General features: G+C 62.1%; 43 protein-coding genes and 1 rRNA gene. 33 read left to right on the top strand and 11 right to left on the bottom strand.

The genetic code is table 11. The features are described from left to right. The 3 genes from rrf to H7687_RS14355 all read left to right on the top strand — a co-directional run. Positions 1-102: ribosomal RNA gene (gene rrf, locus H7687_RS14365) — 5S ribosomal RNA — on the top strand; the annotation flags it as partial. A gap of 246 nt (positions 103-348) precedes the next feature. Continuing rightward, positions 349-687 carry an alanine-zipper protein gene (locus H7687_RS14360; protein ID WP_246404895.1) on the top strand — a complete coding sequence of 113 codons (339 nt, stop codon included), beginning with the start codon at positions 349-351 and terminating at the stop codon, positions 685-687. Positions 688-701: 14 nt separating this feature from the next. Beyond that, positions 702-1,610, top strand: coding sequence for a L,D-transpeptidase family protein (locus H7687_RS14355; protein WP_183348537.1), 909 nt, complete (start codon positions 702-704; stop codon positions 1,608-1,610). A gap of 40 nt (positions 1,611-1,650) precedes the next feature. Here the strand turns inward: H7687_RS14355 and H7687_RS14350 are convergent, their stop codons facing one another. After that, a complete protein-coding gene (locus H7687_RS14350) occupies positions 1,651-1,980 on the bottom strand; it encodes a cytochrome C (RefSeq protein ID WP_183348535.1) in 330 nt (109 codons plus the stop codon). A gap of 328 nt (positions 1,981-2,308) precedes the next feature. Here H7687_RS14350 and H7687_RS14345 point away from each other — a divergent pair, with 328 nt between their 5' ends. Continuing rightward, entirely contained in the window at positions 2,309-2,758 is a 450-nt protein-coding gene (locus tag H7687_RS14345; RefSeq protein ID WP_183348533.1) for a response regulator, read from the top strand. Positions 2,759-2,764: 6 nt separating this feature from the next. After that, on the top strand, positions 2,765-4,318 hold the full coding sequence (locus H7687_RS14340; protein WP_246404892.1) for a SpoIIE family protein phosphatase: 1,554 nt from the start codon (positions 2,765-2,767) through the stop codon (positions 4,316-4,318). A gap of 19 nt (positions 4,319-4,337) precedes the next feature. On the opposite strand, the gene H7687_RS14335 is transcribed toward H7687_RS14340, so the two are convergent. Together H7687_RS14335 and H7687_RS14330 are read right to left on the bottom strand one after the other, a co-directional pair. Further along, positions 4,338-4,754 carry a secondary thiamine-phosphate synthase enzyme YjbQ gene (locus tag H7687_RS14335; protein WP_183348531.1) on the bottom strand — a complete coding sequence of 139 codons (417 nt, stop codon included), beginning with the start codon at positions 4,752-4,754 and terminating at the stop codon, positions 4,338-4,340. Continuing rightward, on the bottom strand, positions 4,711-5,616 hold the full coding sequence (locus H7687_RS14330; protein WP_183348529.1) for a D-alanyl-D-alanine carboxypeptidase family protein: 906 nt from the start codon (positions 5,614-5,616) through the stop codon (positions 4,711-4,713). Before H7687_RS14330 ends, H7687_RS14335 begins: the two co-directional genes overlap by 44 nt. A gap of 149 nt (positions 5,617-5,765) precedes the next feature. On the opposite strand from H7687_RS14330, the gene mutL reads away from it, so the two are divergent. The 4 genes from mutL to H7687_RS14310 all read left to right on the top strand — a co-directional run bounded on the left by mutL (position 5,766) and on the right by H7687_RS14310 (position 10,538). Further along, positions 5,766-7,772 carry a DNA mismatch repair endonuclease MutL gene (gene mutL / locus H7687_RS14325; RefSeq protein ID WP_183348527.1) on the top strand — a complete coding sequence of 669 codons (2,007 nt, stop codon included), beginning with the start codon at positions 5,766-5,768 and terminating at the stop codon, positions 7,770-7,772. A 48-nt stretch (positions 7,773-7,820) separates the two neighbouring features. Beyond that, the gene (gene miaA, locus H7687_RS14320) at positions 7,821-8,735 is read left to right on the top strand and encodes a tRNA (adenosine(37)-N6)-dimethylallyltransferase MiaA (protein WP_183348525.1); all 915 of its coding nucleotides are present in this window, start codon (positions 7,821-7,823) and stop codon (positions 8,733-8,735) included. A 12-nt stretch (positions 8,736-8,747) separates the two neighbouring features. Continuing rightward, positions 8,748-8,972 (top strand): RNA chaperone Hfq, encoded by a 225-nt coding sequence (gene hfq / locus H7687_RS14315; RefSeq protein WP_012529414.1) that lies wholly within the window; start codon positions 8,748-8,750, stop codon positions 8,970-8,972. 267 nt (positions 8,973-9,239) lie between these two features. Next, positions 9,240-10,538, top strand: a complete 1,299-nt coding sequence (locus H7687_RS14310) for a DUF512 domain-containing protein (protein ID WP_183348523.1) — start codon at positions 9,240-9,242, stop codon at positions 10,536-10,538. A 72-nt stretch (positions 10,539-10,610) separates the two neighbouring features. Here H7687_RS14310 and H7687_RS14305 read toward each other — a convergent pair whose 3' ends face one another. Further along, the gene (locus H7687_RS14305; protein ID WP_183348521.1) at positions 10,611-11,705 is read right to left on the bottom strand and encodes an AAA family ATPase; all 1,095 of its coding nucleotides are present in this window, start codon (positions 11,703-11,705) and stop codon (positions 10,611-10,613) included. A gap of 299 nt (positions 11,706-12,004) precedes the next feature. On the opposite strand from H7687_RS14305, the gene H7687_RS14300 reads away from it, so the two are divergent. From H7687_RS14300 to H7687_RS14280, 5 genes are all read left to right on the top strand, one after another. Continuing rightward, positions 12,005-12,799 (top strand): amino acid ABC transporter substrate-binding protein, encoded by a 795-nt coding sequence (locus tag H7687_RS14300; RefSeq protein ID WP_183348519.1) that lies wholly within the window; start codon positions 12,005-12,007, stop codon positions 12,797-12,799. A gap of 62 nt (positions 12,800-12,861) precedes the next feature. Next, positions 12,862-13,881: an ABC transporter permease subunit gene (locus tag H7687_RS14295; RefSeq protein WP_183348517.1), complete on the top strand. Its 1,020-nt coding sequence runs from the start codon at positions 12,862-12,864 to the stop codon at positions 13,879-13,881. Next, on the top strand, positions 13,868-14,647 hold the full coding sequence (locus H7687_RS14290) for an amino acid ABC transporter ATP-binding protein (RefSeq protein WP_183348515.1): 780 nt from the start codon (positions 13,868-13,870) through the stop codon (positions 14,645-14,647). Before H7687_RS14295 ends, H7687_RS14290 begins: the two co-directional genes overlap by 14 nt. Positions 14,648-14,853: 206 nt before the next feature. Next, a complete protein-coding gene (locus tag H7687_RS14285; protein WP_183348513.1) occupies positions 14,854-15,582 on the top strand; it encodes a BON domain-containing protein in 729 nt (242 codons plus the stop codon). Then, the gene (locus H7687_RS14280; RefSeq protein WP_183348510.1) at positions 15,579-15,893 is read left to right on the top strand and encodes a transcriptional regulator; all 315 of its coding nucleotides are present in this window, start codon (positions 15,579-15,581) and stop codon (positions 15,891-15,893) included. Before H7687_RS14285 ends, H7687_RS14280 begins: the two co-directional genes overlap by 4 nt. Positions 15,894-15,895: 2 nt before the next feature. Here the strand turns inward: H7687_RS14280 and H7687_RS14275 are convergent, their stop codons facing one another. The 3 genes from H7687_RS14275 to H7687_RS14265 form a co-directional block, all read right to left on the bottom strand. Beyond that, positions 15,896-16,327, bottom strand: coding sequence for an archease (locus H7687_RS14275; protein ID WP_183348508.1), 432 nt, complete (start codon positions 16,325-16,327; stop codon positions 15,896-15,898). Between the two features lie 10 nt (positions 16,328-16,337). Then, on the bottom strand, positions 16,338-17,798 hold the full coding sequence (locus H7687_RS14270; protein WP_183348506.1) for an RtcB family protein: 1,461 nt from the start codon (positions 17,796-17,798) through the stop codon (positions 16,338-16,340). Positions 17,799-17,984: 186 nt separating this feature from the next. Continuing rightward, the gene (locus tag H7687_RS14265) at positions 17,985-18,158 is read right to left on the bottom strand and encodes a GSU3473 family protein (protein ID WP_183348505.1); all 174 of its coding nucleotides are present in this window, start codon (positions 18,156-18,158) and stop codon (positions 17,985-17,987) included. Between the two features lie 202 nt (positions 18,159-18,360). Here H7687_RS14265 and rpsA point away from each other — a divergent pair, with 202 nt between their 5' ends. Both rpsA and H7687_RS14255 read left to right on the top strand, forming a co-directional pair. Then, positions 18,361-19,563, top strand: a complete 1,203-nt coding sequence (rpsA, locus tag H7687_RS14260) for a 30S ribosomal protein S1 (protein ID WP_183348503.1) — start codon at positions 18,361-18,363, stop codon at positions 19,561-19,563. Positions 19,564-19,566: 3 nt separating this feature from the next. Beyond that, a complete protein-coding gene (locus H7687_RS14255; protein ID WP_183348501.1) occupies positions 19,567-19,794 on the top strand; it encodes a DUF3820 family protein in 228 nt (75 codons plus the stop codon). A gap of 81 nt (positions 19,795-19,875) precedes the next feature. Here H7687_RS14255 and H7687_RS14250 read toward each other — a convergent pair whose 3' ends face one another. After that, positions 19,876-20,370 (bottom strand): BCAM0308 family protein, encoded by a 495-nt coding sequence (locus H7687_RS14250; RefSeq protein WP_183348499.1) that lies wholly within the window; start codon positions 20,368-20,370, stop codon positions 19,876-19,878. 771 nt (positions 20,371-21,141) lie between these two features. Here H7687_RS14250 and H7687_RS14245 point away from each other — a divergent pair. Beyond that, positions 21,142-21,807 carry a protein-L-isoaspartate(D-aspartate) O-methyltransferase gene (locus tag H7687_RS14245; RefSeq protein ID WP_183348497.1) on the top strand — a complete coding sequence of 222 codons (666 nt, stop codon included), beginning with the start codon at positions 21,142-21,144 and terminating at the stop codon, positions 21,805-21,807. Here the strand turns inward: H7687_RS14245 and H7687_RS14240 are convergent. Next, entirely contained in the window at positions 21,804-22,715 is a 912-nt protein-coding gene (locus H7687_RS14240) for an RluA family pseudouridine synthase (protein WP_183348495.1), read from the bottom strand. The genes H7687_RS14245 and H7687_RS14240 overlap by 4 nt on opposite strands. A 211-nt stretch (positions 22,716-22,926) precedes the next feature. Further along, complete coding sequence (gene eno / locus H7687_RS14235) at positions 22,927-24,216, bottom strand: phosphopyruvate hydratase (protein WP_183348493.1); 1,290 nt, start codon at positions 24,214-24,216, stop codon at positions 22,927-22,929. Between the two features lie 249 nt (positions 24,217-24,465). Here eno and H7687_RS14230 point away from each other — a divergent pair, with 249 nt between their 5' ends. The 15 genes from H7687_RS14230 to ftsH all read left to right on the top strand — a co-directional run bounded on the left by H7687_RS14230 (position 24,466) and on the right by ftsH (position 40,826). Beyond that, entirely contained in the window at positions 24,466-26,841 is a 2,376-nt protein-coding gene (locus H7687_RS14230; RefSeq protein WP_183348562.1) for an HD family phosphohydrolase, read from the top strand. Further along, entirely contained in the window at positions 26,774-27,193 is a 420-nt protein-coding gene (gene ybeY / locus H7687_RS14225) for an rRNA maturation RNase YbeY (RefSeq protein WP_183348491.1), read from the top strand. Before H7687_RS14230 ends, ybeY begins: the two co-directional genes overlap by 68 nt. A gap of 72 nt (positions 27,194-27,265) precedes the next feature. Next, on the top strand, positions 27,266-27,985 hold the full coding sequence (locus H7687_RS14220) for a diacylglycerol kinase (RefSeq protein ID WP_183348481.1): 720 nt from the start codon (positions 27,266-27,268) through the stop codon (positions 27,983-27,985). A 33-nt stretch (positions 27,986-28,018) separates the two neighbouring features. Then, on the top strand, positions 28,019-28,876 hold the full coding sequence (locus tag H7687_RS14215; RefSeq protein ID WP_183348479.1) for a hemolysin family protein: 858 nt from the start codon (positions 28,019-28,021) through the stop codon (positions 28,874-28,876). A 14-nt stretch (positions 28,877-28,890) separates the two neighbouring features. Then, complete coding sequence (gene lnt / locus H7687_RS14210; RefSeq protein WP_183348560.1) at positions 28,891-30,411, top strand: apolipoprotein N-acyltransferase; 1,521 nt, start codon at positions 28,891-28,893, stop codon at positions 30,409-30,411. A 58-nt stretch (positions 30,412-30,469) separates the two neighbouring features. Then, a protein-coding gene (gene prfB, locus H7687_RS14205; RefSeq protein ID WP_183348477.1) for a peptide chain release factor 2 occupies positions 30,470-31,586 on the top strand; the annotation gives its coding sequence in 2 pieces (ribosomal slippage) (positions 30,470-30,538 and positions 30,540-31,586; 1,116 coding nt in all). Positions 31,587-31,607: 21 nt separating this feature from the next. Beyond that, positions 31,608-32,423, top strand: coding sequence for an NlpC/P60 family protein (locus tag H7687_RS14200; RefSeq protein WP_183348475.1), 816 nt, complete (start codon positions 31,608-31,610; stop codon positions 32,421-32,423). A gap of 173 nt (positions 32,424-32,596) precedes the next feature. Beyond that, complete coding sequence (locus tag H7687_RS14195; protein ID WP_183348473.1) at positions 32,597-33,838, top strand: DUF1015 domain-containing protein; 1,242 nt, start codon at positions 32,597-32,599, stop codon at positions 33,836-33,838. Positions 33,839-33,869: 31 nt separating this feature from the next. Further along, positions 33,870-34,340, top strand: coding sequence for an FKBP-type peptidyl-prolyl cis-trans isomerase (locus H7687_RS14190; protein WP_183348471.1), 471 nt, complete (start codon positions 33,870-33,872; stop codon positions 34,338-34,340). Between the two features lie 89 nt (positions 34,341-34,429). Then, positions 34,430-35,362 (top strand): DUF4140 domain-containing protein, encoded by a 933-nt coding sequence (locus H7687_RS14185; protein WP_183348469.1) that lies wholly within the window; start codon positions 34,430-34,432, stop codon positions 35,360-35,362. Between the two features lie 87 nt (positions 35,363-35,449). After that, complete coding sequence (locus tag H7687_RS14180; RefSeq protein ID WP_183348467.1) at positions 35,450-36,733, top strand: class II fructose-bisphosphate aldolase; 1,284 nt, start codon at positions 35,450-35,452, stop codon at positions 36,731-36,733. Between the two features lie 78 nt (positions 36,734-36,811). Beyond that, on the top strand, positions 36,812-37,186 hold the full coding sequence (locus H7687_RS14175; protein WP_183348465.1) for a PilZ domain-containing protein: 375 nt from the start codon (positions 36,812-36,814) through the stop codon (positions 37,184-37,186). Next, the gene (locus H7687_RS14170) at positions 37,179-37,979 is read left to right on the top strand and encodes an HD domain-containing protein (protein WP_183348463.1); all 801 of its coding nucleotides are present in this window, start codon (positions 37,179-37,181) and stop codon (positions 37,977-37,979) included. The genes H7687_RS14175 and H7687_RS14170 overlap by 8 nt, the downstream gene beginning before the upstream one ends. Positions 37,980-38,003: 24 nt before the next feature. Next, entirely contained in the window at positions 38,004-38,876 is an 873-nt protein-coding gene (cas6, locus tag H7687_RS14165; RefSeq protein WP_183348461.1) for a CRISPR system precrRNA processing endoribonuclease RAMP protein Cas6, read from the top strand. A 99-nt stretch (positions 38,877-38,975) separates the two neighbouring features. Continuing rightward, on the top strand, positions 38,976-40,826 hold the full coding sequence (gene ftsH, locus H7687_RS14160) for an ATP-dependent zinc metalloprotease FtsH (RefSeq protein WP_183348459.1): 1,851 nt from the start codon (positions 38,976-38,978) through the stop codon (positions 40,824-40,826). Positions 40,827-40,920: 94 nt separating this feature from the next. On the opposite strand, the gene H7687_RS14155 is transcribed toward ftsH, so the two are convergent. Beyond that, positions 40,921-41,082, bottom strand: a complete 162-nt coding sequence (locus tag H7687_RS14155) for a hypothetical protein (RefSeq protein ID WP_183348458.1) — start codon at positions 41,080-41,082, stop codon at positions 40,921-40,923. Between the two features lie 137 nt (positions 41,083-41,219). Between H7687_RS14155 and malQ the strand changes: the two genes are divergently transcribed. Further along, on the top strand, positions 41,220-42,707 hold the full coding sequence (gene malQ, locus H7687_RS14150) for a 4-alpha-glucanotransferase (protein ID WP_183348456.1): 1,488 nt from the start codon (positions 41,220-41,222) through the stop codon (positions 42,705-42,707). Positions 42,708-42,769 lie beyond the last annotated feature (62 nt).

Genomic DNA, 42,769 nt, shown 5'->3' with positions numbered 1-42,769 from the left:
GAGAGGGTCACACCCGTTCCCATCCCGAACACGGAAGTTAAGCCTCTCTGGGCCGATGGTACTGCATTGGAAACGATGTGGGAGAGTAGGTCGCCGCAGGGAATTTAATAGAGAAAGCCCCGTCTGATAATCAGGCGGGGCTTTTTCGCGTTCTGGCTGCTAGCTTGTTTGCGGCTCGTTGCCGCGGCTCTTTCCACCCGCTGCGGCAGCGCCCTCACCCCCCGCCCCTCTTTCGGGGGAAGAGGGTATGTCATTTCTTTTCCCCTCCCTTCGTCGGCCTTTACGTTGCAAATGACGGCATGCCGGATAAAATTGGCGGGTGTTAATTTTGCACTACGGAGGTTACTCTTGAAACTCTCCTTACTCGCCGTCTCTGCAGTCGCCTTCATGATGTCCGGTTGTGTTACCAAAGGCTACGTCAGTAAGCAACTCGACCCCATCTCCTGCCGGGTGGATGTCCTGGAGACCAAGGGGGCTTCACTCGACCAGCGCGTGAACTCTCTTGAGAGCAGGCTTGCAACGTTGGAGAGCCAAGTCTCTCAGGCGCAACTAGCCAACAAGGCCATGCTCGATGACGCTACCGCGAGGGCCGCTGACAGCGCGCAAAGAGCTGAGGCTGCCGCGACCACTGCCACCCAGGCCGCAGAGAGAGCTGAAAAGATGTTCGAGCTGGGGCAGAAAAAATAACCACGTCTATTGTCATGGCCAGCCGGCTTGTGCCCCTTTTGGGTGTTGTAGCGACCGCGTTCGTGCTGCTGTCCATTTCGGCGCGCCCAGTTCAGCCGGCTGTTTCCGGGCCGGCCGTCTACGTGGGTGGCTATGTAGGAGCGTTGAGTCAGTACAAGGTGCGCCAGGGGGAATCACTCATAGAAATCGCCAGGAGGTTCGACCTGGGGTACAACGAGATCCGGGACGCCAATCAAGGCGTCGATCCGGTACTCCCTAAACCTGGCGCCGTTATTACCATACCTTCGGCCTGGATTCCCCCGCCAGTTCCAGAACTACCCTGCATTGTCGTGAACCTGGCCGAATTGCGCCTGTTTTATTTTCCAGCGGATGGTGCCCCCCGCATTGAGTCTTTTCCGATAGGCATTGGAGATGAAGGTGCAGACACTCCACTGGGATATTTCCATGTGGTGGAAAAGATCGTTGACCCGTACTGGCATGTCCCAAAGTCGATCCGCAGGCAACGCCCGCAGTTGCCCGCTGTAGTTGCTCCTGGTGCGCGCAACCCTTTGGGGCGGCATGCGCTGCGCCTTTCACGACAGGACATCCTCATCCACGGTACCAACCGTCCCTATGGCATTGGCCGACGGTCAAGCCATGGTTGCCTGCGCCTTTATTCTGCGGACATGGCGGCACTCTTCGGCAAAGTTCGCAAAGGGATCCGGGTATCCATCATAAACCAACCCGTGAAACTGGGAGTCAAAGAGGGAAGGGTATTCATCGAGGTCCATCGCCAGGGAGAAGACGCTGCCGGGGTGGGAGAGATTCTGCACATGATGGCCGAAGCAAACCTGCTGCAACAAGTTGATATGGGTAAACTGGTGCGCGCCTACTACGAGAACAAGGGATATCCGGTCGAGGTAACTTGGAGTGTCCGAAAATAAGGGGGGCAAGCCCCCCCCGGATCAGTTTCTGACCGTCTACTTACTTCTTGGGCTTCAACGGACTCTCCTTGTAGAAGATGCCAAGCACCGACTGCTCATCCGCAGTAAGTCTTACTCCCCTGAGTTCCATGCGGTGCTGGATCTTCTGCATGTCCTTGCCGGCGGCGATGGCGTTCTCAATGCGTTCGGCGGTGTGGCATGATACGCACTTCTTGTCAATTACGAGGTGGGCTTCCTTGAAGGTGCCCCCTGTGACGCTGCCAAGGTTCTTTCCTGATGCAGGCGCGGACTTAGGCCCTTCCTGGCCGGCGTAGACTGAGGTGATGGAAAGAGCGGTCAATGCAAGTGCCACAACAATTTTATCTCTCATTGCTTCTCCTTTATCTGCTGGTGTAGAACCCTACATTAAGATATAGCAGAAAAAGATCGATTCGCTCATAGCAGTGCCAATTAAAGCTTCAGCACTGGCGAACTTCCTGGTTCCTGAGCGGGCGTATCTGATCATAATTTACTAAGACTTGCGAGGGATCGAAAAAAAGTTCCTGCCTTTTCGAGATGTGTGCTGCAGCGATTGCGCAGCTCCTCTGGCGTTGCAGCCTATTGGTGTATCGGTATAAAGACGTGGTAAAATCTGTGTGTCTGACGCTGCTCTTTAAGGTCTTTCTCTGGTATGGGGTGGGGGCAAAGGAGATACAGGGATGTTAAAGCTAAAGCGGATACTGTTGGTTGAGGATAACGCCAACGATGCTGAACTCACCCTGGAGGCGCTGGCAGAGCATAACCTGGTCAACGGGGTAGACCTGGTCAGGGACGGGGCCGAAGCGCTGGATTACCTTTATCGTCGCGGCAAATTCGCAGGAGAACCGCCGCCGAACCTGGCGGTCATCCTGTTGGATCTGAAACTGCCGAAAGTGGACGGCCTCGAGGTGCTCAGCACCCTTAAAGGTGACGAGAAACTCAAGTTCATCCCGGTGGTGGTGCTGACCTCGTCGCGAGAGGAAAGGGACGTTGTTGACAGCTACCGCCTCGGGGTCAACGCTTACGTAGTGAAACCGGTCAATTTTTCGGAGTTCATCACCGCCGTCAAGGAACTCGGTGCCTTCTGGGCCATCATCAATGAGCCGCCACCGTCATCTCAGAAAGGGTGATAGTCAATGCCAATGAAACAGGAGCGTCTGCGCATACTGCACCTGGAAGATGATCCCATGGATGCGGAACTGGTTCTACTGACACTCACCTCTGAAGGGCTTGATTGCGAGGTCGAGGTAGTGTCGAGACGGGACGAGTTCAGTGTCGCCCTGGAGCGCGGCGGCATGGATCTCATCCTGGCTGATTTTGCTCTGCCTGCTTTCGACGGCATGACCGCACTGGCAATGGTGCGCCAGAAACTGCCCGATCTCCCCTTTGTCTTTGTTTCCGGGAAACTGGGCGAAGAAGCAGCCATCGAGTCGCTCAAAAGCGGCGCCACGGATTACGTCCTCAAGAGTCGCCTGTCCAGGCTGGTACCGGCGGTGCAGCGCGCGCTCACGGAGGCGCAGGAGCGGGCCAAGCAACGCCAAACCGAGCGGGACCTCGAGGTCGCTCACGCAGAGATCGAGAAGCGGGCCGAAGACTACCGCAACCTCTTCAACAGTATCCGCGACGTGATCGTGGTTGCAGACCATAACCGGACCATATTGCACGTGAACCAGCCCGCTCTGCATGACATCTTCGGTTATGACTCCGCAGAGGTCATAGGCATGAGCAGCGGAATTCTCTACGCCAACGCCGAGGATTATGACCGTACCGGCAAGGAAGTCTTCGACGTAAAAGCGCGGGTGAAGGGAAAGCTGGTGGAACTGCATTTCCGCAGGAAAAGCGGCGAAGTGTTCATCGGCGAGCTTTACGCAATGAAGCGCCTGGATCGTTTTGGCAACGTGACCGGCAACATCTCCATCTTCAGGGACATCAGCGAGCGGAAAAAAGCGGAGGCGGACCTCAGGGAAAGCGAGCTGCGTCGCATGCAGTTGCAGCTTGAACTGGTCTACGCTGCCGAGATCCAGGCGAAGCTGCTGCCACGGGTATACCCGCAAATTGCCGGGTTCGACGTAGCCGCCCGCTGCCTCCCCGCGAAACAGGTCGGCGGGGACTTCTACGACTGGCAACAGGTGTCGCCGACGCTCATCAACCTGACTCTCGGTGACGTCATGGGGAAGGGGATGGCTGCTGCCATGTTGATGGCCACGGTCAGGGCCGCCCTGCATGCGGTCACCCTCTACAACCAGCCGGCGCAGGCGGTGCATCTGGCCGAAAAGGCCCTCAACGAGGATCTCGAGAACTCTGAAAGCTTCGTGACGCTCTTCCATGCCCAACTGGATTCCACAACCCGGACCGTCTCATTCGTCGACTGTGGTCATGGCTATGTCTTCGTCAGGCGTCACAGCGGGTCAGTGGAAACCCTGAACCCACGCGGGCTTCCCTTGGGGGTGCAGGGGGATGAAGTGTACCAGGAGGGAACTGTGCGCCTTGCGAAGGGTGATGTGATGGTTCTGTACAGTGATGGCCTGGTCGATGCGAAACCGGAACTGGAACTGACCCACGAGGCGCTGGCCAGGCAACTGGCAGGGAAGAAGAACGCGCAGGATATGGCTGATGCCCTGATAGCTCTTACCGGGAAGCCAGACCCGCAGCCCGACGACATCACTGTCCTGGTGCTGCGGGGGGTGTGAGTGCCCGGCACACCACGCACTACTCGCCTATGATCTTTACCAGGACCCGCTTCCTGCGCAGACCGTCGAACTCCCCGTAAAAGACCTGCTCCCATGGCCCGAGATCCAGTTTTCCGCCGGTGATCGCGACGACGACCTCGCGTCCCATGATGGTTCTCTTCAGGTGCGCGTCGCCGTTGTCCTCTCCGTGGTTGTGGCGGTATCGGCTATGCGGCTTCTCCGGCGCCAGCCCTTCCAGCCATTCTTCGAAGTCCTGGTGCAGGCCGGATTCGTCATCGTTTATGAAGACACTGGCGGTGATGTGCATGGCGTTACACAGCAGGAGTCCCTCGCGAATACCGCTTTCGTCCAGGGCCGCCTGGAGGTCGCGGGTGATGTTGACAAATCCGCGTCTACTCTTGATCTGGAACCACAATTCCTTCCGGTGATGCTTCATCTTCTCTCCTTGCTGGTGTTGTTGATTCAGGAATTCGTTTCGAGGCATGGCGCGGAGCCGAGGCCGCGAAGGCGGCATCGAGCAGGGCCGGTGCCGCCGCCCACCTGTTCCTGGAGTGCATGATTACCAGAAGGACCCTTGTGTCCTCCCGTTCTGCCACGGCAACGAGGCATTGCCCTGCGTTGGGCGTGGTGCCCGTTTTCACTCCAATGGCCCCGGGGTACCTTCCGATCAGCCTGTTTTTGTTCCTCAGGTAATAACTGCGCCTGCCGTCGAGCGTGGTGATGCGCATGTCATGCCTCGCCACGATCTTCGCGAACTGCGGCAGTTGCATCGCCCTCTCGGCCAGACGCGCCAAGTCACGCGCATTGGAGTAGAGGCCCCTGCTGTCATGGCCGCAGGCGTTGGCGAAATGGGTGTTGTCAAGCCCAAGTGCCCGTGCGCGCGCGTTCATCTGTACCACGAAATCCCCTTGATTGCCACAGGCGTGATCGGCGAGGGCCCGGCAGGCGTCGTTGGCGGATGCCATCAAGGTTGCCGCCAGCAGGTCGCGCACCCGGAACTTCTCTCCGCGCCGCAGCCCGATTCTGCTGCCGGTTTCGCGCGCCGCGCCGCGACTGACCACGACTACCTCGTCCAGGCCGCAACGTTCCATGACTACCAGCGCTGTCATCATCTTGGTGAGGCTGGCCGGAGCCCGGCGGATTCCGGCATTTTGCTGGCGCAATACCTGCCCGTTGACCTTAACGAGGTAGCTCGGCGCGGGGTGGTAGGAGCGGGCCGCGGCTGATTGGGGAAGGATAAGGCAGGAGCCGATTGCGGCGAGCACTAAGTAGATTTGGGGAAATGAGAAAATTTTCATGCAGCATGTTATAGCATCGTTTCCCGCTCCTGCAATTAAGCCGTGGGCGAAGGGATGTGGCAGTGACAGCCACCGTCAATCTTGGATTTACAAAGTGTCACCCCTTAAGGTATCTTGCTGACTTCGATTACCGCAGCGTGAGGTCGACATTGGCAACCAAGATACGAATACTTCCCGAGAACCTGACCAACAAGATCGCGGCCGGCGAGGTGGTGGAACGTCCCGCCTCAGTGGCCAAGGAACTGGTGGAGAATGCACTGGATGCGGGCTCAAAAGAGGTCGTGGTCGAGATCGAGTCCGGCGGCAGGCGGCTGATAAAGGTCACCGATTCCGGCAGCGGGATGTCGCGTGAGGACGCACTTTTGGCGCTCGAGCGCCATGCCACCAGCAAGATCGCCAGTGACGAGGACCTGTTCGCCCTGTCCACCCTGGGGTTCCGCGGCGAGGCGCTGCCGTCGGTGGCCTCGGTCTCCCGCCTTACTATCTCCACCCGCACCAGCGACAGCCTGGAGGGGACCGAGATCTACGTGGAGGGGGGGCGCATCAAGGAGGTCAAGGAGTGCGGCATGGCGCCCGGGACGGTCATCGCGGTGCGCAACCTCTTCTTCAATACCCCGGCTCGGCTCAAGTTCATGAAGAGTGCGGAGACCGAAGGGGGACACGTGGGCGAGCTGCTGACGCGGCTGGCTATCTCCCGTCCGGATGTCCGCTTCACCTATAAAAATGAGGGGAAGACCGTGTTCCGCGCCCTGGACGCCGACCTGAAGGAACGGGTGGCGACCCTGCTGGGGCGCTCCATCGCTTCTTTTCTCTACCCGGTTTGCCATGAAGAGCCGGGCGGCGTGCGGGTGACCGGCCTGGTCGCGGCGCCGGAGTGCAGCCGCAGCGCCGGCAGCCACCTCTACACCTACATAAACGGCCGCTTCATCAGGGACAAGGTGGTACAGCACGCCATCCTCCAGGCGTACCGCAACTTCCTGGAGCGCGGCCGCTACCCCGTCGTCGCCGTCTTCATCGACATAGCCCCGGGGGAAGTCGATGTGAACGTCCATCCGACCAAGCACGAGGTGAGGTTCCGCGAACAGGGGAGGGTGCACGACGCGATCCAGTACGCGGTGGAAAGCGTGCTGAAGCAGACCCCCTGGCTGAAGCGTGCAGCCGTACCGATTCCACCTGCTTCGACCGCCTCGGGCACGGGGCAAAACGGAGCAGTCGGTGGCGCCGCCAGCACGTCCGGGCGCCCCGCCTCCGTTCAGGCTGGTACCTCAAAGGTCGCACCGCCTCAGGTGGCCGGGGCGCCTCCTGTCGCAGCAGTCAAAACGGCGCAGGATCCGGTGCTCACCGCAGAGCCCCCGGTGCCCTCGGTCAGCGAGGCGAAGGTGGCCGAGATCCGGGAACTGCTGGTGGGGTATCAGCCCAAGCCTCAGCCGGCACTGCGCCCGCACTACCACTTCGAAGCACCGGCGCCGAAGACCGGGGAGCCCGCTTCCCTGTCCCTCGGCGAAGAGCCTGCCGCCCAACCTCGCAGCGCAGAACCTGCGCAAGCCCCCCGGCAGGAGAGCGAGACGCCGGGCTACTTCTCGTCGCTGGCGGTGATCGGCCAGTTCAACGCCTCCTACATCCTGTGCCAACGTGGTACCGATCTGGTGCTGATCGACCAGCATGCGGCGCATGAGCGGGTGGCTTTCGAAAAGCTGAAGGCGGAATTCGCAGGCAAAGAGGTGGACAGTCAGGGGCTGCTCTTCCCGGAAACCCTGGAACTCTCCTTCCGGGAGTCGGCGGTGCTCAGGGAGAACCTTGAGGAGCTGCGCCGACTGGGCTTCGCCTTCGAGGAGTTCGGAGGCAACACCTGGCTTCTGAACGGCGTGCCGCAGCTCCTGGCCGGCACGGACTACCTGCGCACCATCCGCGATATCCTGGAGGAGCTCTCCAGTTTGAGCCGCAGCCGGACCTTCACCGACATCCAGGAGGATCTCCTGGCGCGCATCGCCTGCCACAGCGTCGTGCGCGGCCGGCGGACGCTGACGGCCCAGGAGATCTCGGCGCTGTTCAGGCAGATGGACGAGACGGATTTCTCCAGCAACTGCCCGCACGGCAGACCGGTGATGCAGACGCTGACGCTGACCGACGTGGAGAAGATGTTCAAGCGGGTGTAGACCCCGGTACGGCAACCCGAGTGGTGCTGCCGCAGTAGATGAGAGAACATGACGCAAGAGAAGATAAAGCTGCTGGTGGTGGGGGGACCAACCGGGTCCGGCAAGAGTGATCTCGCCTTGAGGTTGGCAGAAGAGATCGATGGAGAAATCGTGAACGCGGACTCCATGCAGATCTATCGCGGCCTCGACATCGGCACCGCCAAACCTTCACCGCAAGAGTTGGCACGCGTGCCGCACCACCTGATCGATATCGTGTCGCCGGACCAGGACTTCACCGCCTCGGACTTCAGGCGTGAGGCGTCTGCCGCCATCGACGACATCCACCGCCGCGGGAAAAAGGCGATCGTGGTCGGGGGGACCGGGCTGTACCTGCGCGCCCTGTTGGAAGGGTTGCTCGATTCCCCCACCGGCGATCCGGAACTGCGCCGCCAGTTCGACGCTGTACCGGGAGAGGAGCTGCTGCGGCGTCTGGCCGAGGTCGACCCCGAGACGGCGGCAAGGTTGCACCCTAACGACCGCGTGCGCCTGGTGCGCGCTCTCGAGGTCTACACCCAGACCGGCCGTCCCATCTCCGCCTTCCGCGCCGAGCATGGTTTCTCGGGCGACCACTACCGTGCCTTCAAGATGGCGATCACCGTGGAGCGGGCCGAACTCTACCGTCGCCTGGAGGCAAGGGTGGACAGGATGCTGGAACTGGGGCTGGTGGAAGAGGTGCGGCAACTTCTGGCCCAAGGCTACAGCCGCGAATTGAAGTCAATGCGCTCCATCGGATACAAGGAGATGACTGCATATCTGGCTGGTGAAATGACGCTGGATGAGGCAGTTACGCTCATCAAGCGGGACAGCCGTCGCTATGCCAAGCGACAGATGACATGGTTTGGCAGGGAAAATGATATTTATTGGCTTGAATATCCCGCAGCATTTGCTAGTATCCTTGGTCATGTGATTGAATTTTTTGGGTAAAGGAGCGGAATCATGCCTAAAACGCCTTTTAACATCCAGGACCAGTACCTCAACCAGTCTCGCAAGGAGCGTGTAAAGGTCTTGGTGCAGCTCATGTCCGGTGAAAAACTGGAAGGGCATATCAAATCGTTCGATAACTTCTCTGTGCTCATGGAAGTTCACGGCGATATCCTCATCTATAAGCACGCGATCTGCAGCATCACCTCGGTGGATGGCGTGTTCCGACTGCACCAGTAGCTTCACCGCCTGTGCAGTAGCAGGGCTCCGGGTCGGCCGTCGCGACCCGGACGGCACCTACGCCGTCACGACAGTAACTCCTCCCAGCCGGCTCAAAAGGGCCGGCTCGTTTTTTATCTGTTGCCAAATTCCTCCTTCTCCACCTATCATTAAAGTCTGCGCGCCGCCGCTCTCACGCCAGCTGCCTCGCGGGTCTTCCCGCGTCTGCTGTTCCCGCAGCCGGAAAATCTCCACTTCGGCCGCGGGGCGCGCACCGGGAGGGATTTCATGTCTGGACTGACTATCGATAAAGTGTCGCCGGGAAGCATAGCCGAGGAACTGGAACTGGAGCCGGGGGATCGGCTGCTGTCGGTGAACGGGCACCCGTTGCGGGACGTTATTGATTACAACTATTTTGCAGCCGATGACGAACTGGAACTGGAGGTCGAAAAGGCCGACGGCGAGCTCTGGGGACTGGAGGTGGAGCGCGAAGAGGGGGAACCCCTGGGCATTTCCTTCCAGGCACCGGCGCCGGCGCGCTGCGGCAACAACTGCGTCTTCTGCTTCGTGCACCAGTTGCCGCGCGGGCTGCGTGGGCCCCTTTACGTGAAGGACGAAGACTACAGGCTCTCCTTTCTCTACGGCAACTACGTGACCATGGCCAACATCGGTCGCGCCGAATTGGACCGCATCAAGGACCAGCGGCTTTCACCGCTCTACATCTCCGTGCACGCGACCGACGCCGTGCTGCGCGAGAAGCTCCTGGGCAAAAACGGCGTACTCCCCATCCTGGACGTGATGCGGGAGTTGGCCGAGGCGCGCATCACCATGCACACCCAGGTCGTGCTCTGCCCCGGCTGGAACGACGGGGACGCCTTCGCACGCACGGTGGCAGACCTGGCCTCCCTCTACCCCTGGGTGGCATCGTTGGCGGTGGTGCCGGTGGGGTTGACCGAACACAGGCAGAACCTGCCGGCGCTGGCCCCGGTCACCAAGGAGTTCGCCGCCGACTTCATCGGCAGGTGGTATCCCGAGTCCCGGCTTCTGGAAGAGCGCCTGGGTGCTCCCTTCCTGTTTCTCGCCGACGAATTCTACATCAAGGGGGACGTGCCGTTCCCCGAACTGGACAACTACGGCGACCTGCCGCAGTTGGAGAACGGCGTCGGGATGATCCCGCTGTTTCTCTCCGAGGCGGAACAGGTGCTTGAGGAGGCCGAGGCCCTGAAACCGGCGAAACTGACGGTGGTCACCGGCGAATCCCCGTACCGTTATCTCTCCGACTTCCTGAAACAGCTGTCCGGTGCGACCGGGGTGTCCGTGCAGCCGGTGGCGGTGCGCAACAGGCTCTTCGGCCCCACGGTCACCGTCACCGGTCTCGTGTGCGGTGCCGACATCGTGGCGGCCCTGCAGGGGATGGAACTGGGAGAAGTGGTGCTCGTGCCCGACGTGATGCTGAAGGAGGGGGAAGGGGTCTTCCTGGACGACCTGACCCTGGACGACGTGGAGCGGCAACTGGGGGCGGAGGTCCAGGTGGTCGAGTCGACACCGTACGGGATCTACGACGCGTTGGTGCAGCGGCTGGGGTAGAAGCAGAAGGCAAAAAGAAAAGAGCCGGAGAGGATGCGTCCCTCCGGCTCTTTTTGTCTCAAGCTTTTCTTTTTATCGGCTCATGGCGTCGATGATGTCGAAGTCGAAGACGCTCTCGGCAGTCGATTTAATCAGGTCGATTTTCTCTTTGTCGTCCGCCGTCATCTTCGACACGTGCTCGGTGAGGGCGATGAAGGTCTCGGCGGTGTTCTGAGAGGTGCGCAGGTACGGGATGTTGCTGTCATCGAGGATGCGCTGGGTGATCGCCGACACCGGCGCCGATCCCGGGATGACGATGCCCGCCAGCTTGCGCCGGTAGGCCGGGATGTTGTACAGGGCCGACGCGGTGACGATCAGCTCGTCCCTGGAGCTGGTGGTGATCAGCAGCGTGGAGTCCTGCAGGGTGTCGATGACGCGCTGCGACGACGCGGCCCCCAGCTGGATGTGGTTGATGATCCGGTTCTTGCCGTCCTGGTCCCCCTGCAGCGGCAGCTTCAGGAGCTTGGAGAGGTCGAGCAGGGTAGGGTTGGCCAGGGTAGGTGAGTAGTCGAAGGCGCCGGCGACGTTCTGCTGGCGGCTTTCGAAGAACGTCCTCAGGAAGCCCAGGGTCTCCTCGCGCTTGTTGGCCAGAAGCTTGTTCACCAGGACCAGCTTTACCTGCGCCCCCTGCTGCTGGAACAGGGAGAGGTTCAGCTGCACCGAATCGATGACGCAGCCGATGCCGCCGCTGGCGACCATGATCACCGGTGCATCGAGGGTGCGGGCGATCTGGGCGTTGTTGATGCCGACCACCGAACCGACGCCGCCATGGCCGGATCCCTCGATGATGAGGAAGTCGTTCTTGGCTTCCAACTCGCTAACGGCCTTCTTGATGGCCTCAAGGGGAGCCTCGGGCGCGATCTCGCCGGAGAGGTACCTCTTGGTGTACCCCTTCCCCACCACGACCGGAGACATCAGCTTGCGGTCGGCCTCCATGCCGTAGATGGATGCGATCAGGGCCGCGTCCATGTCCATTTCCACGCCGTCCAGCATGAAAACCTTGGGGCCGATCGGTTTTATGAAGCCCACGCGGGCGTATCTCTGCTTGGCCAGGTGGAGCAGCGACAGGCTGATGGTGGTCTTGCCGCAATGCTGGCCGGTAGCAGCAATGAAAATCTTTTTACACATATGTCTAAGCCTCGTGGCCTTTCTTACGTGTTGGTACCTATCACCCGGATTATACTTTTTTGGGAAAATAGGGGCAACATGGTATACGGTACCGGGGCGGGAGCTGACAAAAAGGCGCAGTCGCTGTGCCTGCCGAGCGACGTTGTCACCTTATGGTTCTGCCTGGGGCAAGTCCTGTTATCTTCTTGACGCTTCCGCGATATTCTGCAATAATCCGCCGGTCCAAACGCCTGTTTGTTTACATCAAATCTTTCTAAGCTTCACCATCACTGACCACAGCGTAGAAAAGGAGCGTAAACGTGAAAAAGATCTGGGTTGTCCTGTCGTCACTGCTTGTCCTTGCCTGTGCCGTCTCTGCCTTTGCCGGCGACGGTTCCTTCAAGAGGGTCAAAAGCCAGGGTGCTCTGACCATCGGCCTCGATGATGCCTTTCCCCCGATGGGCTACCGCAACGACAAAGGGCAGTTGATCGGCTTCGACATCGATGCAGCTGAAGAAGTCGGCAAGCGTCTCGGCATCAAGATCAACTGGCAGCCGACCGCATGGGACGGCGTCATCCACGCTCTCAACTCCAAGAAGTTCGACTGCATCTGGAACGGCATGACCATCACCGAAGAGCGCAAGAAGGAAGTCGCCTTCACCAAGCCGTACAAGATGGACGGCCAGGTCGCCGTGGTCCGTTTCGCCGACAAGAAGCACAAGAAGCTTGCCGACCTGAAAGGCGCCAAGGTAGGCGTGCAGAAGGGCTCCTCCGCCGTCGAGGCCGTCAAGAAGCTTCCGGCAGCCCCCGCCGAAGTGCGTGAGTACGAAGACAACCCGAAGGCGCTGCTGGACCTCGAATCCGACCGTCTCGACACCGTCATCATCGACGACGCCACCGGCCGCGACTTCATCGCCAAGCGCCCCGGCAAGTTCCGCATCCTCCCGGGCAACATCACCAAGGAGCCGTTCGGCGTCGCCTTCCGCAAGGAAGACGTGGAGCTGCGCGAAGCCGTTCAGAAGACCCTCGACAAGATGGTCAAGGACGGCACCATGGCCAAGATCTCCAAGAAGTGGTTCGGCGAGGACATCACCAACCCGAAGAAGTGGAAATAGTTAACGTTTCTCCCTCCCCGTCCGCGGGGAGGGGGGACTGCCACAGTTAATCAGGTGTGCCGATGAAATTTTTTACCGGCAGGGTCGTCAAAAGAGCGATCCTGCTTTTTTCATGCTTGCTGTTACTCCTGGCTTCGGTCTGCTGCGCCAAGGATTACGACCAGCTCTTCACCGATGCCAACGACGCCATGGCGCAGGGGGATCTCCCCGCCGCCATCGCGCTGCTGAAGAAGGTGGAGTTCGAGAAGGGTGACGAAAGCGGCGCCTTCGTCAGGAGCAGGATGCAGATCGCGAGGCTGCAGTTCGCCCTGAAGGACATGGAGCAGGCAAGCTCCGCCGCCAAGGAAGTGCTGGCCGTCTACCCCGACAACAGCGAGGCCTTGAACTTCCTCGCCTCGGTCAAGCAGGAGCAAACGCCGCGCTACCAGGTCTTCATCCAGGACTGCCTCCGCTTCCTGCCGCAGCTGTTGAAGGGCGCGGTGATGACCATCACGCTGGTGGTGTGCATCATCCTCATTTCGCCCATCGGCGGACTCCTCATCGCGCTCGGGCGCATCAGCACCTTCAAGCCGGTGTCGGGCCTGTGCTGGTTCTTCATCTGGCTCTTCCGTGGCACGCCGCTGCTATTGCAGCTCTTCTTCATCTACTACGGCCTCCCGTCCCTGGGGATCACCTTCAAACCCTTCACCGCCGCCATCCTCGGTCTCGGCCTCAACTACTCGGCCTACCTGGGCGAGATCATCCGCGGCGGCATCCAGAGCATCGAGCACGGCCAGATGGAGGCTGCCAAGGCGATCGGCATGAGCTACTGGCAGGCCATGCGCCGGGTCATCATCCCGCAGACCTACAAGCGGCTCATGCCCCCCATCGGCAACGAGTTCATCGCGCTGATCAAGGACACGGCGCTCGTTTCCACCATCGCCATGGTGGAACTGATGCGCTCCGCGGACCAGATGTTCAACGCCTACTTCAACGTCACGGCGCTGATCCTGGCGGCGCTCATCTACCTGCTGTTCACCACCATCTTCACCTTCGTCTTCGAAAAGATCGAGGTACGGGCCGGCATCTATGAAAACCGCTAACCAACCGTTGTTAAGCCTCAAGGGGATCACCAAGCGCTTCGGATCGCTCACCGCCGTCAACGGCGTCGACCTCGACGTCTGCCCCGGCGAGATCGTGGTCATCATCGGCCCTTCCGGGTCCGGCAAGTCCACCCTGTTGCGCTCCATCAACTTCCTCGAGGAGATCGAGGAGGGGACCATCGTCTTCGAGGGGAACGAGATCGGCTACGTGACCAGCAAGCACGGGCGCCGGCACCTGGACGCGCCGCACAAGATCTGCGCGCTGCGCTCCGAGATCGGCATGGTGTTCCAGCACTTCAACCTGTTCCCGCACATGACCGTGCTCGGCAACGTCATGGAAGGGCCGCTCACCGTGCAGAAGAAGAGCCCGGAGCAGGCGCGCGAGATCGCCCTCGACATGCTGGCCAAGGTCGGCCTCTCCGACAAGCGCGACGTCTATCCCGCCACCCTCTCCGGCGGCCAGAAGCAGCGCGTCGCCATCGCGCGGGCTCTCGCCATGCGCCCCAAGCTGATGCTCTTCGACGAGCCCACCTCCGCCCTCGACCCGGAACTGATCGGCGAGGTGTTCGACACCATCCGCGACCTCGGCAAGGAGGGGATGACCATGATCATCGTCACCCACCAGATGGGGTTCGCCAAGGAGATGGCGGACCGGGTCATATTCATGGAGAAAGGGTCTTTCGTGGCCCAGGGGACCCCGGAGGACTTCTTCGCCAACCAGATGGAACACGACCGCATCAAGTCCTTCCTGAACCGCATCCTTTGACGCCAGCGGCGGCAGCGACCCTGCCGCCGTTTCCATTCGTTCCCCTCTCCCTTCACGCCTGCTTCTCCCTCGCCCACTGGTTCGACAACCCCCTTGCCCGTGCTACAATGTATCCGTTGTTTTTTGGCGTTTATTAACGTCTAGCTCCGGCTGTTCACATGGGAGTGCATCCGTTTTCGAACAGGAGCCGGGAAAGGGGGAGAGGCATGATCAGAGCGGATGAAGTCATCGGAACCATTCGGGCTGCACTCGAGCGGGAGCCACGGGTGAACCTGCACGGCCATCCCATCGAACTGGACTTTGCCGATGGTGTGGTCACCGTCGCGGGGGAGGTGGGGGGGATTGCCGCCAAGAAGCTTGCTCTCAGGATCGCAGCGACGCCTGCGCCGGTAACGGGCATCGTGGACCGCCTGCGCGTCGAGCCGTCCGAGCAGATGGAGGATGGCGCCATCCGCGACCATGTCTGCAACGTGCTCGCCAGCGAGCCCGCCTTCATGCAGTACGCGGTGCAGGCCATCGTCAAGCAGGACCTGGAAGAGGTGCGGGGCACCGCGCAACGGGGACTGGAGCGGGTCATCGAGGTCGAGGTCAACGACGGCGTGGTGATCCTGAACGGCAGGGCGGAGAGTATCTCCCACAAGCGGTTGGCCGGCGTACTGGCCTGGTGGGTGCCGGGGAGCCGCGACGTGGTCAACGGGATCGAAGTATGGTCCGACCCCGATGAGAACGAGGACGAACTGGTCGACCTGATCAGGATCGTCCTGGAGAAGGACCCGCTGGTGAACGCGGCCCAGGTCTCCATCCACAGCAAGGAGGGCGTGGTGACCCTGGACGGGGCGGTCCCCACCCCCAACAACAAGCGAGCCGCCGAGTCCGATGCCTGGTACGTACTGGGGGTGAACGAGGTGGTGAACAACCTGGTGGTCACCGGGTGAAGGAGCGCCCCAGGCAGCCCTTCGTCCCGCCGCGGCGGCAGGACACCGTGCGCCAGGAACTCACCGCCTTGTTGCGGGAAGAGGGGCTGACGGCGAAGGAACTTTCGGGGCTGGTGGGGATTTCGGAAAAAGAGGTGCTGGAGCACCTGGAACATCTGAGGATCGCACTCCACGGCAGGCTGGACATGACCCCGCCCCGCTGCCTGGAGTGCGGTTTTTCATTTCAGAAGAGAGAGCGCCTGAAAAAGCCCGGGCGCTGCCCGGTCTGCCGCAGCGAACGCATCACTGATCCCTCCTTCACCATCCGCTGAGCCTAGACGTCCAGCACCACCGTCGCGCGCCATCCCTGCGGCACCTGCTCAACCTTGTAGCGCAGCATGGTCACCGCCTTGACGTCGGTCCTCATTTCGTGCCGGGTCGGGGTGATCTCCTCCCCCGACAGCGTCGCCCGCACGGTGAGTCCGTTGTCGCTGGGCGAGATCTCGATGTCGGCGGGGAGCAGGATCAGCCGTCGGGCATCCTTGTAGAAGATCAGCTCGTTCAGGAAATCGAACAGCAGCATCTCCTCGTTCTCCTGCTCCAGCTTCAGCTCCAGCGTCTGGGCCGGGCGCACCTGGGCCAGGTTCTCCACCATCACCTCCATGGTGGCCCGTGCCGCCTCCCGGAACAGCTCTTCCAGTGTCGGCGCCCAGGCGTCGAAGGCGACGTCGGCATGTGCGATGTCGCTGCGGTACTCAAACGGCATGACTATCCTCCTAACCCTTGATGTTCCCGATGGGCACCAGGCGCGCCACGCGCTTGCTGAGTCCCGCCAGTTCGGTCGCCTCCACCACCTCGTCGATGTTCTTGTAGGCGGCGCCCGCTTCCTCGGCCAGGCCGCCGAAGGAGTCGGTGCGCACGTAGATGCCGCGCTGCTCCATGTCGCGCTGCAGCTTGTCGCCCCGGAAGTTCTTCTTGGCCTCGTGCCGGCTCATGGTCCTGCCGCTGCCGTGTGCGGTGGTGTACCAGGCGTCCCCCCCGGTCGACATGCCGGCCAGGAGGTACGAGCCGGTCTCCATGCTCCCCCCGATGATCACCGGCTGTCCGGTTTTCTGGTAGCACTCCGGGAGTCCCGGGAGCCCCGGCCCGAAGGCGCGGGTGGAACCCTTGCGGTGCACCAGCAACTCCTTGCGGCTGCCGTTGACCAGGTGCCTTTCCAGCTTGGCGGTGTTGTGGGCGACGTCGTACACCATGCGCATGCCGAGCTCGTCCGGCGAGGCGTGGAACAGGTCGGAGAACACCTCGCGGATCCGGTGCAGGATGACCTGGCGGTTGGCGAAGGCCATGTTGACCGCGCATTTCATGGCGCTGAAATAGGCCTGCCCCTCGGGGGAGTGGAAGGGGGCGCAGGCAAGCTCCCGGTCCACGATCTTGATGCCGTACTTGCGCTCCATGACCGACAGGAAGAGCTTCAGGTAGTCCGTGGCCACCTGGTGGCCGAAGCCGCGGCTGCCGCAGTGGAACATGATCACCACCTGGTTGGGGACGGTGGTCAGGCCGAAGGCGCCGGCGAGCTCCGGGTCCATGATGTTGTGCGGCTGCACCACCTGGATCTCGCAGTAGTGGTTGCCGGAACCCAGCGTCCCCAACTGGTTGTAGCCGCGCTCCACCGCCTTCTGGCTGATGTCCGAGGCGTTGGCGCCCGGGAAGCACCCTCCTTCCTCGGTCATGTCCAGGTCTTCCTGGGTGGCGAAGCCGTTTTTCAGGCACCAGCGCGATCCCTGCTGCACCACGGAACGGAAGTCGTCCCCCTTCATCTTGATGAAGCCGTGGCACCCGACGCCGGTCGGGACGCGCGCGAAGAGGCGGTCGACCAACTGGTGCAGCTTGGGCTGGACCTGCTCGGCGGTCAGGTTGGTGAGCACGAGCCTCATGCCGCAATTGATGTCGAAGCCGATGCCGCCGGGAGAGATCACCCCCGAGCCGGGGTCCATGGCGGCGACTCCGCCGATGGGAAAGCCGTAACCCCAGTGCCCGTCGGGCATGCAGTAGGCGTAGCGCTGGATGCCGGGGAGGGTGGCCACGTTGCTTACCTGCTCGAACACCCCCGCGTCCATCTCGTTGATCAGTTTTTCGCTGGCTATTATCCTGGCGGGAACCAGCATCCCTTCCTTGTAACTCGCCGGCAGTTCCCATATCGTTTCGCTGATCCGTTTCAGCGCCGCTGGCACGTTCATAGGGCCTCCGTTTGCGTCAGATGGCGATGCACCCGGAGATGTTACCACAACTGAAGTTGCTTCGGGTGAGGAGTGGCGTCGTTTTCAGGAAGGTTGCGGCAGGCGGCGAGCGGACCTTGGCCGCCCGCGTGGTGGCTACAGTTGGCAGGTCCGGCAGCGCCGGCACTGTGTCGTGCGGGGGATGCGTCAGGCCGGAAGGCGATGTGACAGGGATGGGGAGGGCTGAGTAGTGTCCTCCTTTTTCACCCAATGCTCGGACCTGTCAAAACCGACGATGCACCCGGTCGATACCAGGTGGTCCAGGAAGTAGTCGTTGATCACGTCGTAGGTAAAGTCGTCATAGCAGACCAGTACGCCCATTGTTGTCTCCTCCGGTATCCATCCGTGAACTTTACAGATGCAATTCCTATCGGAATCTTTCGGCGCGACCTGAAGAAAGTTTTGTCAGTACCCGTTACAAACATCGACTGCCAGCGGCTCAAGTAGTTGACAAGGGTACAGGGTCCCCTGTATGCTCCATGGGTGCTAAAGCGCGCAACAACTACGTTGAAGAGGTACTTAAATGGATAACGATCACAGGGAAGAGATGGAAACCGAAGAGGAGAGCTTTGCCGATCTGTTCGAGCGGAGCCAGAAGGACGCCGGCCGGCTGGAGCCGGGCGCCAAGGTCGAGGCGACCGTACTGCAGATCGCCAAGGACTGGGTCTTTCTGGATACCGGTCGCAAGGGCGAAGGGATCCTCGATATCAAGGAGCTCCTTGACGCCGATGGCAACGTGAGCGTCAAGGTCGGTGACAAGGTCACCGCCTGGTTCGTCTCTTCGCGCAACAACGAGATGCGTTTCACCACCAAGCTTGGCGCCGGGAGCAGCCACTCCGCCGGCAACGCGCAACTCGAAGAGGCCTACGCCGCCGGCATCCCGGTCCAGGGCGTGGTCGAAAAGGAAGTAAAAGGTGGTTTCGAGGTGAAGGTCGCTGGTTCCCGCGCCTTCTGCCCGTTCTCCCAGATCGCCCTGAGAAGGGTGGAAGATACCGCGGCCCTGTTGGGCAAGCAGATGTCCTTCAAGATCACGGAGTACTCCGAAAAAGGCCGCAACATTGTTCTTTCCCACCGGGCTCTGCTCGAGGAAGAACTGCAGCAGCAGAAGGATGCCCTTAAAGAGACCCTGAAGGTCGGCGACCGCGTGCAAGGTACCGTCACCTCGCTGCGCGACTTCGGCGCCTTCGTTTCCATCGGTGCCGTCGAAGGGCTCCTGCCGGTGTCCGAGGTTGCCTGGGCTCGCGTCAACCACGTCAGCGAAGTCCTTACCGTCGGCCAGGAAGTAGAGGTGGTGGTGAAGGGGATCGACTGGGAGAAGAACCGCATCTCCTTCTCCTTGAAAGACACCCTGGCCGATCCGTGGGAAGAAGCGGCGAGCGCGTTCCCCGAGGGGTCCTACCAGAACGGCAAGGTGGCAAGGCTGACCCCGTTCGGCGCTTTCGTGACCCTCGCCAGCGGCGTCGACGGCCTGATCCACATCTCCAAGCTCGGTGCGGGCAAGAGAATCCAGCACCCGAAAGAAGTTCTCTCCGAAGGGCAGGAAGTCGAAGTGAAGGTCGAGGCGGTGGATCGCGAAGCCAAGAAGATCTCGCTCGCCCTCGCCTCGGTCAGCCGCGCCGCCGAGGAGCAGGCCCAGAGCATGGACGCCTACAAGAAGACCGTGGCCGAGGCCCCCAAGGGTATGGGTACCTTGGGCGACCTGCTCAAGGCGAAGCTGAAGGGCTAAGCGTTGGAGGATCTTTTCCCCGACCCCGCCCAACTGCTGAAGCTGGCCCGCACCCGGATGCCCTACGGCAAGTACGCCGGGTCACTGCTGGTGGACCTCCCCGAGCCGTACCTGGTCTGGATGCGGCAGAAGGGGTTCCCCGAAGGTGAACTGGGAGCCATGCTCGAGTCTATGTACGAAATAAAGGCCAACGGCCTGGAGTACCTGTTCGATCCGCTGCTGCACCGCTGATGGGCAGCCCACTCCAAAACAAAAAGCCCCTCTTGCCGCAAGGCAAGGGGGGCTTTGCATTTCACGCCGAAAGGTCGGCGCTCAGCGGCTCCACTCCACCCGGACCATGCGCTGGTCGTGGCTCCACTTGTAGTGCAGTTCGCCGCGCTGCGACTTGTACAGTTCGCGCCCGATCTTCTGGGCCAGCTTGTCCTCGGTTGTGGTGATGACGATGCCGCCATTTTCCTCCTTGATCTCCATGATCCGCCCCAGAGGATTTTTCTCCCGGTGCTTGGTCTCCTGCTGTTTCACCGTGTTCAGGATCTCTTCCCTGTGCTGCGCCAGGTAGGACCCGCTGAGGGTGACCACGCCTGCCGGATCCTCGCCCACGATGCGCTGGCAGGCGGGGCAGAGTATCTCACCCTTGGGCGCAGCAGCAGATGCGCCTTCGATTTGCCAGCGTTTGTTGTGGTAGACGATGCCGCACCCCTTGCACACGGTCCCCTCCGGCAGCCCGCGCTTGGGAAGGTACGGCTCGACGCTACGGGTGGTCATCTTTCCTTTCTCTTCCATGGTTATTCTGGATCCGCGTGGCATGGCGACCTCCGTTGTTTTGATTGGCCGAAATTAACACGGGCTAAGTATAGCACTCCAGCCTAACAGGGGAAGCCGATACTGGGTGGAAAGAATGTCATCAAGGGGACGCGGTCCCGGCATTGCGAGTCATGCAGACCGCGGACATGAAAAAGGCCCGGATGCTGATGCAACCGGGCCTTTCCTGAAAAATGTAACTGGCGCTTAAATCTTGAGATCCTTTACCCCTATCCGCCGGTGGAAGTGGTTCCTCGCGGCGTAGAGACATGCTCCGGCGGGACCATGTCACCCGTATCTCGCGGTTTCTTCCCCTTTTTGAAGCGGTTGTTACGCGCATGACGGATGAGATTATTATAGGCCAATCGGCTTGATCTCCTTAAGCGCCAGCTACGAGCTCCAGAGTGCCGTACAGGTTTATGTGAGACCACGCTCTTTTGTAAATCATTTCCCCGGAAAACGCTTTAGGCAGTTCCTTGGAAGCATCTGGACCTGCACACCACGTCTGAAACCCGAGAAGTTGGAAGTGTGGAATAATCAGGGTACCTCACGCCACCTCTACCTGTACCCCAGAGCTGTTTTCAAAGAACAACTCTCTGCTACGATTTAAGTGTACGCCTGCCCCGGATAAGAGTCAACAGGTTGATGTATGGTGCTTTTGATAGCTTATTGGGGTATCTTAATGTCATGGGGCGGCCGCTGTTACTGTGCTGATGGTGTTGTTGCCGAGGGGCGATCGAGCGAGAAGAGCCGAGGTAGTATCGAGGGGGGGGAGCCATGAACAGCGCTACGACAAAAGAACTGGCCGTGAGGAAGGAGCGCATGCTGAGCCAGCACCTGGTGGGGCGGGGCATCGTGGACCAGACGGTGCTGAAGGCAATGCGCGAGGTGCCGCGCGAAGAGTTCCTCCCGCCGGGCATGGAGTACCTTGCCTACGAAGACGGGCCGTTGCCGATCCAGGACGGGCAGACCATTTCGCAGCCCTACATCGTCGCCTACATGATCGAGGCGCTGCAACTGCAGGGGCGCGAGAAGGTCCTGGAGATCGGCACCGGTTCCGGCTACGCTGCGGCCGTCCTCAGCCTGTGCGCGGCGGAGGTTTATACGGTGGAGAGGCTCCCGTCCCTGGCGCACCTGGCCTCGGAGCGGCTGCGCGAACTCGGCTACCGCAATGTGACGGTGCATCTGGGCGACGGCACGCTGGGGTGGCAGGATCATGCCCCCTACGACGCCATCGTCGTGACCGCCGGGGCGCCCGACGTGCCGGAAGAGCTGGCACGGCAGCTGGCACCGGGAGGGCGGCTGGTGATCCCGGTCGGCCCCACGCCGCACCTGCAGAACCTGGTGCGGGTGCGCAGGGACCGCAGCGGCAGCCTGCACATGGAAACCCTCTGCGCGGTCCGATTCGTACCGCTGATCGGCGCGCAGGGGTGGGAGGACTAGGAGAGAGCCAGCGTCTCGGCGGCGGGGACGTCGTTCAGGGTCTTGAGGAAGGACTCGTCGCTCACCGCGCCGCAGCGGGTGGCAAGCCGCAGTAGCGATTCCGGCAACGGTGCCGGGATGTCGATCTCTTCACCGGTGGCGGGGTGTATCAGCGTGGTCCTGAAGGAGTGCAGCGCGTGGCCGGTGAAGCCGGAAAGCTTCCTGCCGCCGTAGCGCTTGTCCCCAAGGATCGGGTGCCCGATCATCCTGAAGTGTTGCCTGATCTGGTGCATGCGCCCGGTGAGGGGATACACCGCCAGCAGCGAGACGCCGCCCCCCTGGAAGAGCCTCACGTAACTGGTCTGCGACTCCTTGCCGTCGAGTGCCGCATCGATGGTCCCCTGCTTCTGCAGTTTCCCCTCCACCATGGCGAGGTACAGCTTGCCGAGCCCTTCCTCCTGCACCATCTTGCCGAACATGCCCGCGGCGACCGCGCTCTTGGCCAGGATGATGGCCCCGGAGGTCCCTTTGTCCAGCCGGTTGACCGGGCGCAGCCTGCCGACGCCGTCGCGTTTTTTCAAAAGCGTCTCGGCCAGGTCGACCAGGGTGATCTCTTCCGGGTCCTCGGTGCGGTGCACGGCGAGGCCGGCCGGTTTGTTGAAGCAGATGATCCAGCTGTCCTCGAACAGGATGTCGAGTTCCGGGGTGAGCCGGGCCAGGAAGGCCGCGGTCTTGGAACTTTCCTTGAGCGTCACCTGGTCCGCATAGCGCAGCAGGTCGCCGGGTTCGGCGGGGGTGCCGTTCACCTTGAGGTGTCCCGAGTTGATCAGCTTCTTGATGTAGGAAAACTGCGCGCTGGGAAGGAGGTTGCGCATGAAACTGTCCACGCGCCGCAGGTGGTCTTGGGCCGATATTTCGTAGGTTAACATGGGTCGGAGTATACCTTCATGAGGAAGAAGGCGCAAGGGAATCCGCCACGTACCCTTTCCCGCCGGGAGAGGGTGGCCGAAGGCCGGGTGAGGGAAGCTTGCCCTCACCCCTGCCCCTCTCCCGAAGGGTGAGGGGGGGGACAAAGAAAAGGGCGCACCCGGTGTGGGTGCGCCCTTGGTACAGCAAAGGCGGGCCAATGATTATTCGCCCCTACCTCTTCACGTTGTAGAAGACGTCGGCGCCTCTGAACAGGGCGACTTCGTCCAGCTCGTCCTCGATCCTCAGGAGCTGGTTGTACTTGGCGACGCGGTCGGTGCGGCAGAGGGAACCGGTCTTGATCTGGCCGGCGTTGACGGCAACGGCCAGGTCGGCCAGGGTCACGTCCTCGGTCTCGCCGGAACGGTGCGAGATGACACAGGTGTAACCGGCGCGCTTGGCCATCTCGATGGCGTCGAGGGTCTCGGTCAGGGTGCCGATCTGGTTCAGCTTGATCAGGATGGAGTTGGCGATCCCTTTCTTGATCCCTTCCTTGAGGATGGAGGGGTTGGTCACGAACAGGTCGTCACCCACGATCTGGATGCGCTTGCCCAGGCGGTCGGTGAGCTTCTTCCAGCCGTCCCAATCGTTCTCGGCCATGCCGTCTTCGATGGAGATGATCGGGTACTTGTTGACCAGGTTCTCGTAGAAGTCGACCATCTGGTCGGCGGTCTTCTTGGACTCGGCCTCGTTCTCCAGGGTGTAGACCCCGTTCTCGAACAGCTCGGAGGAGGCGACGTCGAGTGCCAGCAGCACTTCCTCGCCCGGCTTGTAGCCCGCCTTCACGATGGCCTCCATGATCACCTCGAGGGCCTCCTCGTTGGACTTCAGGTTCGGCGCGAAGCCACCCTCGTCGCCGACGGCGGTGTTGTACCCCTTGGCTTTCAGGACCGATTTCAGCGCGTGGAAGATCTCGGCGCCCATCCTGAGGGCTTCCTTGAAGCTCTTGGCGCCGGCCGGCATGATCATGAATTCCTGGATGTCGACGTTGTTGTCGGCGTGGGCGCCGCCGTTGATGATGTTCATCATGGGCAGCGGCAGTTCTTTGGCGTTGGAGCCGCCGATGTACTGGTACAGCGGCAGGCCTACCTCGTCGGCAGCGGCCTTGGCCACGGCGAGGGAGACGCCGAGGATGGCGTTGGCGCCCAGGCGGCTTTTGAATTCGGTGCCGTCGAGCTCCAGCATCTTCTTGTCGATGCCGACCTGGTCGGTGGCGTCCATGCCGGTGATCTCGTCCGCGATGATGTCGTTCACGTTGGCAACGGCCTTCTCAACGCCCTTGCCGAGGTAGCGCCCCTTGTCGCCGTCACGCAGTTCCAGCGCTTCGCGCTCGCCGGTGGAGGCGCCGGAGGGAACCGCGGCTCTACCCATAGCACCGGAATCCAGGAACACTTCGACCTCAAGTGTCGGATTCCCCCTGGAATCAAGTATCTCCCTGGCGTAAACGTCGGTTATCTGGCTCATCTCTACCCCCCTGGAATGAAATTTAATTGTGAACGGGCTGCGCCGCCCGTCTTAATGGAGCCTTCGTTATATAACATATCTGCCCTCAAAGGGAAGCAGGTTTTGTAAATTTTTGCTAACATGGCGAAGCGACAGCGGTTCCCAACGTATTTGGTTTAGATTGACAGTGCTGGAATAAACGGGATATATTGTCCCCTTGCTGCTATTCTCGCAGTCTCTGTCCTTACGACACGGGAACCATTGAAGATAATGCCCACCGAAAGCGGCGACAAACAGACAATTCAGACGCGTTCGCTGATCCGGCTCTGTGACAGCTGGATGGAAGCGGTTGCCCAGGGTCTCACCTGCGACAGGAATGAGAAGCGCAGCCGTTTCATCATGCTGTTCCTCACCGCCTTATTCCTCACCCTGTTCATCATTCCGAGCCCGCAGTTCCTCTCCGTGCACTACCGCGAAGGCGATATCGCCACCTCCGACATCCGTGCCACGCAGGACTACCTGATCGAGGACCTGCTGCTGACCGAGAAGAAAAGGGCGGAGGCGGAGGCGGCGGCCCCGTTTGTCTACACCCTCGCCGTCAACGGCAACATCGAACTGGTGCGCCGCTTCGAAGACGCGCTCGATCTCATGGACGACGCCACCCTGCACGGAGACGCCCGGCGCAGGGCGGCTGTCGGCGTGCTCGGGGTGGACATCTCCGCGCAGGAATTCGCGGCGCTCTCCCGCGTCAGGCAGCAGAGGTTCTTCCTCTCCGACCTGGCCCGGCAGCTGGGCCCACTGTACCGGCAGCGCATTGTCGCCGACCGCGGCCACTTCGCCGCCGACCTGCGCCACGGCATCGTGGTGGTAGACGAAGCCACCAGGCAGGACGTCGCCGGAGGGGACTACAGCGCGAGCATCGATCTCCCCGCGGCGCGCCGCATCTTCTCGCAGGCCACCCTGACCCAGGGAGCGTCGCCCCACGACCTCGAGATCCTCAAAGGGGTGGCGGTACGCATGATCGCGCCCAACCTCTCCTTCGACCGCAACGGCACCGACCAGAAGAAGAGCGAGGCGCGCGCCGCGGTGCGCCCGGTGCTGTTCAAGATGAAGCGGGGCGAGATGATCGTCCGGGTCGGGGAGCGGGTGACCTCCGAGCAGGCGATGAAGCTGGAAAAGATCTTCAAGACCAGGAACAGCACCCCCGTGCTCACCGGCCTGGGGATCTTCGGCCTGATCCTGGTGCTCTGCTACGCGCCGTACCGCTTCGGCCGCAAGAACATAAGGAAGTTCAACCCGACCAACAAGGACATCCTGCTGCTGTCGCTTCTGACGGTGGCCAACTTCGCCGTGCTCAAGCTGGTCTCGGCCGTCTCCACCGCCCTGGGGGGGCTGTTCCCCTCCATCGACACGGCGAGCTACTTCTACCTTTTCCCGTTCGCGGCCTCGGCCATCATCGTCAGGATCATCCTGAACTCTGAGGTGGCCCTGGTCTACTGCGCCATCACGGCGCCGCTCACGGGCATCATGCTGAACAACTCGCTCCAGGTGGTGGTCTACGCCCTCCTGGGCGGCATCGTGGGCGCCCACGGCGTGCGCCAGTGCAAGGAGCGGGGGACCATCTACAGCGCTGGCTTCAAGGTGAGCGCGGTGAACATGGCGCTCGCGGTCTGCTTCCACGTCTACAACGACAGCCCGCTCTCGCTGCAGCCGCTGTACTGCATCATCTTCGCCTTCCTGGGCGGCCTGATCAACGCGGTCTACGTCTCCGGCACCATCCCGCTCATCGAGGCGCTGTTCCAGTACACCACCGACGTCAAGCTCCTGGAGCTCGCCAACCTCAACTCGCCCCTCTTGCGCGAGCTGATGATCCGGGCGCCGGGCACCTACCACCACAGCGTGCTGGTGGGGAACATGGTCGAGGCGGGCGCCGAGGCGATCAACGCCAATCCCCTTCTGGCCCGCGTCGCCGCCTACTACCACGACGTCGGCAAGCTGAAGAAGCCGCAGTACTTCATCGAGAACATACGCGACGGCGAGAACCGCCACGACAAGCTCTCCCCCAGCATGAGCGCCCTCATCCTCATCTCGCACATGAAGGACGGGGTCGAGCTCGCCAAGGAGCACCGCATCGGGCAGCCGATCATCGAGATCATCCGGCAGTCCCACGGCACCTCGCTGATCAACTACTTCTACCTGAAGGCGAAGGGGCTGGAGACGCCCGGCTCGCCCCCGGTGGACGAGCGCGACTTCCGCTACCCGGGGCCCAAGCCCCAGACCAGGGAGGCGGGGCTCGTGCTCCTGGCCGACTGCGTGGAGGCCGCCTCGCGCACCCTCACCGACCCGACCCCGGCCAGGATCCAGGGGCTGGTGCAGAAGATCATCAACAACATCTTCATCGACGGCCAGCTGGACGAGTGCGAGCTGACCCTGAAGAACCTGCACGAGATAGCCAAGAGCTTCAACCAGATACTCGCGGGGATCTATCACCAGCGCATCGATTACCCCGAGCCTGCCTACAAGGAGAAGACGATTGCCAAGAAGCCAGAGGATATCGATAGCGAACCGCCAAAGGCGGATGCCGGTCGCGAAGACGCAGCTGCGAAAGGTGGCGCAGAGGATCTTAGACGCCTTGGGATGTCCTGAGGCGGAGCTCTCCGTCAGCATCGTGGGGGACCGGGCCATCCGCGTCCTGAACCGGGAGTACCTGGGGCGGGACAAGGCCACCAACGTGATCTCCTTCGCCATGCAGGAAGGCGAGTTCGGCGCCATCAATCCCGACGTCCTGGGCGACGTGGTCATCTCCGTCGACACCGCGGCGCGCGAGGCGGAGGAGGCCGGGCAGACCTTCCTGGAGCGCCTCTACTTCCTGCTTCTGCACGGCATCCTGCACATCACCGGCTACGACCATGAAAGAAGCGGCGAGGCCGAGGCCGCCCGCATGGAGGCCAAGGAGCGGGAGATCTTCTCCCTGCTGGTCGAGGAAGGGCTTGTCTAGCCGGGGCAGGGGCTTGCCTAGCCGGGGCAGGGGCTTGCCGGCCGAAGCCTTGGCGAAGGCCGGAGGCTCGCTATGAAGCCGACCCGCTTCATCGACTCCGTGAACTGCGCCATCGAGGGGATCCTCCACACCACGCGCACGCAGAAGCACATGCGTTACCACTTCCTGGCGGCGCTGGCCGTGCTGTTCGCGGCGCTTTTGTTGCGGGTCTCTTCGATCGAGTTCATGCTGCTGGCGCTGGCCATCAGCTTCGTCTTGTTCGCCGAGCTGCTCAACACCGCCATCGAGGTGGTGGTGGACATGATCTCGCCGGAGTACCACCCCATGGCCAAGCTCGCCAAGGACGTGGCGGCGGGCGCCGTGCTGGTGGCCGCCTTCGGCACCGCCATCATGGGCTACCTGGTGCTCTCCAAGTACGTGCTCCCCTGGCAGAGGCTGGGCCTTGAGATGGTGGGGACCGAGTCGGAGCTGGGCATGGTGGTGTCGGCGGTCCTGGTGCTGATCGTGGTGGTGATCCTCAAGGCGCGCTCCGGGACCGGGAAGCCGCTGGAAGGGGGGGGCGCCAGCGGCCACGCGGCGGTTGCCTTTTCCATCGCCACCTCGGTATCGCTGCACACCCAGGACCCGCTCATCGCGCTTTTCTGCTTCATCCTGGCCGCCATGGTGAGCCACTCGCGCCTGCTGCTCAGGATCCACCGCCCCCGGGAGGTGGTGGTGGGGGCGTTCGTGGGGGTGGGCATCACCTTCGCGGTGCACCTGCTGTTCCGCGCCTTCTGGCAGGGCGGGCTGTGACAGACAATGCTGCAACATTAAGGAGACACATCCTTGGAAGAGGGTAACGGACGCAAGGGCCAGGGACTCATGGAAGCCCTGACCCGGCTCTTGTACGGCAAAAAGAAGGTCACCGGGGCGGAGATCCAGGAGATCATGGACGCCGGCGAGGAAGAAGGGGTCATCAACCAGGAGGAGAACGCGATGATCCGTTCCATCCTGACCCTGGGTGACTCCATGGTGCGCGAGATCATGCTGCCGCGCATGGAGATGGCCTGCGTTTCCATCGACAACGAGGTGCGCGAGGTGCTGCAATCGATCATCGCCTCGGGCCACTCCCGGCTCCCGGTCTACGAGGGGACCATCGACAACATCATCGGCCTCATCTACGCCAAGGACCTGCTGCGTTACTGGGGCGAGCCCGACGACGCCATCGAGCTCAGGAAGCTGATCCGTCCCCCCTTCTTCATCCCGGAGACCAAGAACCTCGAGGAGTTGCTGCACGACTTCAAGAAGCGGCGGGTGCACATGGCGGTGGTCATCGACGAGTACGGCGGCACTGCCGGCCTGGTCACCATCGAGGACCTGCTCGAGGAGATCGTGGGGGACATCCAGGACGAGTACGACCTGGAAACCGAGCGTCTCTCGGAGCAGGGGGACGGCTCCATCGTCGCCGACGGCAGGCTCCCTATCGAGGAGCTGGAAGAGCACTTCGACGTCGAGATCGCGAAAGAAAACTTCGAGACGGTGGGGGGGCTCCTGTTCCACCTGACCGGGCGCATCCCCGCCGCAGGGGACGTGATCGAAAACGACTCGCTGGTGCTGACCGTGCTGGAGGCGGACGAGAGGCGCATCGCCAAGGTGCACATCGCCAAGAAACAGGAGCCGGTCGGGGAGCCTGAGGAATCGTGACCGCGAGAACGGCCATGGCAGGCGAGGCGACGGTGGGGCGCTACCTGCTGGCGCTGCTTTCCGGTGTATTGCTGGCACTCTCCTTCCCGCTCCCCGGGATATCGGCCCTCGCCTGGATCGCCTTCGTGCCGTTGTTCCTGGCGGCCGACCGCGTCACCCCCCGGCTTGGCTTCCGCCTCGGCTTCACGGCCGGGTGCGTCGCCTACGCCGGGATCCTGTACTGGCTCAACGTGGTGATGATGAACTACGGGAAGCTGCACTGGACGGTGAGCGCGACGCTCTACCTCACCCTGGTCGGCTACCTGGCGCTCTATCCGGGGGCGGTGCTCTGGCTGGTGCGCCGCTGCGAGGCGGGCCGGATTCCGCTGCTCTGCTCGTTCCCGCTTTTGTGGGTGACCGGCGAAGCGATCCGCTCCTACGTCCTGACCGGCTTTCCCTGGGCGAGCCTCGGCTACTCCCAGTACCGCACCCTGCCGCTGATCCAGATCAGCGACCTGACCGGGGTGTACGGGGTCAGCTTCCTGATCGCCCTGACCAACGTGGTCTTCTACCGGATCTGGGTCTCGACGCGCCACCGCAAGCCCTACCCGGTACGTGCCCTGCTGTTCCTGGTGCTGCTCATGGCGGCCACCATGGTCTACGGCGTCTCCGCCCTGACCCGCAGCGACAGGGGCGAACCGCGCAGGGTGCTGCTGGTGCAGGGGAACATCGCCCAGGACCAGAAGTGGGACCCGGCCTTCCAGGACGCGACGCTGAAGACCTATGAGCGGCTGACACGGGAGGGGTGCCGGGAGCCGGGGACCCTGGTGGTCTGGCCGGAGAGCGCCCTGCCGTTTTTCCTGCAACGCGAGCCGGCCTATGCGGCGCGGGTCAGTGCGCTGGCCGTCGAGCTGAAGAGCCCGCTCGTCGTGGGGAGCCCCGCCTACGAACAGCAGGGGGGAATGGTTCGCTACCTGAACAGCGCGTTCCTCTTCTCCGAGCAGGGCGCCATCGCCGGGAGAAGCGACAAGCTGCACCTGGTCCCCTTTGGCGAGTACGTGCCGTTGGCGCCGCTGCTGCCGTTCGTGAACAAGCTGGTGACCGGCATCGGCGACTTTTCGCCGGGCAAGGAGGCCGTGGTGCTGCCGGCCTCCACCGGGAAACTGGGCGTGCTGGTCTGCTTCGAAGGGATCTTCCCGGAAGTGGCCAGCGCCTACGTCGCAAAGGGAGCGCAGGTGCTGGTGAACATCACCAACGACGCCTGGTTCGGGCGCAGCTCCGCCCCCTACCAGCACCTTTCCATGACTGTGTTCCGGGCCGTGGAGAACCGGGTCCCCCTGGTGCGGGCGGCCAACACCGGGATCTCGGCGGTGATCGACAGCAAGGGGCACATCCGGGGCATGACCCCGCTGTTCCAGGAGGCGACCTTGAGCGGCGAGGTGAGGCCCGGCGCCGGACGCACCTTCTACAACCGCTTCGGCGACCTCTTCGCCCTGATCTGCCTCTCCGGCAGCATCGGCATGGGTATCGCCTGCTACCGCGGGCGCCGCAGCTGACTTTTTGCCAATAACAATGATCGCCGTACCGGCGATGCGACCATAAAGGAGTTTTCAGATGTTCAGAGAAGAAATTGCCAAAATAGAGGACCTTGCCGAGCGAATCAACAAACTCCGGGGGTCTCTTTGACGTAGATGACAAGAGGGAGCGGATGCAGGAGCTCGAGGAGCTCACCTCCCGCCCCGATTTCTGGAACGATGCCGACAAGGCGCAGAAGGTGCTGAAAGACAGGATGGCGATGGAGAAGGACGTCACCACCTGGGAAAACCTGGAGCGCCAGTCCCGCGACATCCAGGAGCTGATCGAGTTGGGGAGCGAGGAGCAGGACGAGGCGACGCTCGCCGAGGTTCACGGCATGAACGAGCAGCTGGAGAGCGGGGTGAGCCAGGCGGAGTTCCGCAGGATGCTCTCCGGCCCCCACGACGCCTCCGGCGCCTTCCTTTCCATCAACTCCGGCGCCGGCGGCACCGAGTCCCAGGACTGGGCCGAGATGCTCCTGCGCATGTACCTGCGCTACTGCGAGAAGAAGGGGTGGAAGACCGAGATCACCGACTACCAGGAGGGCGACGGTGCCGGGATCAAGGGGGTGACCTTCGCGGTCACCGGCGAGTTCGCCTACGGCTACCTGAAGGCCGAGGCGGGCATCCACCGGCTGGTGCGCATCTCCCCCTTCGACAGCAGCGCCCGGCGCCATACCTCGTTCGCCTCCGTGTTCGTCTTCCCGGTGATTGAGGAGGACGACATCGAGATCAAGATCCCGGAGAGCGACCTGAGGATCGACACCTACCGCTCCTCGGGCGCCGGCGGGCAGCACGTCAACACCACCGACTCGGCCATCAGGATCACCCACCTCCCCACCGGGACGGTGGTGGCCTGCCAGAGCGAGCGCAGCCAGCACATGAACAAGGCGACCGCCATGAAGGTGCTCCGCTCCAAGCTCTACGAGATGGAGCTCCGGGAGCGCGAGGCCAAGGCGGCCGATATCGCCGGCGAGAAGAAGGAGATCGGTTGGGGGAGCCAGATCCGCTCCTACGTGCTGCACCCTTACAAGATGGTCAAGGACCTGCGCACCGGCGTGGAAAGCGGCAATCCCGACAACGTCCTGGACGGCGCGCTGGACGACTTCGTGGTCCCGTATCTCATGGGTGTGCGTCGGGAGACCAAGGATATTTAGGGACCTGAACAAGGATAGACAATGCACAAGGCAGTAAGACTGTTGATTATATATCTTCTTCTCCTCGCGCCGGCGGCCACCGGCTGCGCGGCGCAGCGCGCCGGGCTTTCCAGTGTCGGCTTCGCCATCCAGGTGGGCGCCTTCTCCGACGTGAAAAACGCGGAGCGCCTCACCAGGAAACTGCAGGAACAGGGGATAGAAGCCTTCTACTTCAAAAGGGAAAACGGCATCTACGCGGTGCGCTTCGGCGACTTCGCCAAACGGGACGATGCGCGCAAGGTGGCACAGAAGCTGGTGAAGGAGAAGACCATCGGCTCCTACTTCATCGCGCCGCCGCAGCCCGACCGCACCATGCTGGTGCGGGAGACCGTGATCGAGAAGGCGCCGGCCCCCTCGATCACCAAGCCGACCAAACCCGCGCCTACCGGCAAGAAGAAAGAAGAGCCGGCCAAGCGCGATCGCGGCGACATGGGTAACATCGCCGCACGCACCGCCGAGCGCTTCGTCGGCATCCCCTACCGCTGGGGCGGGGACACCGTCGTCGACGGCATGGACTGCAGCGGTTTCGTGCGCGCGGTCTACAACCTGTGCGGGATCAACATCCCGCGCACCTCCCGGGAGCAGTACCGGGTGGGGGATGCGGTTGGGCGTGAGGAGTTGAAGGACGGCGACCTCGTGTTCTTCGGGGCTTCCGGCGAGGAGATCAACCACGTCGGCATCTTCGTCGGCAACGGCCGTTTCGTCCACGCGCCGCGCCGCGGCGACGACATCAAGGTGAGTTCGATGGACGATGCCTATTTCCAGAAAAGGTTCGTGGGAGCGAAGCGTTATTTTTAATTACTTGCGCCCCAATCGCCGATAAGGTCCAGGCCGGGCAAAGGAAGAGCGAACGGTGACAGAGCAAAAAGGGGACAGGCACCTGCGGAGCCAGTCCCCTCGTGGCTGTGCCTTTAACGTAGAACGTAGAACATAGAACGTAGAACTCGAATTACAAAGAGACAGGAGCAGTTATGGCATTTATCAAGCCGTTCAAGGCGGTACGCCCCAAAAAGGAGTTGGCCGAGAAGGTCGCCGCTCTTCCCTACGACGTGATGAACACGGACGAGGCCATCGAGATGGCTTCCGGCAACGCGGTGAGTTTCCTGCACATCTCCCGTCCGGAGATCGATCTCCCCCGGGACATCGACGTGCATTCCGATCCGGTGTACGTCAAGGGACGCGACAACCTGGCGAAATTCCTGGCGGAGGGCGTGCTGCTGCAGGACGAGACCGAGCGCTACTACGTCTACCGCCAGAAGATGGGCAACATCACCCAGACCGGCCTCGTGGTCTGCGCCGGCGTGGACGACTACCAGAGCGGGACCATCAAGAAGCACGAGCTGACCAGGGCGGACAAGGAAGAGGACCGCGTCAAGCACATCGACGCGCTCAACGCCAACGACGAGCCGGTCTTTTACACCTACCGCAACGACCCGGCCCTCACCGCCACCATCGATCAGGTCACCAAGGCGGCGCCGCTGTACGATTTCACCACCGATGACGGGGTCTCCCACGCCTTGTGGGATATCGCCGATCCGAAGTTGATCGACTCCCTCACCAAGAGCTTCGCCGCCATCCCGACCCTGTACGTCGCCGACGGCCATCACCGCAGCGCCGCAGCCAGCCGGGTGCGCGACCTGAGAAAGGACGCCAACCCCAAGCACACCGGCAGCGAAGAATACAACTACTTCCTTACCGTGATCTTCCCGGACAACGAGATGACCATCATGCCCTACAACAGGGTGGTCAAGGACTTGAACGGGCGTAGCGTCGCCGAGTTCATGGCGCGCGTGGGCGAGCGCTTCGAGGTGACCCCGGTTGCCGGGGCGGTCAACCCGGAGGAGCGCCATCAGTTCGGCATGTACCTCGGGGGCAAGTGGTACGTGCTCACCCCGCGCGAGGACTCCTTTCCTGAGAACGACCCGGTCGCCTCCATGGATGTCTCCATCCTGCAGGACAACCTGCTCAGCCCGGTCCTGGGCGTGCGCAACCCGCGCACCGACCAGCGCATCCACTTCGTCGGCGGCATTCGTGGTGTCGAGGAACTGGAGCGGGTGGTCAATTCCGGCGAGTACATGGTCGCCTTCTCGCTGTTCCCGACCTCCATCGAGGAACTGATGGCGCTGGCCGACGAGGACAAGATCATGCCGCCCAAGTCGACCTGGTTCGAACCCAAACTCAGAAGCGGCCTCTTCATCCACTTGTTGGATTAAAAACTCATACAAACCTGACGGAGGAAAGTTGATGCGCAACGTTGAGAAGTTCCTCGTGCTATTGCTGCTTATGGCGGCGATAGCCATTCCCGCCTGCTCCCAGAAGGATCCTGCCAAGCAGCCGGCAACCGAGAAAACCGCAGCCAAGGCCGCTGCCGGGGCGGTGACCACCCCCTCCGGCCTTTCCTATACCGACCTCGTGGTCGGGACCGGGCCGTCCCCGACCTCGGGCAAAGGGGTGAAGGTCCACTACACCGGCACCCTGGAAAACGGCACCAAGTTCGACAGCTCGCTCGATCGCGGCCAGCCCTTCATCTTCAGGATCGGCGCCGGCGAAGTGATCCCGGGGTGGGACGAGGGGGTCATGTCCATGAAAGTGGGGGGCAAGAGGAAGCTGGTGGTCCCGCCGCAGCTCGGCTACGGGGCCAACGGCGCCGGCGGGGTGATTCCCCCCAACGCCACCCTGATCTTCGAAGTGGAGCTTCTCGACGTAGAGAAGTAATCATACCGGTGGCTTGCAATGGTGCCGGGGCGCTGTAAAGTTTTCCTTTGCGTTTTTTTCAGCCCCCGGTCCCCGTTGCGAGGTGCCCCATGCGCCTGTTGCCGCTGGCCTTGTTGCTGTTCCCGGTGCTGGTCTCTTCTCCGGTCCTCGCCGGGCAGAAGAGTGTCACCCTGTTTCTGGACGGGGCGCGGGTGGAGCAGGAGCTTGCCGCCTCCGGCGGCTACCTGGAGCTCCCCTTGCCGGATGCTTTCGCACCGGGGTCGCTGCGGGTGAAGGCGCCGGGGGGGACCGTGCAGAGGGTGGAGCTGGTCCCGGCGGAACAGGACCGGCGCCGCTCTGCCGAGCTGGCGCGCCTGCGGGAGCGCAGGGGCGAGTTGCAGGACCGCATGGACGCCCTGAACCGGCGCGAGGAGATCTTCTCCGCGGCGGCCAAGTCGCAAAGCGGCAAGGCACCGAGAAAGACCAAGGCCAATCCCGATCCGGTGGTGACGCTGCAGCAGGGTACCGAGTTTGCCCTGAACCAGATGGAGGCGGTCTACCGCAGCAAGCGCAAGTGCCGTCTCGCCCTCGATGCCGTGGAACGGGAGCTGGCCACCGCCTCCAAGGGTGTCGCGTCGGCGCGCATCTGGGTCACCGGAAGCAAGGCGCAGGTCTCCTACCTGGTTAGCAGCGAGCGTTGGACCCCCAGTTACGACCTCCGCTTTTCCGGGGAGGGGGGCGCCGAGCTGCTGCTGCACGCGAAGCTGCCGCAGCGCGAGAAGGGGGTACAGTACCAGGTGGTGCGCGGGACGACCGCCAAGCCGGGAGCGGTCGAACCGGTGCGGGGGGAGTTCCCCGTCCTTGCCCGCTATCCGCTTGCCGTCACCGGTGCGGTCGGTGCGCAGCCCCCGGAACGATTCGCTTTCGCCCCGGTCGAAGCCGGTCTTCCCCCCGGGGAAGCCGCCCTGTATTGGAAGGGTGAATACCTCGGCAGCGCCCCGTTCGCCGGGGGCGGCAGCACCGGGTTCTCCCTGGGGCCATAGCGAATTCCTTGCCTTTGCATGATTAAGATGTTATAAGGAATCGGCTTTTTGCCATGTGATTTGATATTCCCACCAAAAGGAGGAGATATGACCGCAACATCTTCAGACTTCGTCAAAGCGCTGGAAGTAGGGCGTCCCCCCAACGTAGCGAAACTCTTCCCCAATTCCAAAGCACTCCTGGTGAGCGGCAAGGTCATCGACCGTGCCATGAACGCCAAGGGGCATGCCCTGGCCCTGGCCGCCAACGGCCGCAACCACTTCGTCATCCGCGGTGTGCTCGCTGCGGCACAGAAGGCCAACGCCGCCGTGATCATCGAGATCGCCAAGAGCGAGGGTGGCCAGAAGGCGTACTGCCCGGTCAACTACTGGAACATGGCCCGCCAGGTGGACGCCGTCGCCAACGAGCTCGGCATCACCATCCCGGTCGCCATCCACGCCGACCACTACGGCATCAAGGGTGAAGCTGACGTAAAGGCGGCCAAGGTCGAGATCCCGAGCATGTTCGACGCCGGCATCACCTCCATCGCCATCGACGCGTCGCACCTCCCCGACGAGGAGAACCTCCTCGCCAACATCGAGCTCAACAGCATCATCCCGGCCTGGGCCGGACTCGAGACCGAGGTGGGCGAGATCAAGGGGAAGGAGGGGCTCTCCACCGTTCCCGAGGCACTCTTTTTGATCCGCGGCCTCAACGCCCACGGCATCTTCCCGGACTGGATCGCTCTCAACAACGGCACCACCCACGGCATCGAGGCTTCCGACGCCGGCATCCAGGTGGAGCTGACCGCGCAGATCCATGAGGCGATCACGCAGTACGGCGTCAACGGCGCCCAGCACGGCACCTCCGGCAACAGCTACGACAGGCTGCGCGAGATCGCCCAGAAGACCCGCACCACCAAGGCCAACGTCGCGACCGCACTCCAGTTCGTCTCCTGGGGGCTCGAGGTCAACGACTACGGCAACGCCAAGCTCGACGAGAACGGCAACTTCATCAAGGTGAAGGGCGAGGGAATGACCGAGGAGCTGTGGGCCGAGATGGTGGCCTTCGCCGACTCCAAGGGGTGGAAGAAGGGCGACTACAAGAACCTCAACCTCCCGTTCGAGAACAAGCTGCTGGCCCAGCCCAAGGAAGTGCGCGAGCGCATGAGCAAGAGGGTCGAGGACTTCGCCTACAACCTGATCGCCAACGTCTTCAACGCCGCCGACACGGCGCCGCTTGCCATCGACGCCATCCTCAAGGCCGGTTCCTACGACCTCGGCCCCAAAGGGAAGCGCATCGAGAACCCCGCGGAGTGGACCAAGGAACAACTCCCCAAGCAGGCCCAGGGACTTTCCAGGGACAAGGGGCCCGAAGGCAACTTCGAGGACTAGCAGCACCATCAAGCAGAGAAACACCCGGAGGGGGCCTCGTGCCCCCTTTTGTAGCTGGCTCTCCGGAGGGGAAACACGATGACCGAAAAGCGTAATTTTTCACGTGTCGATTTCAGGGTCTCCGCGTTGTTGCAGGCGGAGGGAGTGGCAATCAAGGGGGAGGTGACGGACGTCAGTCTGCACGGTCTCTACATGGAAACGCAGGAGCGCATCCCGGTCGGCACCCCGGTCGAGGTGACCATCTATCTTTCCGCGGCTCCCGATCCCATCGTCATCAACGTAAAAGGGACGGTGGCGCGCCAGGTCGAGGGCGGCCTCGGCTGCGCCTTCGACAAGATGGACGTCGAGTCCTTCGCCCACCTGCGCAGCATCATCTCCTACCAGGGGGGCGACGAGTCCAAGGTGATGGCGGAGTTTTCGGAGTACGTGGTCAAGAAGATGCACGATGAGTGATGGCGTATCTCTGCCGGACCTGACGCCGCTGCGCGACTGGTTCAGCTCCTACTGCAACTCCTTCCGCACCGCCGATCTGGAAGTGCAGCGCAACTTCGACCTGAAGCAAGAGCATACCCGCAATGTCTGCCGCGATGCCTTGCTCATCGCCCAGGGGATGGGGCCGCGCTTCGAGATGCTGGCCGAGGTGGCCGCGCTGTGCCACGACCTCGGCCGCTTTCCGCAGTTCCGGGACTACCACACCTTCAAGGACAGCGACTCGCTGAACCACGCCCACCTCTCCGCGCAAGTCATGAAACAGCACCATCTGCTCGATTTCCTTACCGACCAGGAGCGCGGCTGCATCGAGGTCGCCGTGCGCATGCACAACGCCTTCCAGGTTCCGGAAGGTCTTCCCGCCCTGACCGCCGACCTGCTCAGGTTGCTGCGCGATGCCGACAAGCTCGACATCTGGCGCGTTTTCACCGAGTACTTCAACGCACCTGAAGCGGAACGTGCTTCCGGCGCGGGGCTTGGCTTTCCCGATCTCCCCGGCTGCTCCGCCGAACCCCTGGCTGCCGTGTCCGCCGGGAACATGGTTCAACTCTCCACCCTGAAGAGCCTCAACGACTTCAAACTGCTGCAGGTCTCGTGGATCTACGACATCAACTTTGCCGCGACCTTCCGGCTGATCCGGCAGAGGTCGGTGCTGGAGCAGTTTCGCGCCATGCTTCCCCGGGACCGCGAGGTGCTCGATGTCCTGGCACAGGTGGGGCGCTACCTCGACGAGAAGCTGCGCGACGCTGCGGCGTGATTCCCCGGGCAAAAGGAAACACCAGTGGAACTGCATTACGCGAAGCTGTGGTTCAGCTTCACCCTGAGGCATGATGTAAGCGACCCCTACGCCTTCTACGCCACCCGTGCCGATTTCGAATCCGCTTTCCGTGCCGCCGTTTCCTGCAAACGCGGGGATTGTGCCGGCTGCCGGCGGGGCGACTGCGCCTTTTCGGCGACCTTCTCCCAAGAGATCGCGCAGGATCCGGAGGCGGTGCGCCGTCATCAAAAACCGCCCCTCCCGTTCATCTTCGATTTTCCCGTGCTCCCGCCGAGCCCCAACCGCGGGCGGGGCTGCGAACTCGCTCTCACCCTGGTCGGCAGCTCCATCCAAAACCTGCCCGCCTACCTCGAGGCGGTACGGATCCTCATCGAGAACAAGGGTGGTGTGCTGGTCGCCGTGGCCGCCGAATCTCCCGGGGGAGCGCGCGCCGACTACGCAGGTGACGGCTCTTTCCCCCTGCCGCTGCTCGGTTCCCTCGATCCGGCCCTCACCGGCCCGCTGCCGACGGAAACGGTGGCGCTGCGACTTTTGACCCCCCTGAAGCTGGTACGGGAGGGCCGCCTGCTCAAGGCCTTCACCTTTGCCGACTTCGCCCGCACTCTCATGCGCCGCGTGTCCTCGCTCGCCTACCACTATGAAGGCGCCGAGCCCGCCCTGGATTACCGTTGGCTGTCCGGGCAAAGCGATGCGGTCGATACCGTCGAGTCCGACTGCCGCTTCGTATCCTGGAACGGCCGTCCGGCCGGCATCCTCGGCACCGCCCGTTTTGCCGGCGACCTGGAACCTTTTCACCTGCTGCTGCAATTGGGAACCGCCACCCATCTCGGCAAAGGCGCATCCTTCGGCTACGGCTGCTACCGCGTGGAAGGTTAGGCCATCGCGCCCTTCTTTAATAATTAGAATCTTGTAATAACCTTCTTCTTGGTTAGAATTCCGAAGTGTCTTTTTCAGCCGAGTCGGAGGAGCAGGGTCATGGCGCACACCTTCTGGAGGCCATTGCTGATTACCGCCTTCTTCGTTTTGCTGCTCGACCTCTTTTACGGGACGATGGTGAAGCAGACGGCGGAGCGTGGGGCGGAGATAACCTACAGTCGTTTTCGTGCCGAGCTCGCCGCCAACAACATAATCAAATTGACCCTCCGGGGTAAAAGCGCCAAGGGACAGTTCCGCACCGCCATCAAGGTGCCGGCGGTGAGCGTCGAACAAAAAGGGCAGGACATCGACGTCACCAACTTCAGTACCATCCTCCCATCTATCGAAGATCCCACCCTGTTGCCGGAATTGAGCGCCCGGCGCGTCGACGTCAACGTCGTTTCCACCGAAGGCTCCACCATGGGCTCCATCATCCTGTACCTGCTGCCGTGGTTCATCATCATCGGGGTCTGGCTCTTCGTCATGAGAGGGATGCGCAAGCAGGGGCCGAGCGGCATGATGGGCGGTTTCGCCCGTTCCGGCGCCAAGGCCTACACCTCCGAGCGGATCGACGTCACCTTCGCCGACGTGGCGGGTATGGAAGAGGCGAAGCAGGAACTGCGCGAGGTGGTCGAATATCTGAAGGACCCCAGGAAGTTCCAGCAGATCGGCGGCAAGGTGCCCAAGGGGGTGCTGCTGGTAGGTCCCCCGGGAACCGGCAAGACCCTGTTGGCGAGGGCGGTTGCGGGCGAGTCCGGCGTCCCCTTCTTCTCCATTTCCGCCTCCGCCTTCATCGAGATGTTCGTAGGCGTTGGCGCCAGCCGGGTACGCGACCTCTTTGCCAGTGCGCGCAAGATGCTCCCGAGCATCATCTTCATCGACGAGTTGGATGCGGTTGGGAGAAGCCGCGGCGCAGGTTTCGGCGGCGGCCACGACGAGCGTGAGCAGACCCTGAACCAGCTGTTGTCGGAGATGGACGGTTTCGACCCGCATACCGAAGTGGTCGTCATCGCGGCGACCAACCGACCCGACGTGCTCGATCCGGCCCTGCTGCGCCCCGGCCGCTTCGACCGCAACGTGGTGATCGAGCGTCCCGACTGGCGGGATCGGGAGAAGATCCTCAAGGTTCACACGCGGCGCATACCCCTGGCGCCTGAAGTGGACCTCTCGGTCATCGCCAAGGGGACCCCCGGGATGACCGGCGCCGACCTGGAGGGACTGGTCAACGAGGCCGCCATTCTCGCAGCGCGCGACAACAAGCTCGTGGTGGGGTTGGACGAATTGGAGCGGGCGAAGGACAAGATCCTCATGGGTGGCGAGCGCCACATGGTGATCTCGGATGAGGAGAAGCGGATCACGGCCTACCACGAGGCCGGGCATGCCCTGGTGGCACGGCTGCTGCCCAGCACCGACCCGGTGCACAAGGTGACCATCCTCCCCAGGGGGCGCGCTCTGGGCGTGACCCAGCAACTACCCGAGGACGATCGCTACCACTACCCGCGTGCCTACCTGGTGAACCGTCTCTGCGTTGCGTTGGGTGGGCGGGTTGCCGAGCGCATCGTGTTCAACGACGTCTCTTCAGGAGCGCAGAGCGATCTGAAGCACGTTACCGAACTGGCCGAGAAGATGGTCTGTCAATGGGGCATGAGCGAGAAGATAGGCGCCATGACCTTTCCGCGCGGAGAGGAGCACCCGTTTTTGGGGATGAAGCTTGCTGAAGAGAAGACCTTTTCTGAAGAGATGGCGTGGTTGATCGATCAGGAGATAGCGTCGCTGATCCATTCTGCGGAGGGGAAGGCGATGGAACTGCTGAGCGGCAACCGCAGCAAGCTGCATGCCCTGGCCAACGCCCTGTTGGAAGAAGAGACTCTCAACGGCGAGCGGGTAGACGAGATCCTAGCTACCGCCTGACCCGCGACCAGCCCGCGTGCAGCCACAACAGGCCTCGGCGCCAGCCAGTCTACAGTCCTACCAGTCAGACCAGTCCTACCACAGAGGTCCGTCCCTAGTAGATAATGATGTACCCCTTCTTGCTGGCGATCCCGGTAATCTCAAGGGTGTCCTTGATCCGGAAGGTCTCGCCATCCAGCGTGAAGATGTACCCATCCCCATCAGGTACCGCCAACTCAATCAGGGACTCGAACGATGCTGTCTTGATAGTTTCCATGCGCCGCAATATACCATTTGCCATTCAAGCCGTAAAGGCTTTGCATCATTGCATTACAACCGATTTATGTCATAGTAGTGCCTACTCATTTCCGGCACCATCTTTTTGCTGCCTATTTCAATGTTATCGAGGTCTACATGGTGAGAAAGAGAAAGAGTGGGGTCTTGCTGCACCCCACCTCGTTGCCTGGCCCGGGAGGGATCGGTTCTTTCGGTGAAGAAGCAAAGAGATTCGTAGATTTTCTGCACAAGTCAGGGCAGTCCCTGTGGCAGATCCTTCCCCTTGGTCCCACAGCCTACGGCAATTCCCCGTACTCCTGTTACTCCGCGTTCGCCGGTAATCCGTTGTTGATCAATCTGGAGATGCTGCAGACCGAGGGTGACCTGCTATCGGAAGAGGCGACAGCGGATCTCGATTCCGAGCGCGTGGACTACGGCGCCACCGAGATATACAAGATGGCCCGCCTCAAGGAGGCCGCTGCCCGCTTCTTCGTGGAGGCTCCGCAAAAGCGCAAGGAAGAGTTCTGGCATTTTTGCGATACGACCTTCTGGCTGCACGACTATGCACTGTTCATGGCTCTCAAGGAGCAGTTCAAGGCGGTGAGTTGGAAGGACTGGCCGGATGCGCTGGCGAACCGGGAGCCGGAGGCTCTGTCATCCTGGAGCGAAAAGCTGGGTTCGGCCATAGGCGAGCAGAAGTACATGCAATGGCAGTTCTCCCGGCAGTGGAAGCAGCTGAAAACCTATGCCAACGTTCTCGGCATTTCCATTGTCGGTGACCTCCCCATCTTCGTCGCCTATGATTCCGCCGATGTCTGGGCCAATCCCCACCTGTTCCACCTGGACGAGAAAGGGGTCCCGATCGTCGTCGCCGGCGTTCCTCCGGACTACTTCAGTAAGACGGGGCAGTTGTGGGGCAACCCGCTGTACAACTGGGACAAGATGGCCGAGCAGGGATACGGGTGGTGGATAGCGCGGCTGCGCAACGATCTCTCCCTCTACGACATGGTCCGTATCGACCACTTTCGCGGCTTCGAGGCCTTCTGGGAAGTGCCGATGTGGGAGAAGACCGCCATCAACGGCCGTTGGGTCAAGGGGCCGGGAGAAGCGCTCTTCCACGCGCTGCGCAACGCGCTCGGCAGTCTGCCTATCATCGCCGAAGACCTGGGCATCATCACCGCCGAAGTGGAGGCGCTGAGAGACCAGTTCGGGCTGCCGGGGATGAAAATCCTCCAGTTCGCTTTCGGGTCAGGACCAGACAACCCGTACCTGCCGCACAACCATGTCAGGTCGTGCGTGGTCTACACGGGCACCCACGACAATGACACCACCGCCGGGTGGTTCCATTCTCTCAAGGCGAAAGAGCAGAAGAACGTGCTGTCCTACTTCGATCGGGACGGGAACGACATCGTGTGGCAGATGGTGAAATGCGCACTCGCCTCCGTGGCTGATTACGCCATCATCCCGATGCAGGACCTTTTGGAACTCCCCAGCAGCGGCAGGATGAACGTGCCCGGCGTGGCGGGAGGCAACTGGAGCTGGCGCTGCCCGGCCGATGCGTTCTCCGGACGGCTGGCGGCTAAACTCGCACGCGCCACCGAGCTTTACGGAAGGTTGCCAGACTAAAACGGTAGACTTTTTAATGGCAAATTTGTTGACACTGTGGCTACGGTTTTTGTATAGAGGAT

It is taken from the genome of Geomonas paludis, assembly GCF_014193585.1.
Lineage (GTDB): Bacteria > Desulfobacterota > Desulfuromonadia > Geobacterales > Geobacteraceae > Geomonas > Geomonas paludis.
The sequence above is the reverse complement of the archived record's forward strand: the minus strand, read 5'-3'. Positions and strand labels throughout refer to the sequence as shown.

What these genes read in the sequence shown, in the direction of transcription:
- H7687_RS14355 (WP_183348537.1), top strand. Translation starts at nt 702, where the DNA reads ATGGCCAGCCGGCTTGTGCCCCTTTTGGGTGTTGTAGCGACCGCGTTC.
- H7687_RS14350 (WP_183348535.1), bottom strand. Translation starts at nt 1,980, where the DNA reads ATGAGAGATAAAATTGTTGTGGCACTTGCATTGACCGCTCTTTCCATC.
- H7687_RS14345 (WP_183348533.1), top strand. Translation starts at nt 2,309, where the DNA reads ATGTTAAAGCTAAAGCGGATACTGTTGGTTGAGGATAACGCCAACGAT.
- H7687_RS14340 (WP_246404892.1), top strand. Translation starts at nt 2,765, where the DNA reads ATGCCAATGAAACAGGAGCGTCTGCGCATACTGCACCTGGAAGATGAT.
- H7687_RS14335 (WP_183348531.1), bottom strand. Translation starts at nt 4,754, where the DNA reads ATGAAGCATCACCGGAAGGAATTGTGGTTCCAGATCAAGAGTAGACGC.
- H7687_RS14330 (WP_183348529.1), bottom strand. Translation starts at nt 5,616, where the DNA reads ATGAAAATTTTCTCATTTCCCCAAATCTACTTAGTGCTCGCCGCAATC.
- miaA (WP_183348525.1), top strand. Translation starts at nt 7,821, where the DNA reads ATGACGCAAGAGAAGATAAAGCTGCTGGTGGTGGGGGGACCAACCGGG.
- hfq (WP_012529414.1), top strand. Translation starts at nt 8,748, where the DNA reads ATGCCTAAAACGCCTTTTAACATCCAGGACCAGTACCTCAACCAGTCT.
- H7687_RS14310 (WP_183348523.1), top strand. Translation starts at nt 9,240, where the DNA reads ATGTCTGGACTGACTATCGATAAAGTGTCGCCGGGAAGCATAGCCGAG.
- H7687_RS14305 (WP_183348521.1), bottom strand. Translation starts at nt 11,705, where the DNA reads ATGTGTAAAAAGATTTTCATTGCTGCTACCGGCCAGCATTGCGGCAAG.
- H7687_RS14295 (WP_183348517.1), top strand. Translation starts at nt 12,862, where the DNA reads ATGAAATTTTTTACCGGCAGGGTCGTCAAAAGAGCGATCCTGCTTTTT.
- H7687_RS14290 (WP_183348515.1), top strand. Translation starts at nt 13,868, where the DNA reads ATGAAAACCGCTAACCAACCGTTGTTAAGCCTCAAGGGGATCACCAAG.
- H7687_RS14285 (WP_183348513.1), top strand. Translation starts at nt 14,854, where the DNA reads ATGATCAGAGCGGATGAAGTCATCGGAACCATTCGGGCTGCACTCGAG.
- H7687_RS14275 (WP_183348508.1), bottom strand. Translation starts at nt 16,327, where the DNA reads ATGCCGTTTGAGTACCGCAGCGACATCGCACATGCCGACGTCGCCTTC.
- H7687_RS14270 (WP_183348506.1), bottom strand. Translation starts at nt 17,798, where the DNA reads ATGAACGTGCCAGCGGCGCTGAAACGGATCAGCGAAACGATATGGGAA.
- H7687_RS14265 (WP_183348505.1), bottom strand. Translation starts at nt 18,158, where the DNA reads ATGGGCGTACTGGTCTGCTATGACGACTTTACCTACGACGTGATCAAC.
- rpsA (WP_183348503.1), top strand. Translation starts at nt 18,361, where the DNA reads ATGGATAACGATCACAGGGAAGAGATGGAAACCGAAGAGGAGAGCTTT.
- H7687_RS14250 (WP_183348499.1), bottom strand. Translation starts at nt 20,370, where the DNA reads ATGCCACGCGGATCCAGAATAACCATGGAAGAGAAAGGAAAGATGACC.
- H7687_RS14245 (WP_183348497.1), top strand. Translation starts at nt 21,142, where the DNA reads ATGAACAGCGCTACGACAAAAGAACTGGCCGTGAGGAAGGAGCGCATG.
- H7687_RS14240 (WP_183348495.1), bottom strand. Translation starts at nt 22,715, where the DNA reads ATGTTAACCTACGAAATATCGGCCCAAGACCACCTGCGGCGCGTGGAC.
- eno (WP_183348493.1), bottom strand. Translation starts at nt 24,216, where the DNA reads ATGAGCCAGATAACCGACGTTTACGCCAGGGAGATACTTGATTCCAGG.
- H7687_RS14230 (WP_183348562.1), top strand. Translation starts at nt 24,466, where the DNA reads ATGCCCACCGAAAGCGGCGACAAACAGACAATTCAGACGCGTTCGCTG.
- ybeY (WP_183348491.1), top strand. Translation starts at nt 26,774, where the DNA reads ATGCCGGTCGCGAAGACGCAGCTGCGAAAGGTGGCGCAGAGGATCTTA.
- H7687_RS14220 (WP_183348481.1), top strand. Translation starts at nt 27,266, where the DNA reads ATGAAGCCGACCCGCTTCATCGACTCCGTGAACTGCGCCATCGAGGGG.
- lnt (WP_183348560.1), top strand. Translation starts at nt 28,891, where the DNA reads ATGGCAGGCGAGGCGACGGTGGGGCGCTACCTGCTGGCGCTGCTTTCC.
- H7687_RS14200 (WP_183348475.1), top strand. Translation starts at nt 31,608, where the DNA reads ATGCACAAGGCAGTAAGACTGTTGATTATATATCTTCTTCTCCTCGCG.
- H7687_RS14195 (WP_183348473.1), top strand. Translation starts at nt 32,597, where the DNA reads ATGGCATTTATCAAGCCGTTCAAGGCGGTACGCCCCAAAAAGGAGTTG.
- H7687_RS14190 (WP_183348471.1), top strand. Translation starts at nt 33,870, where the DNA reads ATGCGCAACGTTGAGAAGTTCCTCGTGCTATTGCTGCTTATGGCGGCG.
- H7687_RS14185 (WP_183348469.1), top strand. Translation starts at nt 34,430, where the DNA reads ATGCGCCTGTTGCCGCTGGCCTTGTTGCTGTTCCCGGTGCTGGTCTCT.
- H7687_RS14180 (WP_183348467.1), top strand. Translation starts at nt 35,450, where the DNA reads ATGACCGCAACATCTTCAGACTTCGTCAAAGCGCTGGAAGTAGGGCGT.
- H7687_RS14175 (WP_183348465.1), top strand. Translation starts at nt 36,812, where the DNA reads ATGACCGAAAAGCGTAATTTTTCACGTGTCGATTTCAGGGTCTCCGCG.
- H7687_RS14170 (WP_183348463.1), top strand. Translation starts at nt 37,179, where the DNA reads ATGAGTGATGGCGTATCTCTGCCGGACCTGACGCCGCTGCGCGACTGG.
- ftsH (WP_183348459.1), top strand. Translation starts at nt 38,976, where the DNA reads ATGGCGCACACCTTCTGGAGGCCATTGCTGATTACCGCCTTCTTCGTT.
- H7687_RS14155 (WP_183348458.1), bottom strand. Translation starts at nt 41,082, where the DNA reads ATGGAAACTATCAAGACAGCATCGTTCGAGTCCCTGATTGAGTTGGCG.
- malQ (WP_183348456.1), top strand. Translation starts at nt 41,220, where the DNA reads ATGGTGAGAAAGAGAAAGAGTGGGGTCTTGCTGCACCCCACCTCGTTG.